At 54.4% G+C, this 50,999-nt stretch carries 43 protein-coding genes and 1 pseudogene; 19 read left to right on the plus strand and 25 right to left on the minus strand.

Annotation, left to right across the window (positions count from 1 at the left end):
* Positions 1 to 169 precede the first annotated feature (169 nt).
* The 3 genes from WG929_RS18775 to WG929_RS18785 form a co-directional block, all read right to left on the minus strand.
* A complete protein-coding gene (locus WG929_RS18775) occupies positions 170 to 832 on the minus strand; it encodes a carbonic anhydrase (RefSeq protein WP_369856441.1) in 663 nt (220 codons plus the stop codon).
* Positions 833 to 1,091: 259 nt separating this feature from the next.
* A complete protein-coding gene (gene oadA, locus WG929_RS18780; RefSeq protein ID WP_369856440.1) occupies positions 1,092 to 2,891 on the minus strand; it encodes a sodium-extruding oxaloacetate decarboxylase subunit alpha in 1,800 nt (599 codons plus the stop codon).
* 27 nt (positions 2,892 to 2,918) lie between these two features.
* Positions 2,919 to 4,334, minus strand: coding sequence for an acetyl-CoA carboxylase biotin carboxylase subunit (locus WG929_RS18785; RefSeq protein WP_369856439.1), 1,416 nt, complete (start codon positions 4,332 to 4,334; stop codon positions 2,919 to 2,921).
* 157 nt (positions 4,335 to 4,491) lie between these two features.
* Between WG929_RS18785 and WG929_RS18790 the strand changes: the two genes are divergently transcribed.
* Positions 4,492 to 5,439 (plus strand): LysR family transcriptional regulator, encoded by a 948-nt coding sequence (locus tag WG929_RS18790; protein ID WP_416207299.1) that lies wholly within the window; start codon positions 4,492 to 4,494, stop codon positions 5,437 to 5,439.
* Positions 5,440 to 5,446: 7 nt separating this feature from the next.
* Here the strand turns inward: WG929_RS18790 and WG929_RS18795 are convergent, their stop codons facing one another.
* Entirely contained in the window at positions 5,447 to 6,175 is a 729-nt protein-coding gene (locus WG929_RS18795; RefSeq protein WP_416207300.1) for a hypothetical protein, read from the minus strand.
* Positions 6,176 to 6,341: 166 nt separating this feature from the next.
* Between WG929_RS18795 and WG929_RS18800 the strand changes: the two genes are divergently transcribed.
* Positions 6,342 to 6,776 (plus strand): MAPEG family protein, encoded by a 435-nt coding sequence (locus tag WG929_RS18800; RefSeq protein WP_416207301.1) that lies wholly within the window; start codon positions 6,342 to 6,344, stop codon positions 6,774 to 6,776.
* Positions 6,777 to 6,809: 33 nt separating this feature from the next.
* On the opposite strand, the gene WG929_RS18805 is transcribed toward WG929_RS18800, so the two are convergent.
* The gene (locus tag WG929_RS18805; protein WP_416207302.1) at positions 6,810 to 7,247 is read right to left on the minus strand and encodes a PaaI family thioesterase; all 438 of its coding nucleotides are present in this window, start codon (positions 7,245 to 7,247) and stop codon (positions 6,810 to 6,812) included.
* 28 nt (positions 7,248 to 7,275) lie between these two features.
* The gene (locus WG929_RS18810; protein ID WP_416207303.1) at positions 7,276 to 7,965 is read right to left on the minus strand and encodes a glutathione S-transferase family protein; all 690 of its coding nucleotides are present in this window, start codon (positions 7,963 to 7,965) and stop codon (positions 7,276 to 7,278) included.
* A gap of 99 nt (positions 7,966 to 8,064) precedes the next feature.
* On the opposite strand from WG929_RS18810, the gene WG929_RS18815 reads away from it, so the two are divergent.
* The 3 genes from WG929_RS18815 (at position 8,065) to WG929_RS18825 (ending at position 10,955) form a co-directional block, all read left to right on the plus strand.
* Positions 8,065 to 8,640: a TetR/AcrR family transcriptional regulator gene (locus WG929_RS18815; RefSeq protein WP_369856432.1), complete on the plus strand. Its 576-nt coding sequence runs from the start codon at positions 8,065 to 8,067 to the stop codon at positions 8,638 to 8,640.
* Positions 8,641 to 8,769: 129 nt separating this feature from the next.
* Complete coding sequence (locus WG929_RS18820; RefSeq protein WP_416207332.1) at positions 8,770 to 9,771, plus strand: LLM class flavin-dependent oxidoreductase; 1,002 nt, start codon at positions 8,770 to 8,772, stop codon at positions 9,769 to 9,771.
* 197 nt (positions 9,772 to 9,968) lie between these two features.
* Positions 9,969 to 10,955, plus strand: a complete 987-nt coding sequence (locus WG929_RS18825) for an MBL fold metallo-hydrolase (protein WP_416207304.1) — start codon at positions 9,969 to 9,971, stop codon at positions 10,953 to 10,955.
* Positions 10,956 to 11,048: 93 nt separating this feature from the next.
* On the opposite strand, the gene ahpF is transcribed toward WG929_RS18825, so the two are convergent.
* The 4 genes from ahpF to WG929_RS18845 form a co-directional block, all read right to left on the minus strand.
* Positions 11,049 to 12,611, minus strand: a complete 1,563-nt coding sequence (gene ahpF, locus WG929_RS18830) for an alkyl hydroperoxide reductase subunit F (RefSeq protein ID WP_369856428.1) — start codon at positions 12,609 to 12,611, stop codon at positions 11,049 to 11,051.
* Between the two features lie 324 nt (positions 12,612 to 12,935).
* The gene (ahpC, locus tag WG929_RS18835) at positions 12,936 to 13,493 is read right to left on the minus strand and encodes an alkyl hydroperoxide reductase subunit C (protein WP_416207305.1); all 558 of its coding nucleotides are present in this window, start codon (positions 13,491 to 13,493) and stop codon (positions 12,936 to 12,938) included.
* A gap of 262 nt (positions 13,494 to 13,755) precedes the next feature.
* Positions 13,756 to 15,003: a glucosylglycerol 3-phosphatase gene (gene stpA, locus WG929_RS18840; RefSeq protein ID WP_416207306.1), complete on the minus strand. Its 1,248-nt coding sequence runs from the start codon at positions 15,001 to 15,003 to the stop codon at positions 13,756 to 13,758.
* 128 nt (positions 15,004 to 15,131) lie between these two features.
* Positions 15,132 to 16,256, minus strand: a complete 1,125-nt coding sequence (locus WG929_RS18845) for a mechanosensitive ion channel family protein (protein WP_416207307.1) — start codon at positions 16,254 to 16,256, stop codon at positions 15,132 to 15,134.
* 503 nt (positions 16,257 to 16,759) lie between these two features.
* Here WG929_RS18845 and WG929_RS18850 point away from each other — a divergent pair.
* Positions 16,760 to 17,575 carry a hypothetical protein gene (locus tag WG929_RS18850; protein ID WP_416207308.1) on the plus strand — a complete coding sequence of 272 codons (816 nt, stop codon included), beginning with the start codon at positions 16,760 to 16,762 and terminating at the stop codon, positions 17,573 to 17,575.
* A 162-nt stretch (positions 17,576 to 17,737) separates the two neighbouring features.
* Here the strand turns inward: WG929_RS18850 and rlmB are convergent, their stop codons facing one another.
* From rlmB to WG929_RS18865, 3 genes are all read right to left on the minus strand, one after another.
* A complete protein-coding gene (gene rlmB / locus WG929_RS18855) occupies positions 17,738 to 18,478 on the minus strand; it encodes a 23S rRNA (guanosine(2251)-2'-O)-methyltransferase RlmB (RefSeq protein WP_369856423.1) in 741 nt (246 codons plus the stop codon).
* A gap of 53 nt (positions 18,479 to 18,531) precedes the next feature.
* Positions 18,532 to 21,177 (minus strand): ribonuclease R, encoded by a 2,646-nt coding sequence (gene rnr / locus WG929_RS18860; protein ID WP_416207309.1) that lies wholly within the window; start codon positions 21,175 to 21,177, stop codon positions 18,532 to 18,534.
* A gap of 122 nt (positions 21,178 to 21,299) precedes the next feature.
* Positions 21,300 to 21,671, minus strand: a complete 372-nt coding sequence (locus tag WG929_RS18865) for a gamma-butyrobetaine hydroxylase family protein (protein ID WP_416207310.1) — start codon at positions 21,669 to 21,671, stop codon at positions 21,300 to 21,302.
* 151 nt (positions 21,672 to 21,822) lie between these two features.
* Between WG929_RS18865 and WG929_RS18870 the strand changes: the two genes are divergently transcribed.
* Positions 21,823 to 23,460, plus strand: coding sequence for a methyl-accepting chemotaxis protein (locus WG929_RS18870; RefSeq protein WP_416207311.1), 1,638 nt, complete (start codon positions 21,823 to 21,825; stop codon positions 23,458 to 23,460).
* 159 nt (positions 23,461 to 23,619) lie between these two features.
* Here the strand turns inward: WG929_RS18870 and hslU are convergent, their stop codons facing one another.
* Together hslU and hslV are read right to left on the minus strand one after the other, a co-directional pair.
* Positions 23,620 to 24,966, minus strand: coding sequence for an ATP-dependent protease ATPase subunit HslU (gene hslU / locus WG929_RS18875; protein ID WP_416207312.1), 1,347 nt, complete (start codon positions 24,964 to 24,966; stop codon positions 23,620 to 23,622).
* The gene (gene hslV, locus WG929_RS18880) at positions 24,963 to 25,499 is read right to left on the minus strand and encodes an ATP-dependent protease subunit HslV (protein WP_369856418.1); all 537 of its coding nucleotides are present in this window, start codon (positions 25,497 to 25,499) and stop codon (positions 24,963 to 24,965) included. Before hslV ends, hslU begins: the two co-directional genes overlap by 4 nt.
* Positions 25,500 to 25,686: 187 nt before the next feature.
* On the opposite strand from hslV, the gene WG929_RS18885 reads away from it, so the two are divergent.
* From WG929_RS18885 to WG929_RS18900, 4 genes are all read left to right on the plus strand, one after another.
* Positions 25,687 to 26,166 (plus strand): FKBP-type peptidyl-prolyl cis-trans isomerase, encoded by a 480-nt coding sequence (locus WG929_RS18885; RefSeq protein WP_416207313.1) that lies wholly within the window; start codon positions 25,687 to 25,689, stop codon positions 26,164 to 26,166.
* Positions 26,167 to 26,340: 174 nt separating this feature from the next.
* On the plus strand, positions 26,341 to 26,919 hold the full coding sequence (locus tag WG929_RS18890; protein WP_416207314.1) for an LPP20 family lipoprotein: 579 nt from the start codon (positions 26,341 to 26,343) through the stop codon (positions 26,917 to 26,919).
* Positions 26,920 to 27,001: 82 nt separating this feature from the next.
* Entirely contained in the window at positions 27,002 to 28,510 is a 1,509-nt protein-coding gene (locus tag WG929_RS18895; RefSeq protein ID WP_416207315.1) for a hypothetical protein, read from the plus strand.
* A gap of 75 nt (positions 28,511 to 28,585) precedes the next feature.
* Complete coding sequence (locus WG929_RS18900; protein ID WP_416207316.1) at positions 28,586 to 29,233, plus strand: MBL fold metallo-hydrolase; 648 nt, start codon at positions 28,586 to 28,588, stop codon at positions 29,231 to 29,233.
* A gap of 389 nt (positions 29,234 to 29,622) precedes the next feature.
* Here the strand turns inward: WG929_RS18900 and rpmE are convergent, their stop codons facing one another.
* Positions 29,623 to 29,835, minus strand: coding sequence for a 50S ribosomal protein L31 (gene rpmE, locus WG929_RS18905; RefSeq protein WP_416207317.1), 213 nt, complete (start codon positions 29,833 to 29,835; stop codon positions 29,623 to 29,625).
* A 187-nt stretch (positions 29,836 to 30,022) separates the two neighbouring features.
* Here rpmE and WG929_RS18910 point away from each other — a divergent pair, with 187 nt between their 5' ends.
* Together WG929_RS18910 and WG929_RS18915 are read left to right on the plus strand one after the other, a co-directional pair.
* Positions 30,023 to 32,290, plus strand: a complete 2,268-nt coding sequence (locus WG929_RS18910) for a primosomal protein N' (protein WP_416207318.1) — start codon at positions 30,023 to 30,025, stop codon at positions 32,288 to 32,290.
* 108 nt (positions 32,291 to 32,398) lie between these two features.
* Positions 32,399 to 32,869 (plus strand): phosphatidylglycerophosphatase A family protein, encoded by a 471-nt coding sequence (locus WG929_RS18915; protein ID WP_416207319.1) that lies wholly within the window; start codon positions 32,399 to 32,401, stop codon positions 32,867 to 32,869.
* A 296-nt stretch (positions 32,870 to 33,165) separates the two neighbouring features.
* On the opposite strand, the gene WG929_RS18920 is transcribed toward WG929_RS18915, so the two are convergent.
* Positions 33,166 to 33,846 (minus strand): zinc metallopeptidase, encoded by a 681-nt coding sequence (locus WG929_RS18920; RefSeq protein ID WP_416207320.1) that lies wholly within the window; start codon positions 33,844 to 33,846, stop codon positions 33,166 to 33,168.
* 232 nt (positions 33,847 to 34,078) lie between these two features.
* Between WG929_RS18920 and ribA the strand changes: the two genes are divergently transcribed.
* A complete protein-coding gene (gene ribA / locus WG929_RS18925; protein ID WP_416207321.1) occupies positions 34,079 to 34,720 on the plus strand; it encodes a GTP cyclohydrolase II in 642 nt (213 codons plus the stop codon).
* A gap of 13 nt (positions 34,721 to 34,733) precedes the next feature.
* On the opposite strand, the gene nosR is transcribed toward ribA, so the two are convergent.
* The 5 genes from nosR to WG929_RS18950 all read right to left on the minus strand — a co-directional run bounded on the left by nosR (position 34,734) and on the right by WG929_RS18950 (position 40,479).
* Positions 34,734 to 36,077: a response regulator c-di-GMP phosphodiesterase, NosR family gene (gene nosR, locus WG929_RS18930; protein ID WP_416207322.1), complete on the minus strand. Its 1,344-nt coding sequence runs from the start codon at positions 36,075 to 36,077 to the stop codon at positions 34,734 to 34,736.
* Positions 36,070 to 37,080: a sensor histidine kinase gene (locus WG929_RS18935; RefSeq protein ID WP_416207323.1), complete on the minus strand. Its 1,011-nt coding sequence runs from the start codon at positions 37,078 to 37,080 to the stop codon at positions 36,070 to 36,072. Before WG929_RS18935 ends, nosR begins: the two co-directional genes overlap by 8 nt.
* A gap of 201 nt (positions 37,081 to 37,281) precedes the next feature.
* A complete protein-coding gene (gene dxs / locus WG929_RS18940) occupies positions 37,282 to 39,162 on the minus strand; it encodes a 1-deoxy-D-xylulose-5-phosphate synthase (RefSeq protein WP_416207324.1) in 1,881 nt (626 codons plus the stop codon).
* Positions 39,163 to 39,331: 169 nt separating this feature from the next.
* Positions 39,332 to 40,231, minus strand: coding sequence for a (2E,6E)-farnesyl diphosphate synthase (ispA, locus tag WG929_RS18945; protein WP_416207325.1), 900 nt, complete (start codon positions 40,229 to 40,231; stop codon positions 39,332 to 39,334).
* Positions 40,228 to 40,479, minus strand: coding sequence for an exodeoxyribonuclease VII small subunit (locus tag WG929_RS18950; RefSeq protein ID WP_416207326.1), 252 nt, complete (start codon positions 40,477 to 40,479; stop codon positions 40,228 to 40,230). Before WG929_RS18950 ends, ispA begins: the two co-directional genes overlap by 4 nt.
* Positions 40,480 to 40,625: 146 nt before the next feature.
* Here WG929_RS18950 and pomA point away from each other — a divergent pair, with 146 nt between their 5' ends.
* The 4 genes from pomA to WG929_RS18970 all read left to right on the plus strand — a co-directional run bounded on the left by pomA (position 40,626) and on the right by WG929_RS18970 (position 43,749).
* Positions 40,626 to 41,384, plus strand: a complete 759-nt coding sequence (gene pomA, locus WG929_RS18955; protein ID WP_416207327.1) for a flagellar motor protein PomA — start codon at positions 40,626 to 40,628, stop codon at positions 41,382 to 41,384.
* Between the two features lie 3 nt (positions 41,385 to 41,387).
* Positions 41,388 to 42,368: a flagellar motor protein MotB gene (locus tag WG929_RS18960; protein ID WP_369856392.1), complete on the plus strand. Its 981-nt coding sequence runs from the start codon at positions 41,388 to 41,390 to the stop codon at positions 42,366 to 42,368.
* Complete coding sequence (locus WG929_RS18965; RefSeq protein WP_416207328.1) at positions 42,355 to 42,942, plus strand: PilZ domain-containing protein; 588 nt, start codon at positions 42,355 to 42,357, stop codon at positions 42,940 to 42,942. The genes WG929_RS18960 and WG929_RS18965 overlap by 14 nt, the downstream gene beginning before the upstream one ends.
* A gap of 81 nt (positions 42,943 to 43,023) precedes the next feature.
* Positions 43,024 to 43,749 carry a 16S rRNA (uracil(1498)-N(3))-methyltransferase gene (locus WG929_RS18970; protein ID WP_416207329.1) on the plus strand — a complete coding sequence of 242 codons (726 nt, stop codon included), beginning with the start codon at positions 43,024 to 43,026 and terminating at the stop codon, positions 43,747 to 43,749.
* Positions 43,750 to 44,086: 337 nt separating this feature from the next.
* Here the strand turns inward: WG929_RS18970 and WG929_RS18975 are convergent, their stop codons facing one another.
* A complete protein-coding gene (locus WG929_RS18975) occupies positions 44,087 to 44,755 on the minus strand; it encodes a Frag1/DRAM/Sfk1 family protein (protein ID WP_416207330.1) in 669 nt (222 codons plus the stop codon).
* A gap of 186 nt (positions 44,756 to 44,941) precedes the next feature.
* Between WG929_RS18975 and radA the strand changes: the two genes are divergently transcribed.
* Entirely contained in the window at positions 44,942 to 46,312 is a 1,371-nt protein-coding gene (radA, locus tag WG929_RS18980) for a DNA repair protein RadA (protein WP_416207331.1), read from the plus strand.
* Between the two features lie 76 nt (positions 46,313 to 46,388).
* Here radA and hemE read toward each other — a convergent pair whose 3' ends face one another.
* Both hemE and WG929_RS18990 read right to left on the minus strand, forming a co-directional pair.
* Positions 46,389 to 47,453, minus strand: a complete 1,065-nt coding sequence (hemE, locus tag WG929_RS18985; RefSeq protein ID WP_369856387.1) for a uroporphyrinogen decarboxylase — start codon at positions 47,451 to 47,453, stop codon at positions 46,389 to 46,391.
* A 103-nt stretch (positions 47,454 to 47,556) separates the two neighbouring features.
* A pseudogene (locus WG929_RS18990) lies at positions 47,557 to 50,999 on the minus strand (hypothetical protein); the annotation flags it as partial.

Consider the following 50,999-nt stretch of genomic DNA (forward strand, 5'->3'; position numbering starts at 1 on the left):
TCAGTGATGTCGAGCACTTTGACTGGTCGTCCCATGGTTTGCCTCTGCCTGAAAATGCACTCCTCAAAGTAGACTATAACCACTCATATAAATTCTATTTATTTTTGTTAAGGGACACTAGGAACCTGGGCGTGCCTGTCAGATCAGGCACGCACCGGTACCTCAAGTGTTAGAGATCCTTGATTTGTTCCGCGTAACGTTCTGCAAATGGCACGAACTCTTCACATTGCTCATCGCTACAAAGAATATTACCGCTCTTGATATCGTACACCCAGCCGTGCAGGTAGATCTTTTTGGTGGCAATTTTGGCCGCGACGCAGGGGTGGGTACGAATGTGGGCGACCTGCTGCAATACGTTCTGGCTGATGGCTTCGTTGAGGTAACAAGGATCCAGCGGTTCATTCCAGGAAATACCATGGCGTTCACGGACAATATCCATGGCGGAACGACAATGACCCAGCCATTCTTTTACGTGTGGTAAACCCTGATCCTTGATGGCTTGAATATCCAGCGCACCCTTGATCGCGCCGCAGTCGGTATGGCCACAGATAATTACATGGCGCACACCCAATACGGCAACAGCGTATTCGATCGAGGCGGTCATGCCCCCAGTGAAGTTGGATGGCGGCGGCACGATGTTACCCGCGTTACGACAAATAAACAGATCGCCTGGCTCGGAGCCAGTGACCATATTGGGGTCGATGCGGGAATCGGAGCAGGTAATAAACAGGACATCCGGGCTCTGGCCATCGGCCAGTTCACCAAACAGGTCTTTATTTGCCGGATAGACGTTTTGCTGAAAATTCAGCACGCCCTGCACCAGTTTTTTCATCTTGCTTCCTCAAAATTCCATCAAACGATTGTTCAAAATTATAAGCCGGAGGTTACGTTACCCGCATCGGCAACACATCCTTTTTGATCTCGAGAATAATAATAATTCCGACAACAACGGCGGAGTTGAGCAGCACGACCAGATGCTGACGATTCTGTTGCTACTGCTACCCTGGTTGCCGCTATTCTTCCGCGACTGATCTGCTGTGATTGGCCCGCCAAGCAGATCCGTTTTACAGACCTGTTTGGCGGTTTGTTGATCAGCCAATTTCGATCAGCACTTCTCCCGGTGTAATACGATCCCCTTTGGCAACATAAACGGCCTGGATGGTACCGGCCACATTGGCATGAATTTCAGTTTCCATCTTCATTGCCTCCGCTACCATAACGGCCTGCCCGGCTTTCACCTCGTCACCTTCTTTGACCAGTACATCCACGACGTTACCCGGCATAGTCGCGGTAACATGGCCCGGCTCGGTTGCCCGTTTGCGGCCTTTGCTGGCACCATCGTCAACGTATTCGTTCAGTGGTTCGAAGATCACTTCCTGCGGCACGCCGTCCATGCTGAGGTAGATCTTGCGTTTGCCAGCGCCAAAGTCACCCACACCCGTAACGGCAATGTCGTAGCTTTCACCGTGAACATCAATGGTGAACTCGGTCGCCACACCCATTTTTGCTTTGCTATCACTGCCAACCGGTAACAGCGCCTCAGGCACCAGCGTGCCTGCAGCCCGCTGTTGCAGGAATTCACGACCAAGGTCCGGGAACATCGCGAACGTCAGCACATCTTCGTCACTCAGGGCGAGGTCACCAATATCAGCTTTCAGTCGAGCCATTTCGGCATCGAGCAAGTCGGCTGGACGCGCTTCGATAATACCTTCCGAGCCAATTGCCTGCTTTAACAGTTCGGCATTTACCGCTGCCGGTGCTTTGCCATAACCGCCTTGCAGGTAGCGTTTCACTTCGTTGGTGATGGTTTTGTAACGCTCTCCGGCCAGCACGTTGTACACCGCCTGAGTGCCAACAATCTGGGAGGTGGGGGTTACCAGCGGCGGAAAGCCGAGGTCTTCGCGTACTCGTGGAATTTCCGCAAACACATCACGAATCTTGTCGAGGGCGTTTTGCTCTTTCAGTTGGTTGGCGAGGTTGGACATCATGCCGCCCGGCACCTGGTTGATTTGCACCGAGACGTCTTCCCGAGTGAACTCGGATTCAAACTGGTGGTACTTTTTGCGTACCTCGCGGAAGTAGTCAGCAATATCACCCAGCTGCTCCAGATCCAGCCCGGTGTCGTATTCTGTGCCTTTTAAGGCGGCCACCTGGGATTCGCAAGCCGGATGGCTGGTGCCACTGGCAAAGGAGGAGATGGCGGTGTCTATGCGGTCGACTCCCGCTTCGATTGCTTTCATCTGACACAGCGGCGCCAGACCGGAGGTGCTGTGGCTGTGAATCACCACGTCCACGTCCACGGCTTCTTTTAACGCCTTGACCAGATCATAGGTGCCATACGGGGTCAGCAGACCGGCCATATCCTTGATGGCCACAGAGTCTGCACCCATGTTGACCAGATCTCTGGCCTGCTGCACAAACAGATCCAGCGTGTGTACTGGGCTGGTGGTGTAGCAGATGGTGCCCTGGGCGTGTTTACCAGCGGCCTTGACCGCTTTCATGGCAGTTTCGAGGTTACGCAGATCGTTGAGGGCGTCGAATACCCGGAACACATCCATCCCGTTTTCAGCGGCTTTATGAACAAACGCCTCAACCACGTCATCGGCGTAATGACGGTAGCCGAGCAGGTTCTGGCCGCGCAGCAACATTTGCAAACGGCTGTTCGGCAGCGCAGCGCGTAATTGACGCAGACGCTCCCACGGGTCTTCTTTCAGAAAACGGACGCAGGCATCAAACGTAGCGCCGCCCCAGACTTCCAGCGACCAGAATCCGGCCTGATCCATTTTTTCGCAGATCGGCAGCATGTCTTCGGTGCGCAGACGGGTAGCAATCAGTGACTGATGCGCATCACGCAGAGTAACGTCTGTTACTTGTACTGGCTTCTTGATCATTTTCAAATCTCCTGGTCAAAGTGGGAGTCAGGCGGCCATGTGGGCTGCGATGGCCGCGGCCAGCGCCAGGGCAATTTCACTGGGGTGACGTTTTTCCGAGTAGTTCAGCAGCTCGGGGTGGCTAGGCACAAAACTGGTATCAAAGACGGCTTTTTCAAAATCCGGATGACTGAGAATCTGCTGGTAGTAAGGAGCGGTGGTTTTCACTCCGCGCAGGCGCATATCGTCGAGGGCACGCTTGCCTCGGGCGATCACTTCTTCCCAGGTTAATGCCCAGCAAATCAGTTTCAGGCACATGGAATCGTAGTAGGGCGGAATGTCGTAACCGGTATAAATGGCGGTATCGACCCGTACTCCCGGCCCACCTGGTGCATAGTAATGGGTGATACGACCAAAGCTGGGCAGAAAATCATTTTTCGGATCTTCGGCGTTGATGCGGAACTGCAAGGCAAAGCCACGGTAGCTGATGTCTTCCTGACGGTAGCTGAGCGGCAAACCGGCAGCAATACGCAGCTGCTCGCGGACAATGTCGACTCCGGTAATCTGTTCGGTAATGGTGTGCTCCACCTGAACACGGGTGTTCATTTCCATGAAGTAGACCTTGTTGCCAGACAGCAGGAATTCAACCGTACCGGCATTTTCATAGCCCACTGCGGCAGCAGCCTTGACGGCAAGGTTGCCCACATACTCACGCTGCTCCGGCGTGAGTTGTGGACTGGGTGCAATCTCAATCAGTTTCTGGTTGCGGCGCTGGATCGAGCAGTCACGTTCGTACAGATGGATCACGTTACCGTGGCTGTCGGCCAGAATTTGTACCTCGATGTGGCGCGGATTAACAATGCATTTTTCCAGGAACACATCGGCAGAACCAAAGGCCTTGGTGGCTTCGGAAATGACCCGAGGGTACTGCTGTATCAGTTCTTCCGCGCTGTCGCAGCGACGAATGCCACGACCACCGCCACCGGAAGTCGCCTTGATCATCACCGGATAACCCACGGTTTCAGCCAGCTCAAGCGCTTCGTCAACGTTAGCCAGGTTGCCGTCAGAGCCGGGGGTAACCGGCACGCCAGCACCACGCATCGAGTCACGGGCCTGAGTCTTGTCACCCATACCATGAATAACGGCAGATTTCGGGCCGATAAAGGTGACACCCTTTTCTTCACACAGGCGGGCAAATTCGGCGTTTTCAGACAGAAAACCGTAACCAGGGTGAATGGCATCACAGCCGGTTTCTACCGCCAGGTTTACCAGCCGTAAAGGATCAAGATAACCGGCCAGCGCATCTTCCCCCAGCGAGTAGGCTTCATCGGCCCGCTTGACGTGCAAGCCATAGCGGTCAGGCTCGGTGTAGATGGCGACCGAGCGAATTCCCATTTCGGCGCAAGCGCGCACAATACGCACCGCGATTTCGCCGCGATTGGCGATCAGTACCTTCTTCAGCATGAGTCAAGCCTCAAACGTGGTTGATGCATTCCACACTACGTTACTCGGATATTGATCCAAAATTGATATTATTTTAGATAGCTATAAGTTTTACCTTATAGTCAGCTATTTACTCCGGTCTTATATGCCAAATTCTGTGCAACAATTGGTCAATCGATTGTCTTTCCGACAGCTGCAGGTCTTTCGGGCTGTTTATCGGCACCGCAACTACAGCAAGGCCGGGGAGCAACTGGGTTTGACCCAGCCAGCCGTCAGCTCACAAGTACGACAATTGGAACAGGCGCTGAAGCAGCCGGTATTCGAATACGTCGGCCGCAAACTGTTCTGCACTGCCGCCGGGGAGAAATTGGCCTCCTGCATCGACGTCATTTTTGATGAACTGGGGGCGTTACAAAATCAACTGGTAATGATGGGCAATCAGGTTGCCGGTGAGCTGAATATTGCGGCGGTTGATACCGCTCACTGCGTGCTGCCGTATCTGTTGCAGGACTTTATGGCCAACCACCCACAAGTACGGGTGCATGTGCGGATGGTAAACCGTTCCGAGTCCATGCGACGCCTGCACGATAACACCGATCATCTGGTGGTGATGGGCATGGCTCCAGTGGATAAAACCCTGGCCACACTGCCGTTTCTGGACAATGAGCTGATCCCGCTGGTTGCTCCCGGCCACCCGTTGCTGGCACGCCGCGAAGTGGGTATTCAGGAGTTTCTGGCGCAAGGGCTGATTATCCGCGAGGAAGAATCCGGTACCCGTCAGGCGCTGGAGCTGTGGAGTAGACAATGCCGTATTCCATTGCAACCAATCATGCAGATCGACTCCAACGACGGCCTGAAACACGCGGTTATCGCGGGCCTGGGAGTAACGGTATTACCGAAGCTGACGGTACTGTCGGAGTTACAGAACGGCAGTCTGAAACAACTGCCACTAGCGGGCTTTCCGTTACGCCGCTCCTGGTGTCTGGTGTACCTCAGCGACAAGCAACCGAACCCGGCGATGCGGGCCTTTGTGGATTTTGTCCAGGACAGCATCCAGGCTATCGAACAGCAATTTGCCCGCCGCTCAGCCAGCGTCAGCAGCGCAGCCCCAAGCCAGACAGACTGAGACGGTGTCAGAGGTTGAAACGCAGGCCCAGCCCGAATGAGCCAAAATATTGCACCCGTTCGACCTCGTAATCTTGATAGGTGTTGGCCAATGCACCGCGCATACCAACAGAACCATCAAAACTGAAGCGATACACATTCAGTGACTGTCGCACCGCGAACCAGACACCGGGTACATTGCCTGATTGGATGTCATTATCGCTGCCTCTATGCTCCAGATTTTCATAATACAATCCAGCTGCCAACGCACCTGAGTACCAACGTTTGAGCAGACGAGTACCCAGTTCTCCCCCCACACTGATACCTTTCGACTGTAACACCCGGCTGCAATCTCTCTTGGTAGCAGCAGCGCTGTACAGCGTTTGACAGCTGTCGGCCCAGACATAATAGCTATTCAGCTCAACACCGACATAATTGGACAAGGCGTGCCGCAAGGACACTTCCACACCCTGGATTTGCTGGAACGATCGATTTCCGCCCGCCCATGGCTGCTGTCGATAGTTTGGTACAAAGCGACTGAGAACCACACGGGTATTGTTCGGCTGAAAATGGGAATCGATAAACCAACGCCCCAGTGAGCGTGACTTTTCGTGCATATCTTGCGCGGCAACAGCCTCGCCGCCATCAGTAATAGCCTGTGTATTGGCAGTAGCAGCCTGTGTACTGGCCAACGGTAATAACGGTGCTAACAGCAGCAAAAGTGAAGGCAGGCGGAAACAGCGATCCAGACAGCGCATAGTCAATCCTTTGGCAGAGAATTCGGACATTCTTGCATTGGTTTATGAAGAAGTCGCTAATATTACCGGACAAAAGCACCCACCGGTTACCGCCGAGCAGAATACAATCGGCTCATAATAAACACCCAGACCGGCCTCTCTCTGCCGATCACAACAGGAGCACCCCGTGCCAGAATTAGTCAACCAATACAGCCTGGCCTTACAGGCCTTGATGCTGATGTTTGCCACACTGTTGGTACAAAGCCTGGTAGCCACTCTGGCGCATCGCAAACAGCCGCATTACATCCCAGGTATCGTTGACAAACAACTGAGCCATGCCTCCTTTGTGTTCCGCAGTCACCGCACCTTTATGAACTCGCTGGAGAACCTGCCAATGATGGTCGGCCCGGTACTGGTGGGTCTACTGTCTGGATTTGATGCCGTACACCTGGGGCTGATGTGCTGGATTTACGCCATAACCCGCCTGCTGCATATGGCGCTGTATTACGCCATTGCGACCGAGAAGAATCCCAGCCCGCGCAGTTATTTTTACAGCATCGGGCTGTTGGTGAACGTCATGCTAATCGTGATGGTAACGGTTCATCTGCTGAGCAGCCGTTAATCCACGAACAAGCTGGCGTGTATTACTGTCCGATCAGGAAGAGACTTGCGGGTACAAAATCACGTTCGAACAACGAAACAAGGCGATGGTCTTGCCACTCGTCTCATCCACCACTTCGGCATCCCAGACCTGGGTGGTTTTACCCAGATGCCGCGCCGTTGCAGTACACACCACACGGCCGTCACGGGTCGTGCCGAGATAATTGGTTTTTAATTCGATCGTAGTGAACGACTGCCCGCCTTCCGGCAAATGCAGTACGGTGGCATAGCCACAGGCCGTATCCGCCAGCGACACCACACTGCCGCCGTGCAAATAGCCGTTGGGTGCCAGGTGTTGCGGCGTGACATTCATGGCAGCCACCAGCCGACCTTCATCAAACGCCAGTATTTCCATACCCAACAGACCTGGCAGATGGCCAGCACCAAGGGTGTTTAATTGTGCCAGCGTGATCATGGGGTTTAATCGACTCATAACAGCCTCTTCTGATTAACAGGATTGGTTAACGGGATTGAGTATCGGGGTGGTTCAGATACACGGCAGATGGCCGCGCTCGCAAGCGCTCGAGGTAATCCGCCAGCGCCGTCCTCTGTTTAATCAGCTTGCCTTCGGCATCCAGCACGGGTGCCTGGTCGGCGTAATGCAAAAATGGCGTGATCAGGGCATCGGCCATACTGTAATGCTGACCGGCCAGCCAGCTGTGTTGATTCAGCTGTACCTCAATAATGGCCAGAAATACGCGGGCTGCAGGCAGGTTTTCCTGCACCCGATCCATACGAATCTGGCCATCCTCACCCTTGGGAAATGCCAGTTCCAGTAGCAGGCCATCCATCAGGTTCTGGCTGGCGTACTGGCTGGCCACCAGTGCCCATTGATCGACCAGCGCCTTTTCGGCATGCATCAGCACCTGCTCCGGTGGTTGCGCGCCCGGTAAACCGGCCAGATAACGACAAATCGCTGGGCTCTCAAACAACACCAGATCCCGGTGCAATAAGACCGGAATCTTCAAAAACGGGTTTAACGCCTGATGCGCTGGCGACCGAAATGCAATCGGCTCTCCTAACAGCGCCTGGGTATGAACATGAGTCAGCCCAAGTTCATCGCAGTAGATTCGAACAGCTCGTACAAATGGGCTGAAATGGGCTCCGTAAAGCGTCGGTGTATCCAGATCGGTCATCCTCAGATCAGTCATACCTCGTCCCTCCGCATGGGGTCTGAAATAAAGCATCGCTTGCATTAGCACCCTACCCCGACTCAAAATATGTTCAAGAACATATTTTAGGAGCCAACCATGGCCTGGAGTCCGGAACACAAACAACAGAGCCGCGAGCGTATCCTCAAGGCCGCCTCCCGGCTGTTTGCCGCCAGAGGCTTCGAACAAACCGGTATTGATCAGGTCATGGCCGCCGCCGATATGACCCGAGGAGCGTTTTACAGCCATTTCAAATCCAAAGCCGAGTTGTACACCGAAGCCATGACGTGGGCAGGAATACGCCGCTTTCGTTATGCCCTTGGTGCCGATAGCGCAGACCAACCGACCGTCGATAGCGCCCCGCCTAGTCTGAACCGCCTGGTTGAGACCTACCTCAGCGAAGAGCACGTCAGTGGCCAGCACGGCGGCTGCCCGATGGCTTTTCTGGTCACCGATATTGCCCAGCGCGACGAACCGGTACGCAGCTGTTACACCCGTTTGTTAAAAGGCATGCTGGGGAAAATGTCGGAAGTGGCACAGGTCGATCGACCACAAGTTTTGCAAAATATGGTGATGATGATTGGTGGTGTCGCCATTGCCCGAGCAGTGAACGACCCCGAGCTGCAACAAGAGTTACTGAACGCTTGTAAGACCGGCATCCAGGATAACCTCTAGCAGGCTGCAACACTCCGTACCAAACCGCCCCCTGTTGTTGCCGCAACAAGCATGACAGCATGGCAATTCAACCGATTGATTGTTGCTGGTTTTTATCGACGGCTCTACCCCAAACTGAACGAGGCCACCATGTCATTGCTTGCTGATACCCCACTCTCATTACTGGAACTGGCCACCGTCCCGCAAGGCTCAGATATTCCCCAAACCCTTCAGCACATGCTGGAACACGCCCGCCATGCGGATCAATTGGGGTTCAAACGTCTGTGGCTGGCGGAACACCACAATATGGCAGGTATTGCCAGCTCCGCCACCTCAGTACTGGTTGGTCAGATAGCGGCTCAGACCCAACAGATCAGAGTCGGCTCCGGCGGTGTCATGCTGCCTAATCATGCGCCCCTGGTGATTGCCGAACAGTTTGGCACCCTGGCATCGTTGTATCCGGATCGTATTGACCTCGGCCTTGGTCGTGCCCCCGGTACCGATCCCATCACCAGCCGGGCGTTACGCCGCGACGACATGCGCGCCGAACAATTCCCCGCCGAAGTCGCCGAGCTACAACGACTGTTAGGTGATGATACTTCCGGCAAACGGGTCAAAGCCTATCCAGGCAGCGGAACCCATGTGCCCATCTGGCTGCTGGGTTCCAGCTTGTTCAGTGCACAGCTGGCCGCTCACAGAGGCCTGCCCTATGCCTTTGCAGCCCATTTTGCCCCACGCTACCTGCATGAAGCACTGGCCCTGTACCGGCAACAATTCCGTCCTTCTGAACAGCTATCCGAACCTTATGCGATTGCCACCATTCCCCTGATTGCCGCTGCCAGCGATAAAGAAGCCCATTACCTTGCCACCAGCAGCCAGCAACGGGTGATGGCGCTGATGAGTGGCCAACCGCTGTTCTTGCCGCCACCCGTAGCCAATATGGATGAACTCTGGGACATCCCGATGCAAGCCCAGGTGCAATCCTTTCTTGCCATGGCCGTGGTGGGCGGCCCGGCAACGTTGACATTCAAACTGGAAGCGCTGGTGAAAGAGTTGGGCGTGAATGAACTGATGTTTACCAACGACATTTACGATCGGCAAAAGCGACTGGATGCGCTGGAGATTGTGATGGACGCTGTTGTCGGCAACTGACTGGCGGTTCTGCAGTAACACCACAATCTCTCGTGGCGAGGCCAATTATTCCACATGAAACCGCTGTCAGCATAAACACCGCCAAAGCCAGAAGACAACGTCCCGTTGATCCTTCGTCTGGTTGCGGCTTATCAACACTGCTGATGTACTGACAATAAGACCGTTCCTACTGACGACCAAACAACCAGAGGTGCCTGATGACAACAATAACCACCAATCTGCCCACCCCTTATCCGCCAGCCATCGTCCATCCCCACGGTATCTGGCAGCTGGATGCCGACTACGTCACCCCTGGTGTAGCCAGCGTTTATGTGATTCGTCAGGGTGAGCGCCTGGCCATTATAGAAACCGGCACCGCCTACACCGTTCCCCACATACTTGATCATATTGCCGCCCTGGGCCTGACTCCGGAACAGGTCGATTATGTGATTCCGACCCATGTCCATCTCGATCATGCCGCCGGCGCTGGCAAACTGATGGCTGAGTGCCCGAATGCCCGTCTGGTGATTCACCCTCGGGGCGCAGCCCATATGATTGATCCTTCCAAACTGGAGGCCGGAACCCGTGCAGTGTATGGCGATGAACGATACGACTCATTGTATGGCGCACTGATACCGATCGCTGCCGAACGGGTGATAGAAGCTGCAGATGCGTTTACACTCGATTTTAACGGCCGTACCCTCACCTTCCTCGATACACAAGGGCACGCCAAACACCATTTTTGTGTTCTCGACAGTGGCAGCAACAGCATCTTTACCGGCGACACCTTCGGCGTCTCTTACCGTATGTTTGATAACGATGCCGGTGAGAATCTGTTATTCGTCACCACCACGCCCATACACTTCGACCCCGAAGCCATGCGTGCCAGCATCCTGCGCCTGGCCGGATTAAAGCCGGAATGTATGTACCTGACCCACTACGGTGCCATTCGGCCCACAGAGCATAATGTTCAGCAGCTACTCGACTCTCTCGATACGGTAGTGGCTATCGCTGAACAACAACAGACACCCGTAGAAGGACGCCTACAACGCATCACCGACAGTTTGGCCGCCTGGTTATTGGAACGGGTACAACAGGTTAATCCCGCATTCGATATAACCCTGGCCAAACAGTGGCTGGCAACCGATGCCAATCTGAATGCCCAGGGGTTGGAAGTGTGGCTGACGAAAAAAAGTCAGGCATGACCAACAGATCGAGATTTAGACCGATCAATAAAAAAGCCACCGTATCGCTACGGTGGCTTTTTTCTGCTAATAACCGGCCTGTGGCGGCCTGACTCAATTACGAATCAGATAATCAAACGCCCCCAGTGCGGCGGTCGCTCCGGCACCCATGGAGATGATGATCTGCTTGAACGGCACGGTGGTGACGTCTCCGGCAGCAAACACTCCTGGCATACTGGTCTGACCACGGCTATCAATCACGATCTCACCACGGTTGCTGAGTTCGAGGCTGTTTTTCAGGAAATCGCTGTTCGGTACCAGACCAATCTGGACGAAGATCCCGGCTACGTCTAACAGGTGTTCTTCATCGTTGCGGCGATTCTTGTATTTCAGACCAATCACCTTGTTGCCGTCGCCTATCACTTCTGTGGTCATGGCTTCCTTGATGATGGTGACGTTGGCCAGCGATTCGGCTTTTTTCACCAGCACAGCGTCGGCACGCAGGGTGTCGGCAAATTCCAGTACGGTCACGTGTTCAACGATACCGGCGAGGTCAATCGCGGCTTCGATACCGGAGTTACCACCACCAATCACGGCCACCGGCTTGCCTTTGAACAGCGGGCCATCACAGTGCGGGCAGAATGCCACGCCTTTGGTTTTGTACTGGTCTTCACCCGGTACGTTCATTTCGCGCCAGCGGGCACCGGTCGCCAGGATGACGGCTTTGGCGGTTAATATTGCGCCGTTTTCCAGTTCAACCTGCTTGATCTTTTTGCCATCTGCACCGTCTATCTCGCGGATGTTGACGGCGCGCTGGTTGGTCATCACGTCAATATCGTATTCCTTGACGTGTTCTTCCAGCCCGGCGACGAGTCGTGGGCCATCGGTCGCCTTGACGGAGATAAAGTTTTCGATCGCCATGGTATCCATCACCTGACCACCAAAACGGTCGGCCACAATACCGGTACGAATACCTTTACGGGCGGTATAAATGGCAGCCGACGCACCGGCTGGGCCACCCCCCACTACCAGCACATCAAACGGTGCCTTGGCAGCCAGTTCAGCGGCTTTTTTCTCTTCGGCGCTATCGTCAACCTTGTTGAGGATTTCTTCCAGCGTCATGCGGCCATTACCAAACGGTTCGCCGTTCAGCATCAGCGTCGGCACCGCCATAATGCCCAGCTCTTCCACTTCTTTAGGGAAGACGCCGCCATCAATCATGGTGGCGGTCACATTCGGGTTCAGTACCGCCATCAGGTTAATGGCCTGCACCACGTCCGGGCAGTTGTGGCACGACAGCGAAATGTACACTTCGAAGTTCAGTGATTTGGAGAGACCTTTGGCCTGTTGCTGTAATTCCGCTTTTTCCTTGCTCGGGTAGCCACCGGCTTGCAATAAGGCCAGCACCAACGAGGTGAACTCGTGGCCCATCGGCACACCGGCAAAGGTGACACGGGCTGGCTCGCCTTCCGGGCCAACCGCCATACGTGGCACTCGGCCCGCGTCATCAGTTTTGATGGTCAGGGCAATATTCCCTGACATGTCAGAAATTTCACGCGCCAGTTCTTCCAGTTCTTTGGACTTGGGCGTTTCGTTTACAGACACCGTCAACTCAATCGGACGAACGATTTTCTGAAGATAGGTGCCCAGTTGTTGTTTCATGTTGGTATCTAACATAAATCACCATCCGGATTGAATTGAGTTAAAAATTTGCGAGTCTCTACCCACTATCAAGATCCACAGTGAGATAAATCGCCATGGGGTGGGTAAAAAATCAAGGCTGGGGGTTCCAAAGCTGGCCCGGAACCCCTGGTGGGCAAGACCCACCCTGTAACGCTGCATCGATGTGGATAACCTTGGGTTGGCCTACGACCCGAAGCATCGGTGAGGCAGGTCAGGCAAGGCGGAATCAGGCGAGAAAGAGGAGTTTACGAGTCTGTAAATGAGCATTTCGAGCCTGATTCCAACGCTGCATGAGCAACGCAGTCAACTTCGATCAGTTTAGATTTTGCCAACCAGATCGAGAGACGGAGCCAGTGTCGCTTCACCTTCTTTCCACTTGGCCGGGCACACTTCACCTGGGTGAGATGCCACGTACTGAGCTGCTTTCACTTTACGCATCAGGTCGTCTGCATCACGGCCAATGCCTTCAGCAGTGATTTCCATTGCCTGAATCACACCTTCTGGATCAATCAGGAAGGTAGCTCGGTCTGCCAGGCCCTGGCCTTCACGCAGTACACCGAAGTTGCTGGTGATAGTCGCAGTCTGGTCGCCGACCATGTAGTAGTTGATTTTGCCGATAGCTTCGGAAGTGTCGTGCCATGCTTTGTGGCAGAAGTGAGTGTCAGTAGATACCGAGAACACTTCTACACCCATGCCTTGCAGTTCGTCGTACTTGCTGGCCAGGTCTTCCAGTTCGGTTGGGCATACGAAGGTGAAGTCGGCTGGGTAGAAAAAGAATACTGCCCACTTGCCTTTCACATCGGCTTCAGTGATATCTACGAATTCACCGTTTTTGAAAGCGGTCGCTGCAAATGGCTTGATTTCAGTGTTGATCATCGTTGTTACTCCATGGAGTGAATGTGATGTGACTGGGAACGAGGTTTATAATGCGCGTTTTCAGATCATAGATTAAATTGATCTTTTATAAGGGGGTTATAGTCATTACTGATCGACCGATGTCGCAATCAGGATCATAAATAACCCCGAGAGAAAATAGGGTTATCCGCCAGCAGATGTCAACCGCTGTCCATCCGTCTGCTGCCAGCACTCAACAATACCAGCTTCGCAGATCTCGAATCGAGCAGCTCAAGCACAGCGGTTAACCCAACGCAGCAACAAAAAACGCCCGGTACTCAGAGTGGCCAGCGAGCACGAAATTCACTCGTAGCGGGTCATTGGCATCACTTAATCCGGCCACTGCTTGCCAGTATTGCGGGTCTGTGGCGCAATAACGCTGCAGTGCGCCGGCATCCACTGCCGGGCGTATAACCTCATCACCACTGCTGTCGATCAGTACCACAACGTTGTCGGAATCAAACGCCTGGCCGAGGTCCTGAACCAACGTCAGAAAGCCCCGGTCACTGCCGCCGCGTTGCCATTCACCATCAATTTGGTGAGAGGTGATGGTATCGCCAACGCCTATAATTCTGGGCATTAACGCCGGATCAAAAGCAGATTGCGCCAGTTCCAGCAGCGCGTTATGGGAGCCGGGCGCAGTACGCACGCTGAAGTCTGCTCCCAGCGGATAGGCCCCGGTTTTGGCGGCGAAATACTGATTCAGTAACACCAGTACGCCGGACTCTTTCACCGCTCCTTTGAGCATGAACTGAAAGTCGGTCGTGCCCCAACTGCTGTCATCCGCAGGTTTGATACGTTCCAGCCCAGTGGCCTGATCGGTGCCGAGATTGGGAGCGTAGTGAATAAAAAACGACTCCCCCATCCCCTGGGACTGCGCGTCTTGCAGCAGCCGGGTCATAAAGCGCTGCAGGTCTTGCTGTAACTGCCTGACAGTGGTGACCGAACCCAGTACTGCACTCAGCAAGTTGGCATTGATGGTCGGCGAAGCGCGGTTATCCAGCACCACGGCTTCCGCCAGCAGCTGGATATTTTCCCTGGCAAGGTTGTACGGTGAGTTGCCCAGCAGGTTAATCAGAAAATAGCGGGACTTGACCGGGATTTGCAGCAAAAAGGCCATTTCCTGTGAGCTGACACCCGGATGAGAGACTTTGCCAAAACGATTTTGCAGCTGCACCCCGCCAGCGCCCAGACCGGGTAAATACAGCCCTTCGGTTTTGGCAACGTCATTTCCTAACGCCCGATCAACAATCGGATTTACACCGCGTTTGCCAATATGCTCGCCATTGGTCAGAACATAGAAACGCCCTTCCTGGTTACGCACTGCATGCACATAACCGGGATCCATCCTGCGGCTCAGCGGGTCATTCACCAATCCCATACAGACGCCATCCAGATCCTGAATAATCAGATAATCCGGTGCTGTCGTCAGGGTGTCAGCCAGGGGAGATATATCGGTATGCCATTGATAAGAAGAAAGACCTGGGGTCATGAAGGCTCCGTCGTTGCTGATTCTTCAAACAAAGACCATACCATTGCTAATGCGTTTTGGCTGATGCGTTTTGGCAAGCGTTCCTTGCTGCTACGATCAACAGCAAGGAATATCTTATTCGCCTCGAGTCAGGCCTTGCTGCTTATGCTGTCGGCTGCCATCGCTGCCGTCACCTGTGGTGGCATGGAATCCAGATGTAATGTCCGGGTCGGGAAGGCGCAGTCGGCACCTTCAGCGTGAATAATGCGGATGATTTCCAGCATCACTGCTTGCTTGATCTTGTGATAGGTCGCCCAGTCGGTAGTTTTGGTAAAACAGTAGACAAAAAAGTCCAGACTGGAGGCTCCGAAACTGGTGAAATTCACCATGATCGTCTGCTTGGTATCGATATCCGCATGCGTGCGCAGCATGGCTTCGATGTTTTGCAACAGAGTATCCAGCACGTCGGAATCCTGATAACGCACGCCGATAGTTTCGTAGATACGGCGATTCAGCATCCGCGACGGATTTTCCACCGAGATACTGGTAAACACCGAGTTAGGGACATATAGCGGCCGCTTGTCGAACGTGCGAATACAGGTGACCCGAAAACCAATGCTTTCCACCGTGCCTTCGATGTTGCGGTCTGGTGAACGAATCCAGTCGCCCACCCGAAACGGCCGATCCATATACACCACCAACGAACCAAAAAAGTTGGCCAACAAATCCTTGGCCGCCAGGCCCACCACCAGTCCTCCCATGCCGCCAAAGGCCAACAGACCTGAAATAGTGATGCCCAGCGCCTGCAAGATAGGCAACGCCATCAGAATCATCACGATAACCCGAGCAATCTTGCCCACCAGTTCGATGGTGGTAGGGTCAGCACCACAGGAAATCTGTCGATGCTCAATCCGGTTGATCAGTCGCCAGATCGCCCAAGCCACCAGCACAATCAGCGACAGCTGACGCGCCAGGGGAATACTGGTCATGATCACGCCAACTTCAAAGCTGCGAGCAGTAATGTCTGCAATCCAGCTGGCTCCAATGGCAAGAATAATCCAGTTGATCGGCACACCCAGCGCGTCCACCACCACATCATCCCAATGGTTATTGGTACGGGTGACCAGAGCCAGCAAACGGCGTCGGGCAAAGCGCCATACAACCCCGGTCAACAAGGTGAGGATGATGGCCACCGAGACATCCCAGAACCAGTCATAGTTCTGGTTGATCAAGTCGTGCCACCAGTTGGGCTGGGTAAAAACGAAGTCGAACATCGGTGAGTCCTTGGCGACATCAGGAGTAATAGCATTGGGGCGAGAGAGTAGGGAAAAACAGGGAAAGTGACAATTCATCTGCCCGGTCGAATACCTATTATCACCCCAAAAATGACGGCCCAGATGGCCTATATGACCAAATCACACCGGGTTAGCCAGTTTGGAGTGAGCAGCATGCCGCCATTATCCTGTAGGGAAGGCGGCGCAATGGATTTGAGTGTTCCATCATACTGGCGTCCGAGAGCTGCTCTGTCATCAGCAGATCCGGTTCTGCCGCTGTCCCATGCTGAACCCATCTCCTTAATCCTTACAAAGACTGGGTTTATTCATGGATGCCGTTATTCCAGCCCGGCCTTTCAGCCAACCGGGATCTATTCGCCCGGCGGCCTTTTCACTTGTGCCATTTATTACATAACCCTGTTCCACAATCAGACATTATGAGCCAGCCATATAGCTGTTAGCCTCCCCGCCTTCTTGCACTATTTTCACCTCAAGGTAATCACATGAAGTCCCCCGTATCCATTGCCATCCTGTTGATGGCCAGCTCCTGCTATTCCGTTGCCAGCGAGGCTGCCATGCGCAGTCAGGGCGACTGGTACGGTTATTGGGGCTGGAATAACGCTACCTATTCCGACAGCGATATTCACTTTGAAGGAGACGACTACGATTTCACCCTGCATAACGTCTCCGCCAAGGATCATCAGACCCCGTTCAGCATCGCACAGGTTTTTCACAGCTATCTGAATCCCAGTCGCCTCACCATCCCCCAATACAACTGGCGTTTCGGCTACTTTGTACAGGACAACTGGTCGGTATCGCTGGGTTGGGATCATATGAAGTATGTGATGGTGCAGGATCAGACCGTCAGCATGACCGGCACCAACGATCGTAACGGCTTTGAGAAAACCGACCCCGCCGCCGAAGATGTCGTATTGACCGAAGACTTCCTGACCTACGAACACACCGACGGTTTTAACCAGATCTCACTGGAAACCGAAGCCTACCTGCCCCTGTGGCAGCACGGTGCAGACATGGACATCGCCCTGTTTGCCGGAGCAGGTGCGGGCATTATGTACCCCAAAAGCAACGTCAAACTGATGAGTGGCGATCGTAACGATGAATGGCACGTTGCCGGTTACAGCACGCTGGTAAAAATTGGCGTTGAAGCCAACCTGTGGCAGGGGCTGTTTGTGCGCTTTATTGGCAAATACGGCTACGCCAATATGAATGATGTGCTGACCAGCCACGACAGCAGTGACAAGGCGCGCCAGAAGATTTATTACGATGAGTACATTGGCGCGATCGGGTATCGGTTTTGAGCACCAGGTGCCAGAACCCTGGTTTTGGCTGAGTGAACCTGATCCAAGCCACCAACAGCTAAAACACAACCAATAAAACACAACAGTTAAAACAACAACGGGAGCTTATGCTCCCGTTGTTGTTTTCAGATAATGCGGCGTTCGCCGACGCTTATCCTTTGATTACAGCGCCAGCCGCTGCCGCACCGCTTCAAACAAACAAATACCGGTCGCTACCGAGACATTTACCGAGCTGACTTCCCCCGCCATGGGAATATTGATCAGATGATCACAGTGTTCACGGGTCAAGCGCCGCATGCCCGCGCCTTCTGCGCCCATCACCAGTGCCAGTGGGCCTTTGAGGTCTTGTTGGTAGACCGAGGTGGTGGCTTCGCCTGCGGTGCCCACCAGCCAGATACCACGTTCCTGCAGTTCGGTCATGGTGCGAGCCAGGTTGGTCACCTGGACATAAGGAACCACTTCAGCAGCACCGCAGGCGACCTTGGCGACGGTAGCATTCAATGGTGCCGATTTGTCTTTCGGAGCAATCACCAGATGTACTCCAGCGGCATCGGCGGTACGCAGGCAAGCACCGAGGTTGTGCGGGTCGGTCACGCCATCCAGGATCAGGATAAACGCCGGGCCAGCTATGCGGTCGAGCACATCGGGCAGGTTACGTTCACTCACGCCCTGTAGCGGTTTGCGAAACGCAATTACACCTTGATGGTTACCGTCGGCTTTCTGGTTCAGTAAGCCTTTGTCGGCTTCACGCACATCCAGGCCAAGCCGTTGGGCTTCGTCCAGCACTCTTTGCATACGCTGATCAACGCGGCCTTTTTGTACCCAGATTTCCGTCACCTGATCCGGACTGCGTTGCAGCAGGGTGGTGACGGCATGCAGGCCATATACAGCATCAAGCTTCATTCATTTGTCTCGTCAGCGGGCAGGTATCGGCCTGCCCTCGGGTTTATGCAGTGTCAGGGTTTGGTGACGCTTTTGGCTTTGGGCGCGGCTTTACGCTTGGCTTTTTTGACCTTGCTGGCTGCTTTCGGCTTGTCTTTGGCGGCAACCGGTGCTGTACCGGCCGGGGCTTTTTTGGCGTTCAGCTTCTGGCGTTTGCTCGACGATTTTTTGCGGCTTTTTTTCCTGGCTCCGGCTTCCTTGTCGGCGCTGGCGGTATCACCAACGACAGCACTGGTGGGTGCAGCAGCAACAGCAGCCGGTTTTTTACGACGACGGCCGGAAGGTTTCAGTACTTCTTCTTTTACCCCGGCAGCACCGGTCTTGACACCAGCACCAGCGGCGGCTGGTTTGGAGCGTCGACGTGGTAATCGCGGTGGCTCAGGCATGGCTCGCCCGGCATTACCGGGGGCGGTTGCCAGATCAAAATCAACCTTGCGCTCATCGAGATTAACACCGGAGACCTGCACCCAGAGGCTGTCACCCAGGCGGAAAGTACGCCGAGTACGTTCGCCGACCAGGCGATGTTTGACGGCATCGAACTGGTAAAAGTCGTTCGCCAGCGAGGAGATATGCACCAGTCCTTCGACATAGACGTTTTTCAGTTCAACAAACAGGCCGAAACCGGTGACGGCGGTAATCACGCCTTCAAAGACTTCGCCGATCCGATCCTGAATGTACTCACATTTAAGGAAATCATTCACATCGCGGGTGGCGTCATCGGCCCGGCGCTCGGTCATGGAACAATGTTCACCCTGCTGAATGACCTGCGCCATGTCGTAGGGATAAATATCGGCCTTGGCCAGCGGTTTGGCACCGTCTGCACGGGTAGCATTGCTGCATTCCTGCTCGCTGCGAATCACGCTGCGAATGGCACGGTGTACCAGCAAATCCGGGTAGCGGCGAATCGGCGAGGTAAAATGGGTGTAGGCCTTATATGCCAGCCCAAAGTGACCTTCGTTTTCCGGGTGATACACCGCCTGGCTGAGGGAGCGTAATAGTACCGTCTGAATCAGGTGGGAATCTGGACGCTGCTGAATACTATTCAGTAGTTCCTGGTAGTTCTTGGGGGTCGGCTTGGCTTTGCCGGTGTTGATCGACAGTCCCATTTCACCCAGGAAAGAACGCAGGTTTTCGAGCTTTTCGTCACTTGGCCCGGCGTGGACACGGTAGACGCACGGCACCTTGTATTTATCGAGGAAGTTGGCGGCACAGACGTTGGCGGCCAGCATGCACTCTTCGATCAGCATATGAGCGTCGTTACGGGCAACCGGCACGATTTCCTGAATCTTGCGCTCGGCATCAAACACAATGCGGGTTTCTACCGAATCAAAGTCCATCGCACCACGTTCTTCGCGCTTGCCCCGTAAGAGCTGGAACAGGCTGTAGAGGTTTTCGATATGCGGCACGACGGCAGGGTAATGATCGCGCCACACCTGCCCTTCCTCACTGCGTGGTGTTTGCAGCATCATCCAGACCTTGTTGTAGGTCAGCCGGGCATGGGAGTGGATCACCCCTTCCATAAACTTGTAGCCGGAGATATTGCCAGCTTTGGAAATGGTCATTTCACACACCATCACCAGGCGATCCACTGCCGGGTTCAGCGAGCACAAACCGTTGGAGAGTTTTTCTGGCAGCATGGGTACAACAAAACCGGGGAAATACACCGAGTTGCCGCGAGTGTGGGCTTCCTGATCCAGGGCTGAACCGGGTTTGACGTAATGGGATACGTCGGCGATGGCAACGTACAAACGCCAGCCACCAGTGTTCTTGTTGCGCTCGCAGTACACCGCATCGTCAAAATCGCGGGCATCTTCACCGTCAATCGTGACGAAGGGCAAATGCCGCAAATCAATACGATTGGCTTTGTCCTGCTCGCGGACTTCGTCAGACAGTTTTTTAGCTTCGACCGTCACTGCCGCAGGCCATTCATGGGGAATATCGTGGCTGCGAATCGCCACTTCAATTTCCATTCCCGGTGCCAGGTGTTCGCCCAGAACCTCGATGACCTTGCCAATTGGCAGACCGCCCTGCTTCGGCTGGGCGGTGATTTCGACCACCACAAACTGGCCGTGTTCAGCACCGTGGCGGCCTTCTGCTGGCACCAGCACTTCCGTACTGACACGTTTGTTATCCGGCTGTACTACGCCAACGCCGGATTGATCAAAATAGCGCCCGACGATGTGTTGGGTGTTACGCTCAATCACCTGGACAATCTTGCCTTCCGGGCGACCACGTCGATCCAGCCCGAGAATTTGTACGGCGACCTTGTCGCCGTGGAATACTTTGCGCATTTGACGGTTCGACAAATAAATGTCGTCATCGCCGTCGCGCAAGACAAAACCAAAACCGTCTTTGTGGCCCATTACTACGCCAGTCACCAAATCGGCTTTTTCCATCGGAAAAAACTGGCTGCGGCGGTTACTCATCAGTTGGCCATCGCGAGACATGGCAATCAGTCGGCGACGCAAAGCCTCAACCCGCTCAGGGTCGGTTTCTGCCAGCGCTTCACACACATCTTCATGAGTCATTGGGCGACCGGATTGCTCCAGCAACGCCAGCAATGCTTCCCGGCTGGGAACCGGATTATCGTACTTCTGTGCCTCCAACGCAGCGTTGGGGTCGTGAATGGGGGAGTGTTTTGGGGTGGGGGAATCCGTCAATGTACGGCTCCTGTTCTTATGAGGGGTGTGTTAGGGCGCCACAGGCGGCTGATTGAGACTGGTTTTATGTTATTCATGCTAATCAGTATACCCAAAGGTGGCGGATGCTGCTCAATCTGCTGTCACAGCCCACGAATATTAATCAGTAGGGATTCTCGATGAGCCCCGGCGGCGGTCAGCTGATCGAGATAATCCTGCCATAACGAATCCTTATTCAGGCATAAATGGCGCAGATAATGCCAATCGTACAGCCCGGAATCATGACCATCGTCAAACACCAGTTTCAACGCATAGTTACCGGCTGGTTCGATCCTCAGCAGGCCCACGTCTTTCTTGCCCGATTGTAATACGCCGTTACCCGTACCATGGCCACGCACTTCGGCTGAAGGGGACAGTACCCGCAGCAATTCAAAGCTGAGCTCATGCGTTTCATCGCCATACCGTAATTCCAGGCAACGGCTGTTTTTTCTGACTTTTATGCCATCTGGCTTCATTGGTGCACCTCTCTGCCGATAACGGCTTGTATCTCTGAAATATAACCTAGACTGACAACATACCGCGACGACATAGCCTGGTATTTACCGAAACGCATCCGGTACAACCTCTCGTCGCCCACGCCGATACCGAACAGACGAGAAACGTATTATGTCTTTATTTCGCAACATCAGTATTCGGAGCCGCCTGTGGCTCTTATTGGGAACAGCCATAATCTGCGTTGTTATCATCCAGATCACGGCGTTGCAACAGACCTATAACACCCTGACCAATGCCAAGAACCAGAGTGTCCAACAGCTCACCGATAATGCCTACAGCTTGCTGACGCACTTCGCCAATCTTGAAAAAGAAGGCCTCAGTCGTGCAGAAGCCCAGCGTTTGGCCAAAGAAACCATCACTGCCCAGCACTACGACAACGGCAGCGGTTACTTTTTTATCCAGAGTACCGACAACATCATGCTGGCGCACGGTGCCAACCCCAAGCTGAACGACATGGACATGTCGGATCTTAAAGATGCCAACGGTCGGCCCCTGACCCGTGATATCACCAAAGTGGCCTTGGCGAACCCGGATGGTGGTTTTGTACATTATTATTGGCCCAAAGCAGAACAAAGCAATCCTGTCGCCAAGGTCAGTTTTGTCCGTTTGCTGCGGGAATGGGGCTGGGTCGTGGGGACTGGCGTCTATACCGACGATATTGACACTGTCTTCCGCAAGACAGCCCTCCATATGATCTCGACCTCGGTGGTTTTTGTGCTATTGCTGGTCGGTACTATCTACCTTATTTCCAACAGCATCCGACAACCGCTGCACAATGTTAACCGCGCCATGTCAGACATTGCCCGTGGTGAAGGGGATTTGACCCAGCGACTGCCTGCTCAGGGCAATGATGAAATCACCGAGATTGCGCGTTCCTTTAACCTGTTTGTTGAGGCCATTCAGAAAGTCGTATCGGAAAGCAAAAGTACCACTCAGGTGCTGGGCCAGCTAACCAACAATATTTCTGACATCAGCCGTACCACCCGTGAAATGACCGAACGCCAGTTACAGCAAAGCGATATGGCGGCTACGGGCTCCCACGAAATGAGTCTGACCATTCAGGAAGTCGCCGGTAATGCCGAGCGGGCGGCAGGTGCGGCGCGGGAAGCAGACGACAACGCCAGACGTGGTTTGCAAACCATGCAGGATACCCAGCAGCGCATTACTGACCTGGCCAACAGCATCAACCAGTCCAGCGACGTGATTCGAGGCTTGCAAGCGGAGACCGACTCGATTGGTTCCGTACTGGACGTGATTCGAGGCATTGCCGAGCAGACCAACCTGCTGGCATTAAATGCAGCCATTGAAGCCGCACGGGCGGGTGAACAAGGACGAGGTTTTGCCGTCGTGGCGGATGAAGTGCGTACATTGGCTTCCCGCACTCAGGAATCCACTCAGGAAATCAACAACATGATTTCACGGCTGCAAGAACAGGCGGTGCAGGCAGTATCGTCAATGGAGCAAAATGCCCGTAATTCGGAAACGACCTCGGAGATGTCCAAGCAGGCCAGCGAAACCATTGCCTCCATTTCCTCGGCAGTCAGCACCATCTCAGAGATGAACCTGAGTATTGCCGGTGCCGTCGAAGAGCAGAGTGTCGCGTCGAACGAGATCAGCAGCAATATCGTTCAGATTGCCGAGGCCTCACGTACCATCAGTGAAAACGCCACCCGTAACGACAACACGGTGACCAGCCTGGCGGAGAGTACTCGCCAGTTAAATAGCCTGATCGAACGCTTCAAAGTGTAACCCGCTCGCACTGCATGAGTCGCAGCAGTAGTGACACGACAATAGCGACACGACAATAGCGGTAATCAACAAAGGGGGCGCGTGATGCGCTCCCTTTGTCTGTTGCCTGCTCTGTTACTTGTCAGTAGCAATACAACAAACGTGAGTTCAGGCATCAGCTCAGAGAATAAACTGGCTCAGATCGTGATTTTTCACCACATCACCCAGCTGGGTTTCAACATAGGCAGCGTCAATCACGACCGCCTCGGTCAAATCGGTGGCATCAAACGAGACCGTTTCCAGCAGGCGTTCCATGATGGTGTGCAAACGGCGGGCACCAATATTTTCAGTACTTTCATTCACTTCGTAGGCGATCTCGGCCAGCCGCTTGATAGCATCCGGGCGGAATTCAAGATCCACACCTTCTGTTTTCATCAAAGCGCGGTACTGCTCGGTCAGTGATGCGCTTGGCTCGGTCAGGATGCGTTCGAAATCACCTGGCGTCAGCGCCTGCAGCTCCACCCGAATCGGCAAGCGACCCTGTAACTCCGGAATCAGATCCGATGGTTTGGCTACATGGAAAGCACCGGAGGCCACAAACAGGATATGGTCGGTCTTGATCATGCCGTGTTTGGTGCTGACGGTGCAGCCTTCGATCAATGGCAGCAGATCTCGCTGCACCCCTTCGCGGCTGACATCACCGCCAGAACCCGACTCACCCCGTTTGGCGACCTTGTCTATTTCGTCGATAAAGACGATGCCATTCTGCTCAACCCGTTCGACAGCCCTGGCTTTGAGGTCATCCATGTTCAGCATTTTCGCGGCTTCTTCGTCTTGCAGTTGCTTGAGGGCATCACCGATTTTCAGCTTGCGAGTGGTTTTTTTCTCACCCCCCATACTGGAAAACATGCTCTGCAACTGGCTGGTCATTTCTTCCATGCCGGGAGGAGCCATGATCTCAACGCCAACCGGTGTCTGAGAGACGGCAATATCAATTTCCTTGTCATCCAGCTGACCTTCTCGCAGTTTCTTGCGAAAGATCTGGCGAGTTGAAGAGTCTGCCGGTTTGACATCGGTGGTGGTGTCCCACTCGCTCTGGGTAGTGGAGCGTGGTGGTGGTAACAAGGCATCGAGAATACGTTCTTCTGCGGCGACGGCGGCCCGGTGTGCCACCTTCACCATTTCCTGCTCACGCAGCATCTTGATGCCGGTTTCGACCAGATCACGGATGATGGATTCTACATCCTTGCCAACATAGCCCACTTCAGTGAATTTGGTGGCTTCAACCTTGATAAAGGGGGCATTGGAAAGCTTCGCCAGACGCCGGGCAATCTCGGTTTTACCCACCCCGGTCGGACCAATCATGAGGATATTTTTCGGTGTTACTTCATCACGCAGCTCTTTTGGCAACTGCATGCGACGCCAGCGGTTACGCAAGGCAATCGCTACGGAGCGTTTGGCGTTCTGCTGACCAATAATATGGCGATCCAGCTCGTGAACAATTTCTCTCGGGGTCATTTCGCTCATGCGTTATCTCCGCCAGACAGGCATTCAACCGTCATATTGTTGTTGGTAAACACACAGATTTCCCCCGCAATCGTCAGGCTTTTTTCTGCAATCTCACGCGCATTCAACTCGGTGTTGTGTAACAACGCACGCGCTGCTGCCAACGCATATTGGCCACCGGATCCCACGCCAATCAGGTCTTCTTCCGGCTGTACCACGTCGCCATTGCCGGTAATGATCAATGACGCCGTGTGATCAGCCACTGCCAGAATGGCTTCCAGCTTGCGCAGGGCACGGTCTGAGCGCCACTCTTTGGCCAGCTCCACGGCGGCACGCGTCAACTGGCCATGATGCTGTTGCAGTTGTGCCTCAAATTTTTCAAACAGGGTAAATGCATCCGCAGTGCTGCCTGCAAAACCGGCCAATACCTGGTTGTTGTAGAGCCGACGCACCTTGCGCGCATTGCCTTTCATCACAGTATTACCCAGTGAGACCTGGCCATCACCAGCAATCACCACCTGGTCACCGCGCCGGACGGATACAATTGTTGTCATAACGTCTTCCTGCTTACATTCGGGTCAGCGGTAAAAGATGGGGCCGTCAGTCACGAAATCAAGTGCCACTAACGGGATTCTGTTTGCAGCAGCGCTTGCCTTGGCTTGCGGTAACTTGCGGTAAATAGTTGCCTGCTCTGGTCGACAACCGGATACTCTGCAGCTGGACGATACGCTGGAAACCAAGATGATTACTGCCAATACTGTTGTTGAATTACACTACCGCATGACCGACACCGATGATCAACTGATTGAGTCGACCTTCGATGGCGAGCCCGTATTTTATATGCACGGTAAAAACCAGATGCTGGCGGCGTTTGAAACTGCCCTCAGCGGACACGCGGCAGGTGATGAACTGCTGCTGACCCTGACCCCGGAGCAGGCTTATGGCCAACCTCGTAGCGATGCCCTGCAACGGGTGCCGGTAAAACACCTGCAAGGGGCCAAACGCTGGCGCGCAGGCATGACCGCCGAGGTGCAAACCGAACATGGCCCGCGCAAGGTCACACTCGTCAAGGTTGGCAAGTTTATGGCCGATGTCGACACCAACCATCCGCTGGCCGGCAAAACGCTGAATTTCCAAGTGTCCATTCTCAGCACCCGAGCAGCCACAGCCGAAGAACTGGCCCATGGCCATGCACACGCAGGTGGGCACTGTGGCCACTGAGCGACCAGCTCGAAGTCGCAGCCTTGTTGACCAAATCAATAAAAGCGTCGCTTTTCTGGCGTAAAGTAATCACTCGCCAGAAAAGCACTGCAACAATGAACCATTATGGGTGTCGGCCTTCCAAACGGAACTGGCCCCATTCACACAACACAAGCACGACACAAGGAGAACGTTATGGCCTGTAAACATTGGGCAATGGCAGCCACCATCGCGGTGATGGTTGGCTGTTCATCAAATCAGTCGATTGAAACCCAGCCCGTCAGCTGCGCCTTTGCCGATGGCTCGGGCAAGGAGGCACCGGAGTGGGTGTGTGGTGCACCGGTCGAAGGAGTTGATCTGACAGCCATCGGTTATGCCGACAAAACCGCCGCAGGCCCCAACTTTATGAAACAGATGGCGGCAACGGCTGCCCGTGTTGAGCTGGCTCAAACCATGCGGATTGAAGTCCAGAACATGATCAAGCAGTACGCCGAAACCACCGGAGCCGGTGATAGCGAAACCGTCGACAAAGTCAATTCCTCGGTCACGCGCCAGATCACCAAGGAAACGCTGGTCGGCTCCAAAATCCTGCGCCAGATGCCCACCCCAAACGGCGGAATGGTGGTACTGGTCGGCCTGAATGCCGACACCATGGCCCAGGTGGCCGAACAGGCATTAAAAACCTCCATGGCAAACGACAAGGCGCTGTGGCAAAAATTTCAGTCCGAAAAATCGTTTGATGAACTGGCCGAAGAAATTGCCAAGCTGAAATAAACGACTCTCCGGTTTGCGGCGGACGCGATACCCTCACTCCGCCGCAGCTATAGAGCCTGAAAGCAACGGAGAATGCAGAACCATGAACGCCAGATTCCAGAAAGGTTTACGCAGCCTCCTTGCTGCCGTTGCGATGATACCCTGCTCACTTTCACTGGCCGCTACCCCCTCGCAAACCGATGACTACCAACAGTGGTTACAGCAAACCCGTAACGACTATCAGTCTTATCTGGATAAAAACGACCGCGCCTTTCTGACGTTTCTGAACCAACGCTGGAAAAACGTCGAGGTCGAACCGGCCCAACAGCGCGACCCCGAACCCAAACCGGATCAAATCCCGATCGCCCCGCCCACAGACACCCCGGAACAACCAACGGCAGATAATCAGCCAGCCGAGCCAACGTCACCCATACCCTCGCCCGAGCAAGCGCCGCCGGTACCCGTTCCGCCACCCCGCATCGCCATAGTACCTCCAGAACAACTGCCGACCAGCGCCAACACCGTACAACTTGCATTTTATGGCAGAACGCTCAGCCTCGACATTCCCGAAGGCTTCGACAGTACTTTCAGCGGCCGTCCCGATAACAAGACCATTGCGGCCTATTGGCAGCAACTCGCCAGCACCCCGCACCAATCCCTTGTCAGCGCATTAAAAACCGCCGCTGCGGACTGGCAACTGAACGACTGGGCCACCGCCTTGCTGTTTAACCAGTTTGCCCACGCCCTGCATAACGACCCAGACAGCCAGGTATTGAGCTGCTGGTTTTTACTGGTAAAAGCCGGTTTTGATGCCAGAGTCGCCTATAACCAGCAGATCCACCTGTTACTGCCAGCACAAGAAGCCCTTTACGGCGTTACCTACTTTGAACTCGACCATCAACGTTATTACGCACTGCAGCCCGGAGAACAACCGCTGGGGATTGGCACCGTCAAAACCTATCAAGGCGCTCACGAACTCGGCACCCGACCCATCGGCTTTGCCGACCCCTACCGTTTTATTCCGGGTGGCGCTCAGGAAACACGCACCGTGAGCTTTAACTGGCAAGGCCAGCAGCAGGATCTCAAGGTCAGCTACCCGGCCGACTACAGCGACTACCTGGCAACCTACCCACAACTGGCACTGCCCGGTTACTTCCAGGCCGGACTGCCCGCCACAACCGCCAACCAGCTGTTGGAGCAATTGCGCCCCAGACTGGCCCGCTTGAACGATCGCCAGAGCAAAATCAACTACCTGTTGCGGCTGGTGCAAACCGGCTTTCGCTATGAAACCGACGCCGAACAGTTCCATAGTGAAAACTACCTGTTTCCTCTGGAAACCCTGCACTACCCCTATTCCGACTGCGAAGACCGCGCCGCCCTGTTTGGCTGGTTGGCAAAACAACTACTGGACGCCGAGGTACTAATTGTCGAATTACCCGGCCACGTCGCCACCGCCATTGCCATGAACACCACAGACACCGCCATAACCGGCAGCGGCTGGCTGTTTGAAGGCAAACGCTATCTGGTGGCCGACCCCACCTATATCAACGCCGATCTCGGCATGATGATGCCCCGCTATCAGGGCCAGACGCCGACGTTGAAGAAATTCTGATACAGTGGCCACAACTGGACCATCGTCCGAATAATCACCTCCAGAATCACTATCCGTCAGAGAGAACCAACCACCATGGCCCTGATCACTGCCACCGTGCCGGTAACTGCCTTCCAACAAAACTGCACCATTCTGATGTGTGAAGCCACGCACCGGGCTGCCATTGTTGACCCTGGTGGTGATATTGAGCGGATTATCGCCAAACTCGATGCCATGGGTGCCAAGCCGGAAAAAATTCTGCTGACTCACGCTCATCTCGACCATGTTGGCGGCACGGCTGAGCTGGCCAAACGTTATCAGTTACCGATTGAAGGGCCACACAAGGGTGATAACTTCTGGATTCAGGCACTGCCGCAGCAGGCACAGATGTTTGGTCTTCCGCCAGTCGAGATGTTTACCCCGGATCGCTGGCTGACTGGCGGCGAGCAGGTCACGGTTGGCGATGTGACTCTGGATGTGATTCATACGCCGGGTCATACCCCCGGTCATGTGGTATTTGTCCAGCCGGAGCAAAAACTGGCGTTAGTGGGTGATGTGATTTTTAACGGTTCGATTGGCCGCACCGACTTTCCGCAGGGGAATCATGCCGATCTGATCAGTTCTATTCGCGACAAGCTGTTTCCACTGGGAGACGAGATTGAATTTGTACCTGGCCATGGCCCCCGCTCCACCTTCGGCCATGAGCGCAAAACCAACCCGTTTGTGGCCGACAAGCGCGGCTGATTAACATGACCAGAAGCAGGGGTGTCGGACTTAGGCGTTCGTCGCGAGGGAAAGGCTGGTTTGAACGATTTTTGCGCAAAGTTGAGGCGAGTAGTGGTTCTATATTAACCAGAGTTTGCCCAAAAAAGGGCCAGATTCAGCTTTTCCGCAGTAGAGCAGCCCTTAGCCCGAAGGGGCAGGGTTAACATCCCGTCATGCGGTATTGTCGGACTTGAAAAGGACTCGCCATGCTCGGCGTCCAATGCCTTGCCTGACGGAATCTTCCCCCCTGACAGGCCGTGGCAAATCATTGAGAGCCTGCTACCTTGTTTCTTTCACGCGCATCCCTGTCGCATAAAAAACCCGCCGAAGCGGGTTTTGGTGTTGCGGAATTCTGGCAGAAACAGGGATTACTTCTTGCCAAAACCACCGAAACGCTTGTTGAAACGGTCAATACGGCCGCCAGTATCAACAACTTTTTGCTTGCCAGTGTAGAAAGGATGGCAAGCGGAGCATACGTCCAGGTACATTTCGCCGGGCTTGGCGGAGCGGGTCTTGACAATGTTGCCGCAAGAACAGGTAGCGGTCAGTTCAGCGTATGCAGGATGAATATCTTGTTTCATGGGGCACCTCGGGTCTTCACGCCGCCACCTTCCGACCATCGGACAGGCACCGCGTTACTGTTAAGAAAAACTTCAAATACTCGCTGTCGCCATGGAGTAATGACTGCGGTAAACCGCGCATCAGCCCCTTGCACAGACAATAAGGACGCGCATAATACCAGAGCCTTTTTTGTCAGCAAGTTTTTTCATGCCTTTTTACGTCGTGCAGGTCGCTGTACCAGTGCCTTTACGGCGCTGTTTCGACTATCTTCCTCCCGCTGGTGAGCAGGAAGACACCTGGAAGCCCGGACAGCGGGTACGGGTTAACTTTGGCCAGCAATTACTGACTGCCATTGTGGTCGGTACCGCACACACCACAGATGTCCCCACTGGCAAGCTCAAACCCTTGCTGGAACGTCTCGATGATGAACCCTTGCTGGATGCCAGTCAGTTGACACTGGGGCGATGGTTGGCGCGCTATTATCATCACAGCCCTGGCGATGTGCTGGAGCTGATGATACCGGCACTGTTGCGTCGGGGCGGATCCCTGCAAGAGGCACAAGAGCAAAGTTGGGCTATCCTGCCTCAGATCGACTCCGAACCACAGACTTCAGAACCACAAACCAACCCCGAGCTGCTGAGCAAGCCCAAAACTGCCTTACGCGGCAAGCAACAGCAGGCGCTGTGGCAATGTTTCCAGCAGCAACCGGTGTGGACGCATGCCAAGCTGACGGCCCAGGGTTTTACCCTGGCACAACTGCGACGGCTGGCAGAGCTGGGGTTGATCGAAACACTACAACGGCTGCCAATACCGGCCATCGCGCCACTGCGACGCGACGACTTGCCACTCAACGAGGAGCAACACAAGGCCCTGATGCAACTGAACCAACAGCTGGGGCGATTTCAGCCCAGTCTGCTGGAAGGCATCACCGGCTCAGGCAAAACCGAAGTGTATCTGCAGCATCTCAAACAGGTACTGCAACGGGGTCAGCAGGTGCTGGTACTGGTGCCGGAAATTGGTCTGACGCCACAAACGGTGCAACGCTTCCGTGAGCGGGTTGATGTACCCGTTGCCCTGATGCACTCCGGCCTGAATGATCGTGAACGCTTGCAGGCCTGGTGCCAGTGCCGCGATGGCAGCGCCCGGATTCTGATTGGTACCCGCTCGGCGGTCTTTACGCCGCTGCCCGATCTCGGGCTGATTATTCTGGATGAAGAACACGACGGCTCATTCAAGCAGCAGGACAGTGTGCGTTATTCTGCCCGCGACTTTGCCATGGTGCGCGCCAAACAGGCCAAGATTCCTATCGTGCTGGGGTCAGCAACCCCATCGCTGGAATCACTGCATAACGCTCTGACCGGCCGCTACCTGCACCTCAAACTGACCCAGCGAGCAGGTAACGCCAAGCCGCCGGGTATGAAGCTGCACAGCATCCTGCATCAACCGCTGACCTTTGGTCTGGCGCAACCCGTGATTGCCAAAATGCAGCAACATCTGGATGCCAATCGCCAGGTGCTGGTCTTTATCAATCGGCGCGGTTATGCCCCACTGATGGCCTGTCAGGAATGTGGCTGGCTGGCCGAGTGCCGACGTTGCGATGCGCGCCTGACCCTGCATCAGTCGCCATTACATCTGCATTGCCATCATTGTGACTTTCAGCAGGCAGTGCCCGGATTCTGCCCTAACTGCCACAGCGACAAAATCCGCGCTCTGGGACAAGGCACTGAGCGGTTGCAGGATGAGCTGTCGATGCTGTTCCCGCACGTCCCCTCTACCCGCGTGGATCGCGATACCGCGCGGAACAAGCAGGCCTTCGACGGATTACTGCAAGATATTCATGCACCCGGTAAGCGGCTGTTGATTGGTACCCAGATGCTGGCCAAGGGTCACCATTTTCCGGCGGTCACCATGGTGGTGATTGTCGATGCCGATGCCGGTTTGTTCAGTGCCGATTTCCGTGGCATGGAGCACACCGCCCAACTCATATTGCAAGTCGCTGGCCGTGCTGGCCGCGCCGAACATCCGGGTGAAGTCTGGATTCAGACCCTGTATGCCGATCATCCGCAGTTGAACCTGCTGATCGATAACGGCTACCACGCGCTGGCGCTGGCGCTGCTGCAAGAACGCCAGCAACAACAACTGCCACCGTACAGCCATATGGCCATGCTGCGGGCCGAATCACCGCAACGTCACCTCGCCGAGCAGCTGTTGCAACTGGCTCGCCAGTTTTTACAACAACAGTCGGCCCAGTGCCGCAACCAGCCAGACCAACTCAGTCCTCTGGTATTGGTCGGGCCATTTCCGGCCATTATGGAACGTCGCGCCGGCCGTTTTCGCCAGCAACTGCAGCTTTTCAGCGGCGAACGCACCGGCCTGCATTCCGTGCTGGATCCGCTGGTCGATTTTCTCCACCAGCAAAAAGGCTTTCATCAGGTGCGCTGGCATCTGGATATCGACCCGCAAGATACGCTGTGACCTTGGCCGATCGTCCCGGATAACCACTGGCAGTCTGCCGGGCATCACCTTATGATCGCTGCCTTTGCACCATGACTCTTATTCTGATATGTGCTGACGGAGTGGCCTGTGGCTCGAACTCAATTGACATCCTGGACTCACTGGCTGGCTTTCGGCCTGGGTTCCGGCCTTGCCCCCAAGGCACCCGGCACCTTCGGCACGGTGGCGGCCTTGCCCATCTGGTGGCTATTGCTACACGATATGCCATTGCTACCGTATCTGGGGGTGCTGCTATCCGGCTTCGCATTCGGCGTGTATTTATGCCAACGCACGTCCGACGACCTGGGCGTACATGACCACCCCGGCATTGTCTGGGATGAATGGATCGGCTTGTGGATTACCTATATCGCGCTGCCTTCTGGTTGGGCATGGATTCTGGCGGGATTTGTCTTGTTCCGCTTTTTCGACATCCTCAAACCCTGGCCGATTAAATGGCTCGACCAGAAGGTTCATGGCGGTTTTGGCATTATGATTGATGATGTGCTGGCGGGGATATTTGCCTGGGTAGTGATACAGGCTGCGCATGCGTTTATTGGCTGATAAGGGTATCCGGTAAAAAGGATCCAACGCAGCGATTCCCGATGGACAGAGACAAGACACCAGGCGTTATCCTCCAGCCCGAGATCAAGACTCACGACCCCGTTAGCCAGTTTCACCGTGGCATCCCGTCTTGACGACGCATCACCGCTCGCAACCGTCGCAGTACCTCCAGACCGTCCTGCTCTGGCAGACCAAACCCGGCACTACCGCTTCGTGAGTACCCAGAGCAAGTGTACGAGTGGCGGATACGCCATCCCGCACCCAATCCAGCGCGTAGGAGGCATCTTTTAATGCCGTCACCACCGCCTCAGAAAACGCAGCCAACGCCAGACGTTCAGCAGGCTGGCCAGTGATCCGGCAACATAGGTTAACGCTGCCGCTTTTAGTATCTGTCGCGCGGCAACCATATCCTGTTGATCCAGATACTGGCCCTGCTGTAACAGTGGCAAGGCTTTGTTAAAGCTGGCATCCAGTTCCACCGGTAGCGTCACCAATTGCACCAGCGCATTGATACTCATCGCCAGTACCGCTGCCAGCAGAGTCCAGCGCGACAAACCCGGCTGTACCGCCAGCAGCAAGGGCGATAGCAGCAGCGCCACCGGGGCCAGACGCTGCATCCAGATCGCCAGTGTGACCAGCCCCTGGCGCCAGTAAAACATGCGTTCACCACGCTGATGTTGCCAGGCATGACCCACTTCATGGGCTGCCACCACGACCGCCGTCAGCGATTTTCCGTCCAGCTTGTCCGCTGTTAACCGCACCGCACGTTGCTGCGGATCATAGTGATCCCCCTGTTCCGTCGCCTCAACCACCACATTGGCCAGCTGTAACTTGTTGACCAGGTGGCGGGCCATATCGCCGCCCGTACCGGGAAAATCCACCCGTGCCGAGCTGTGGCGAACAAGTACATGCCGTACCCAGACGCCAGGCAAGATCAGCGCTAGCAACAGCAGAACAACTCCGACGATCATCAGCATCTATTTATCCTGTGCAACAGTGTGTTAACCAGACGCTCCGGCAGGAAGAAAATCCCGACCGTAACGCAAGAATTAATGAAAAGTGTGCCATTTTCAGGCTTTTTATCCTGCCTGAGCCAGCGATTCTGACCATTGTGACATCAAGAAGCCCCGCTTTTAAGGCAAGGGAAACTTGGGTGATCGCTGTCCTGGCTGATAGACTACGCCGCTTGTTTTATCGGAGGTGAGAGCCTTGAGTATCCAATACATTGCATCGTCCAAGCTGCCAACGCCGTTCGGCGTCTTTACCATGCATGGATTTGAAGACACCGTCGCGGGTAAAGAGCATGTGGCACTCACGCTGGGGGATGTTGGCAACGGCGAGCCGGTGCTGGCACGCGCTCACTCCGAATGCCTGACCGGCGATGCGCTGTTCAGCATGCGCTGTGATTGCGGCTATCAACTGGAAGAAGCCATGCGCGCCGTGGCCGAAGCTGGCCATGGTGTGGTGCTGTATCTGCGCCAGGAAGGTCGCGGCATTGGGCTGCTGAACAAGATCCGGGCGTATCATCTGCAGGATCAGGGTGCCGATACGGTCGAAGCCAACGAGCAATTGGGGTTTGGTGCCGATCTGCGTGATTACAGCATGTGCGAACCGATGCTGAGCCACCTGGGTATTTATGCGATCCGCCTGATGACCAACAACCCGCGCAAGGTAAGAGCGTTGTCAGACGCTGGCGTCAAGGTGGTTGAGCGCGTCGCCCTCGAAGTAGGCAGAAACCCGTACAATGAAGGTTATCTAAGCACCAAAGCCAGCAAACTGGGGCATATGCTCAGCAGCGCTGCCGCCACGGCGCCCTTGACCCACCAGGACGACGAACCGGTCGGAGAGTGATGGTCACGCGGCCTCACTCACTGCCAGAGCTGTCCGGGTGGCGCACTTGCAACATGATCTGATGCCCTTCAAACTGACGCTGTAACGCCTGTAATTTACTGACATGGCGCTCTGTCAGTAATGTTCCTTCCGACAGCAGCACTACACCCGCCGGGCTGATCAGACTTTTTGCCAGTATGGTGCCCTGCTTGGCTGCCGCGATGGGAATACGGTCCATATTGGGCACAACACCTTCATCAAAATCTTCCAGTACTTCCATCAACAGATCGATCAGTGCGCGGTCATAACGCAAGCCCGCCATTTTGATCATGTAAGTGCGGGTATCGTCTTCGTTGAGTTTTTCGCCAAGAAAGTTGTGTTCGCGCTGCAGGTCGACGTAATCCGTCACGATTCGCAGAATGCGTGATTCCAGCGGGATGGCATCCCCTTCAAGACGATCGGGGAAACCTTTGCCGTTGTACAGCTCCATGTGCGAGCGAATGATATTGGCAGAATTTTGCAGCGGTTCCAGCAGCATCAAGGTGGTCTGGCCATTCACGGGAAAGCGGGAGTACTCTTTTTTCTCCAGCCGGTTCATGGTTGTCCATGATTTGATCAGCACGGCATCGGGCAAGGTAATCTTGCCGATGTTTTTCAACAGCGCCGCATAATACAAATCCTGAATCGGTTGTCCTACCAGACCGGCAAATTCCCCAAACAGCTTGCTCAAGCGCGCCAGTCGTTCGCTACTGCCGGGTTCTTCACCATTACGTTGCTCGACCATACCCACCAGCAACAGCACCATGCTGTTAAATTCTTGCACCAGGCTGCGGTAAGCTTCTTCCAATTTGGCTTCTGCCGTTCCTGCCTGATCGGTTTTCTGCTCCACTTGCTGTTCCAGCTCGCGGTTAAATAATGCCAGCTGCTCGTTCTGGTCTTTGATACGGGCCTGCAGTTTTTCGTTCTTTTCTTGCAGTATTTTGCACTGTAAGGCATCAGCCACTACCGAGCACAGCTGGTCGTTATCCCAGGGCTTGTTGATATAACGGTATATATTGCCTTCGTTAACCGCACGAATAGTGGATTCCATATCGGCATAGCCGGTCACCAGCACTCGCACCATCTCGGGCCAACGCTCAACGCAGACCTTGAGCAAATCCGCACCCGACAGTCCAGGCATGCGCATATCAGAGATGAGCAGGTCAAACGCCCCCTGCTCAAGCAAATCCAGCGCTTGCTGACCACTGTCAGCGGTCATCACCTCATATTGCCGACATAACAGTCGTTTTAGAGCTTGCAGTATGGCGGGTTCATCATCAACCAGCAGAATCCGGCCAACCTTGACGCTCTCTTCCGGCGCCAGACACTCTTCAAACACGGTTACTCTCCTCCGCTATCAGGGGTAAATAAATATGAAAACAGCTGCCCACACCGAGTTCGCTTTCAAGCTCAATACGGCCTCCATGCTCCTCGATCAATTGCTGACTTAGCGCCAGGCCCATGCCGGTACCTTCATCCGCCGACTTGGTGGTGTAAAATGGCTCAAATACGCGGGCGACCGCATCCGCACCGATGCCGATACCATTGTCCGAGATAACAATTTCCAGCTCGTGGGCATGTTGCCGCTGGTAAATACCCACTTCCCCATACCGCTCATCCACCGCCTGTATGGCATTCACCAGGATATTCAGCGCCACCTGCCCAACCAGTGCAGGGTTACACACCACCGGGGGACAATCGTCCAGCAAGCCGACCTTCAGTGTTAGCTCGCCACCAATCCCGATTCTGGCAATATTGATAATGGCGTTGAGTTCGTCGTTGATACTACTGGGGGATTTTGGTCCCTGATCACCTCGCATCAGGCGTTTCATATCCCGTACGATATGGCTGATACGCTCAACCCCTTCGAGGCTGTCGGACACCCGTTCGGGCATCAGTGAGACGATATCGGCGATACCCTCATCCTGATAGGCAGACAGTATCAGACGATAGGCCTCGCTGGCGGGATCAAGATGGTTACCGGCGTTATCAACAGCGCCGACAAAGCGCAACAAACCGTCCATGTCAGCACGGATCGCATGCAGATTACTGCCCACATACGCCACCGGGTTATTGATTTCATGGGCGATGCCGGCAGACAGCTGACCAACTGCCGCCAAACGTTCCATTTGTTTAATATGCCGAAGTTGATCTGCGGTTACTTGTTGGCCGGCGGCCTGGTTTTGCGGCTCGGCGTTGTCAGTGACGGCGGAAGCTGAGCGCCAGAGCGGCCATATAGAGGCCATCCCCAACAGCACCCACGGCAGGATAGAGACGCCAGCAAACCCAAGCGTCAGTGCCAGTACCAGAGCCGGAATCAATAGCAGGTGATGTGAGTGCACCCCTACCCCCCAAAAAAACAGATGTCTACCTAAGTAAAGCACCGATTAATCAACTCGGAGGAAGAACGTGTTACAGAATGTTAGCCGGGATTGACTGCCATGTAATCGTCAGAGAGTCTGGCCGAGACAGCCAGACGGACAGCAGGCAGGAAAGATGTGCGAACTGGCTATACGCTGATTAACAGTCTGGTGTGACGGCGATCAGCAGCGCGCAAGACGCTGCCGAACACGGTCCAGCATACTGACGCTATCGAGTCCCGCGTCCAGCCACTGACGACCCGGATTGGCATGCTCGATGTAGCGATCCGGCAAACCACTCAGCAACACTGGAACAGACAAACCGGCGGAGGCCAGCGATTCCAGCACTGCACTACCGGCACCGCCAGCTGTGGCGTTTTCTTCCAGCGTCACCAGCAGATCATGTGATGCCGCCAGTGATGCGACCAGGGTATCATCCAGCGGTTTCACAAAGCGCATATCGGCAACCGTGGCATCCAGTTGAGCAGCAATTCCCAGCGCGGTACTCAAGGGTGCACCAAAGGCCAGCAGCGCCACCCGTTTGCCAGCGACAGCTGCAGACTGGCGTAATACGCGTCCCTCGCCCAACGGCAAGGCCGTCATGGTCTGCTCCGGTTCAACCCCGGCACCACTGCCACGGGGATAACGTACTGCAGCCGGGCCTTCGTGCTGATAACCGGTGTACAACATCTGACGGCATTCATTTTCATCTGAGGGCGTCATCAGCACCAGATTGGGGATACAGCGTAAATAGCTGAGGTCGAAAGCGCCGTGATGGGTCGGGCCGTCTTCACCCACCAGACCCGCCCGATCGATGGCAAACAATACATCGAGATTTTGCAGGGCAACGTCGTGTATCAGCTGATCGTAAGCGCGCTGCAGGAAGGTCGAATAAATCGCCACAACCGGTTTGCACCCTTCACAGGCGAGTCCGGCAGCCAGGGTCACCGCGTGTTGTTCAGCGATGGCAACGTCGTAATAGCGATCCGGAAATTCGTGCGAGAAGCGAACCAGGTCGGAACCTTCGCGCATCGCTGGGGTAATCCCCACCAGCCGACGGTCAGCACCGGCCATATCGCACAGCCACTCGCCAAACACATTGGAATAGGTCGGTTTTTTTACCGCCGTCGAGACACTGCGCACTGGCTTCAAGGCGTGATAGCCAATCGGATCTTGCTCCGCCGGTGCAAAACCCTTGCCCTTTCGAGTGACGATATGAAGGAAACGTGGCCCCTTCATCTTCGCCAGATTGCTCAGGGTATGCACCAGCTCGTTCAGGTCGTGGCCGTCGATGGGGCCGTAATAATTAAAACCCAGCTCTTCAAACAGGGTGCCCGGAGCTACCATGCCTTTCATATGCTCTTCGGTGCGACGGGCAAATTCCCAGGCAGCAGGAATCTTCTCCAGCACTTTTTTGCTACCGGCACGCATGGCACAGTAGGTTTTGCTCGACCAGATGCGGGTGAAATATTTGTTTAATCCACCCACATTGTTGGAGATCGACATATCGTTGTCGTTCAGAATCACCAACATATCGGCTTTTTCGTGACCAGCATGGTTCAGGGCTTCAAACGCCATGCCTGCCGTAATGGCACCATCACCAATAATGGCAACGGCTTCGTGTTCCAACCCTTGCTGGCGAAATCCCAGCGCCATGCCCAGTGCCGCACTGATAGAGGTACTGGAATGGCCAACCCCGAAGGTGTCGTAAGCGCTTTCTTCACGACGCGTAAAAGCCGCCGGGCCATATTCGCTGCGGATACGGGTCATTTCTTCGCGACGACCGGTGAGTATCTTATGCGGGTAGGCCTGATGGCCAACATCCCAGACCAGACGGTCATTCGGGGTATCAAAAACGTAATGCAGTGCCACCGTCAGCTCGACTACCCCCAGCCCGGCGGCAAAATGCCCTCCCGACTGGCCAACACTGTAAAGCAGATATTCTCGCAGCTGGTGACAGACTTCCTGGAGTTGCTCTGGCTCCAGCAGACGCAGGTCGGCGGGCTGATTAATGGCATCCAGTAACGGGGTAAGAGGGCGAGCACTCGGTATTTCGGTAAACATCAGGCGTTGTGTTTCCGGTCGTTGAGCATCAGGAAATGGCAGATGCCGCTACGTAATGGCAAAAAAGGTCGACTATTCTAACGATTGCAGTGGCCATTGAGTAGGCCAAAACCACATTGGTCACGAATCCGTCCAACCGCAACCGGTCGTCCCGTTTATGAAACCAGGTTTAATGGTTACGATGAATCACGTAATCCGCAATCTGGTGCAGTAACCCGGTGTGTCCACCGTCCTGCTGCAAAGGCGCCAATGCCTGCTGAGCTTGCTGGCACAGTTCTGCTGCTTTTTGACGCGCAGCCTCCAACCCCAGTAGCGCCGGATAAGTCGGTTTATTGAGTGCGACATCCGCACCCGCCTGCTTCCCCAGCGTGGACGTATCCCCTTCAACATCGAGAATATCGTCCTGTACCTGAAAGGCCAGACCAATCGCATTGGCGTAGTCCAGCAGCGCCTGCTCCTGCTCTGCAGCCAGAGGCCAGCACACGGACATCGCGCCCATCATCACTGCCGCCCGAATCAACGCACCGGTTTTACCACGGTGCATCCGCTCCAATTCAACCAGAGACATCGGCTTGCCTACATGGTTAAGGTCGATACTCTGGCCACCCACCATTCCTGCGGCTCCTGCCGCCTTGGCCAACAGCACCGTCATGGCCAGCCGTTGTTCAGCCGCCAGTGACTGATCTGCCAACAGTACTTCAAAGGCTCCAGTGAGCAGTGCATCCCCTGCCAGAATAGCCGTGGCTTCATCAAAGGCGATATGGGTAGTGGCTTTACCACGCCGCAGATCGTCGTCGTCCATCGCCGGTAAATCGTCGTGAATCAGACTGTAGCTGTGCACCATTTCCAGCGCCGTGGCCGCACTGTCAGCTTGCTGCGGCTGTCCTCCCAGGGCTTCAGCCGCAGCGTAGGTCAGCAGTGGGCGCAAGCGCTTGCCACCATTCAGCAAGCCATAGTGCATCGCATCTGCCAGTCGTGGGTCACTGCTGGCGAGCTGTACGACGGCAGATCGCAATTGCTGTTCCAACTGTGTTTGCACGGCCGCCAGCCGTTCCGGCAACAGACTCATTCAACGGCTTCCCGACCACCTGGAGGCAGCGACTGAGACAGGCTCTGGCCGTTCTGTTCGGTCAGGATACGGACTTTCTGTTCTGCCTCAGCCAGCGCCTGCTGACAGGATCGAGTCAGATGAATGCCTTGTTCAAAGGCACCCAGTGACTGTTCCAGCGTCAGCTCACCACTTTCCATCCGCTGCACCAGAGAGGTCAGCTCAGCCAATGACTGTTCAAAATCAAATGTTTGTTGTGTATCGCTCATAACACCTACCCGCGCTGTGTGCCGCCACAGTAGCGCCTGTCCGTGGCTTCAACAAGTGCAGCGGCCAGTTTTTACCTCAGAACAGGAATAACCCGGATGTTTGACTAGACTGATCTCATGGTTCGAGGAATTCAGAAGGAGCCGCTGTGGATCTCGCAACACTGGTAGGTTTATTAGGTGCATTTGGCATTGTCGTCATGGCCATGATTCTGGGCGGCGATATCGCTATGTTTGTAAACGTGCCGTCGATTCTGATCGTCTTTGTCGGCAGCTTTTTTGCGGTAATGATGAAATATGAACTGGGCCAGTTCCTTGCTCTGGCCAAGGTCGGCGGCAAAGGTTTTTCATTCAAACTGAGCAAGCCGGAAACTATTATTACAGAAGTGGTGGAGCTGGCAGGACTGGCACGCAAGGGTGGCCTTCTATCGCTGGAAGGCAAGGAAGTCAGCGATGAATTTCTGGGGAAAGGCATCCAGCTATTGGTTGATGGCCACGACCCGGACGTGGTGCGTTCGATTCTCAGCAAGGAAGCCAAACTCGCCACCGATCGCCATGATATGGGCGCGTCTATCTTCCAGAATCTGGGGGATACCGGCCCGGCCATGGGTATGATTGGTACACTGATTGGTCTGGTCGCCATGTTGGCGAACATGGACGATCCCAAAACCATTGGCCCCGCCATGGCCGTGGCATTGTTAACCACCTTGTACGGCGCCATGCTGGCCACCATGTTTGCCTTGCCACTGGCCGACAAGCTCAGGTTGCGCATGAACGAGGAAGGTCGGCTGAAATCGATGATTATCGACGCCTTGCTGGCCATTCAGGCAGGCCAGAATCCGAGGGTGATTGAATCCATGCTGCAGGCCTATATTGCCGAAGGCAAGCGCACAACAGCGAGCGATTAGGTCATGGCAACGGAAGAAGAACAGGAATGCCCACCCTGTCCCGCCGGGATACCCGGCTGGGTAATGACCTTTGCCGACCTGATGTCGCTACTAATGTGCTTTTTTGTACTGTTACTGTCGTTCTCAGAAATGGATGCACTCAAATTCAAACGCCTGGCCGGAGAATTGCGCGACGCATTTGGTGTCCAGACCGTCGTCAATGCCGCCGATCCCCCCAAGGGCACCAGTGTGATTGCCCGCCACTTCAGTCCGTCCATTCCTGAACCCACGCCGATCAATCAGGTACGCCAAGTCACCAGTGATATCACCAAAAGTTCACTGGAAGTGATGTGCCAGGATGAAATTACCCAGCAACAAGAAGCTCAGGGCAACCAAGGCAAACAAACCCGTATTCTGGTACAAGCGGATGCAGCTGCGCAGAACAAGGCGACGGAAGACAATGCCTTGCAAGTGGCCAACCTGCTGGAAAACGAAATTGCCCAGGGCCAGATTGAAATTGAAACCGTGGGCCAGAAAATCATTATCCGCATTCAGCAACGCGGTGCATTTCGCTCCGGCTCAGACTACATTGAAGACCGGTTTTTGCCGGTGATCGATAAAATTCGTACCGTATTGGTCACGATTCCCGGACTGATTTCTGTCGAAGGCCATACCGATGACGTGCCTGTCCGTGGCGGGCGATTCCGCTCCAATTGGTCACTATCTACCGCCCGTGCAGTCGCTTTTGCGGAAGAGTTGTTTGCCGCCCCGGAAATGGATGCCAGTCGTTTTCAGGTCGTCGGTCACGGCTCGACCCAACCGCTGGTTGAGAACCTGGACTCCGCTTCGCGGGCGCGCAATCGCCGGGTTGAAATCATCATCTTGCGTTCGCGAGAAAATGATAGCGATAGCCAGCCGGAGATCGAACCGGATATGAAGCAAATCGACAACGCCGTCAACGCCGTACCGGAAGACTTTGAGTTACGCCCCAATGAAATATTCTGATACTGCGCCACTCGCCAGGCAGCTCGAATCCAGGCCCCCTGAAACCTGGGATGGCAACGAACGACGCCAGTACTTCCGTCTGGACGATCGTGTCTTGCTCGGAATAGAAGTACTCGCCATAGCGCCAACCGACGATCCGGCCGTCGACAGCCTGGTCGAACTGGAACAACAGATCACCAGTCTGCTGCATCGCGTCAGCTCACAGCAACCAGAAGTCGCCGCGCTGCTGCGACTGATGAACCAGAAGTTAAACCGGGTTGCCGGGCTGGAATTACAAACCACCATTGACGTCGATGAACACCTGGCCAATGTGAACCTAAGCGCCTGTGGCATCCGCTTTGAGACCCATACCGATGTCTCAGAGGCCCACTACCTTCGACTCCATCTCACTCTGCTACCGGATCATACGACACTGGTACTGAATGGCCGTATCGTCGCCCTGGAAGCGGGCAGCGAGCCAGACAGCACCCGGATTCGCGTTGCCTTCAACCCGATCCGTAATACCGATCAGGAAATCCTGATTCAACATATGATGAGCTTGCAACGGCGGCAAATACGCCCGCACGATCGATAAGCTGACGATTCGGCGGGTTACCATTGCCGAATATCCGGGCCAATTTGCTATTATCCGCAGCGATTGCCAGTGGAGAGCAGAATGTCGTCACCGAGAATTTTTACCGACCAACCCCTGATCGTCGGACAAACCGTTACCCTGGACGAACAGCCCAGTATTCATCTGCTGCGGGTATTACGACTGGGTCTTGGTGCACCGGTACGGCTGTTCAACGGCGACGGCTGCGAATACAGCGGTACAATATCCACCGCCGGCAAGAAACAGGCCGCAGTGTGTCTGCTTGAGGCATCGGTAGCGGATGCCATACCACCACTGCGCCTGCACCTGGGACAAGTGATCTCCAAGGGTGACAAGATGGATTTTACCATCCAGAAAGCCACTGAACTGGGCGTTAGCCAAATCACCCCTCTCTTCAGTGAACGCTGCGATGTACGACTGAAAGGCGAACGCCTGGACAAGAAAATGGAACACTGGCAAAAAATCGCGGTATCCGCCTGTGAACAAAGCGGCCGCAACCGTATCCCGCAAGTCTTGCCCGCCGTAAACCTGAATGACTGGTACGCCCAAAGCGACGCCGAACTGCGACTGGTGTTGCATCCACACAACCAGCAGCCGTTAGGGCAACAACAAAACCCGGCCAGTGTGGCGCTGTTGGTTGGCCCCGAAGGCGGCCTGACTGATATCGAAGTTGCTGCAGGTACGACACATGGCTTTCAGGGGCTGCTGCTGGGACCGCGTATTTTGCGTACCGAAACTGCAGCCCTCGCGGCAGTCTCGGTACTGCAATTCTTGTGGGGTGACTTTTAACAGATTACCGGAACAGATCGCCGGGGTTGAGCCGCGTCACTAGGGGTATTCTCAATTAGTTAACGTGTCCTGTTATGGAGAAAAAATCCATCAGGCAAGGCGTTGAACGCAGAGAATGGTGGGCCCTTTTCAAGCTCAACAACACCGCATGATGGATGTTTAACCATAACCCTTCGGACTGAGGCCAGTTGACTCCAGAACGGTGTTATTCGTCGCTTATTGAGCTCGCCCTGTTTATTAAACACAGGAGGCACTCCTCATGCCGTGTTCTGAAGCCAACGGGCTCTCAGCAGCTCCGATTGACCAATTGAGAACGCCCCCTAATAACCATGGCACATCAAGGCTTGGCTGCTTCCGACACGTTTAGCCGCAAAGACGACCAGTCCCACCAGCTACTGAGGAAGTACACGCCGATAAACAAGGTAGCCCACCATTCGATAATCCGTTTACCATGACTCATATCAGCCCCAATCGTGACTCCGGCAAAAACAATAAACTGCAACCACAGTAACGCCATCAACACCGTTTTTAACCAGAACGATGGCACCACCAACCCAGCCTTGCGGCCACGCCAGACCAACACATAATTAATACTCAGCGCTACCAGCATGCCCTGAAAAAACAGATTGGCTCCGCGTACATGCACCCCCCAATGAGTCGCAGTTTTTTCCGGCAGTAACACCGCCGTCCCAGTCAGCAACCCCAGCGCGGCCAGCACTCCGAAAAAATGCATCAGTCCTCGACTGACTGGCCCGGAAACCGGTTTGAGCCAGGCATTCATCAGCTGCCACCAGATCACAAAATACACACACGCCGCCACCATACCGCCACGGAAAATAAACCCGGCATCGCCTTTCATGCCGGTATGGGTGATGTCGGTACAGCCATCCAGAAACGGATTGCATATCTCTGCAGTACCCTGGCTGATAGCGACACCATAGGTAACCGCAATCGTACCCATCGACAGTAAAAAACTCATCAGGGCAATGCTTTGACCGAACGACATGGAAACTCCGACTGAAGAATAAACGGCCCGCCATTATGCCGTGCCGATCGGCGAATTACTTCGGTAAAAACAGCACCCCACAAGATCGCCGCAAGCCTCTTATTAGCGGACACACCAAGGTTGTTGCCGAACAATGGTATCCTTCAACATTGTTCCTAACTGCCCACCAGATCCGACATCGAACTCATGGCCAAAAAGAAAATCGCTTATGTCTGTGCCGACTGCGGTACCGACCATTCAAAATGGCAAGGGCAATGCACCGGCTGCGGTGCCTGGAATACCCTGCAGGAATTTGTCGTCGCAGCGGCCAAAACCCCGGCACGGAATGCCGCACTGGGTGGTTACACCGGCGCGGCTGGGCAAACCGGCATCCAGCGCCTGGATCAGGTCAATCTCGATGAAGTCCCCAGATTCAGCTCCGGCATGCAGGAATTTGACCGGGTGCTCGGCGGCGGACTGGTGCCGGGTTCCGCGATTCTGATTGGCGGTCATCCGGGCGCGGGCAAATCCACCCTGCTACTGCAAACCCTGTGTTCCCTCGCCCGCCAGATGCCCGCCTTGTATGTGACCGGGGAAGAGAGCTTGCAGCAGGTCGCGATGCGCGCACGACGTCTGGGACTACCAATGGACCAGCTCAACATGCTCAGTGAAACCAGCGTCGAACAGCTGATTCAGACCCTGCAGCAGCATCAGCCCCGCGTGGTAGTGATCGACTCAATCCAGGTCATGCATGTCGAAGGGGTGGACTCCGCCCCCGGTAGCGTCTCCCAGGTACGTGAAAGTGCCGCCATGCTGACCCGCTTCGCCAAACAGACCAACACCGTGCTATTGCTGGTTGGGCACGTCACCAAGGACGGTACTCTGGCTGGGCCAAAGGTACTCGAACATATGATCGACTGCTCCATCATGCTGGAAGGCTCCAACGACAGCCGCTACCGCACCCTCAGGGGCATCAAGAACCGTTTTGGCGCTATTAACGAGCTGGGCGTGTTTGCCATGCTGGATAGCGGCCTGAAAGAAGTCAAAAACCCCAGTTCCATTTTCCTCAGCCGCAGTGACGAGCCCTCACCCGGCAGCGCCGTGATGGTCATCTGGGAAGGTACCCGACCGCTGCTGATCGAGATCCAGGCACTGGTGGATGACAGTCATTTTGGCCAGCCCAAACGAGTCACGGTTGGCCTCGACCAGAACCGGCTGAACCTGCTCCTGGCAGCACTGCACCGCCATGGTGGCATTCATCTCGGTGATCAGGATGTGTACATCAACGTGGTCGGCGGTGTACGGGTCACCGAGACCAGCGCGGATCTGGCGCTCTTGCTCGCAGCGCTGTCGAGTTTCCGCAACACACCACTGCCGCAGGATATGATTGTCTTTGGCGAGGTCGGGCTATCAGGGGAAATACGCCCGGTACCATCGGGACAGGAACGTATTAGGGAGGCTGCCAAACATGGTTTCAAGCGCGCGATTGTACCCAAAGCCAATATGCCTAAAGTCATGCCGGATGGCATGACCGTGATTGGCGTTGAACGCCTGCAACAAGCGCTGGAACATATCTAGATCTGACCGCCCGTTAGCGGCATTGAATGACCGCCACAGACAGGCATTGTTCCGTCCGTAGCGCCCCCTCTAACCGTTAACCGTGATAGCCCGGACTCAGCTCAACCACCGCTTCAACAAAAGCTTTGGCTCGTTCAGGATCGACAAACTGGTGAATACCGTGGCCAAGGTTAAACACATGGCCGGTGCCATAACCATAGCTGTCCAGGATACGTTTGACCTCAGTACGAATCGTCGCCGGGGAAGCGTATAACACCGACGGATCCATATTACCTTGCAAGGATACTTTATCGCCGACACGACGACGGGCTTGGCCTATATCTGTCGTCCAGTCCAGTCCTAGCGCATCCGCGCCGGTATCTGCCATCGACTCCAGCCACTGACCACCTCCCTTGGTGAACAGGATCACCGGAATCTGCTGACCGTCATACACACGGGTCAGCCCTTCCACAATCTGGCGCATATAGCGCAGCGAAAATTCCTGATAAGCCACATCACTCAGACTGCCCCCCCAGGTATCAAAAATCTGTACCGCCTGGGCACCCGCCCGAATCTGGGCATTAAGATAATCGATCACCGACTTGGCCAGAACATCCAGCAGCTGGTGCATGACCTCCGGCGTGTCGTACATCATCGCTTTCACATGACGAAAATCCTTGGAGGAGCCGCCTTCTACCATATAGGTCGCCAGCGTCCAGGGGCTGCCAGAGAATCCGATCAGCGGCACCCGGCCATTCAGTTCGGAGCGAATCGTACTCACGGCCTTCAAGACGTAATCCAGATCCGACTCGGTATTCACTACCTTCAGGCTCTGAACATCGGCTTCGGTACGGATGATCTTGTTAAAGCGTGGGCCTTCACCGGTCTCGAAGTACAAGCCAAGCCCCATAGCATCAGGGATGGTCAGAATATCGGAGAACAAGATAGCGGCATCCAGCGGGAACCGCTCCAGCGGCTGAATCGTTACCTCGCACGCCAGTTCGGGATTTTTGCACAACGACATAAAGTCGCCGGCTTCTCCCCGGCTGGCACGATATTCAGGCAGATAGCGCCCGGCCTGACGCATCATCCAAACAGGCGTGCGATCAACAGGTTGGCGCAGCAGCGCTTTAAGAAAACGGTCGTTTTTAAGTGGGGACATGCAAATCATCCGTCGCAAGAAAAGTACTGGCGACGGATGATAGCAAAAATGACGCGAGGGTTATTGATTTGTGGCCTCAGACAAGAGGCCACATTGGCAAGGGTTATGGGTACAGAACCCGAGGTGTTTCATAACTACCATTGTTCAAATTCAGTTCAATGGAAACACCCACACCGTCCACTTCATAGCTGATGAAGTACATTTCACCAAAACTTGGCAATTTATCCAAAGCCGGGTAACGACTTACACCATTGGCATACAAAATCCCCAGAGAATTAGCCACCGGGCCATCTCCTCGTACTTTGAAGCCATCCGCTTCCGCTGTCAGCGTCGTACCAAACGGCGGGATATTCCCATTCTCATCCTGAGCCAGAACGTAGAAGCCACCGGAAGCACCCAAAGTGTAAGTATCTCCTTCGGCTTCCGTATAGGTACCATCGCTATCGGTATCCGCCCAGATACGGATGCTGGCCGCTGACAAACCAGCACTCTGAATAATGCGCACACTGTCGCGAACATGCATCAAGGAGCTACAGTGATCATCACCGACAGCAACCGCCTCTTCGGTACACATAGTGCCCTGATAACCATTCGAAGGAGCAGCGTCGTAGCTACCGTCTTCATCATAGTCAGCGAAGAACTCGACATAGTACTGGTCGCTGTCATTGCGGGTAGGTTGTTGATCCCAGTTGTCATCCCGGAATGCTTCACCAAAGAGCACATACGGTTCAGTCAAGGCAGACCCTGCTGACACATATTGAACCGGTGCAGCAATAGACGTTTCTACAATGGCAACCCCAACGGTGTACACGACGGGAGCCGGGAAGCCAACAGCAGCCTGGAAAGCAACGGAATCAACATCAACGGCATCAATCACAGAATCACTGTTATCGTCTTCATCAATGTAACCATCTGCGTTTAGGTCTTCGTCAATCAGACCATCCAGGTTGTAGTCTACGTCAACCAGGTTATCCGCATTAATGTCTGAATCCGGTTCACCATCACCGTTCAGATCCACATCAATAAAACCATCACCATCGGTATCTGTATCAATCAGGGCATCGGTGTTGTTATCCACATCAATGAGGCCATCGGTATTGATATCAACATCAATCACTCCATCGGTATTCACATCTTCATCCACCCAACCATCGCTATTCTGATCCCGGTCGATATCGCCATCACCGTTGAGATCCAGATCATAGATACCATCGTTATTGGCATCAATATCAATGTTACCGTCAGAATCAAGATCTACATCAATGTAGCCGTCACCGTTCGTATCCGCATCAGGAGTGCCATCTTGGTTGATGTCGGTATCTGTCAGGCCATCACCATCCAAGTCCGTAGTATTATTGGTGTAAATATCGAATCGACCGTCACCATCCGCATCGGTGTATCCAGCTTCACCGACGGTATACGCCATAATGGTTGTCATGCCCAAAACCGTCGTTTTAGCAGCTAGTGGGTTACCACTAGCGTCCTCAATGCCCGAAGCATTAGTAGGGTTGGTTTGTGGATCAATCTCATTTACGCGCTCCAGATCACTATCAGAGCTACCAGGACGTACACCACTACTACTCCAAACCACGGAACACACCCCGCCAGATGTCGTGCAATAAGGTTCAACAATACCGCTCTCGGCGGTGAAGTTAACAATGGTTCCATTGGCTACCGGGTTTTGGTATTGGTCTGCGGCATACACGGTCACATTCACCTCGGTGCCATTCACATCAAAAGCACCAGGGTTAAAGGTATCTACCGACAGCTGGAAACTATCCTGGTCGGCGATGCCGGTGGTGACGGATATTGGCTGAGAACTGGTCTGAATATAGACATCATCCGTGTCAGTATCCGTATCTTCACCGGCCACCTGAACCTTGGCAATAACACCCACCACCGTATGGGCTGAGCCAGAGTTAATAATTGCGGTCACCTCACCATTACCGTCACTTACATCCGAAGGCTGGGCCAGAGAAACACCACCTGTTGTGTTTGTCAGAGTAAACTCAACGGTTTCATTCTCAAGCGGTTCTCCGTTTGTGTCTGTTACAGCAAAGGTCAAGACAGACTGTTTCGGCAATACTGCATCACCAATGGTAGAGATGGAAATAGCCTCTGCCGTTGCGGACACGTAGGCGATTGATCCCAGCTCAACGTCCGCAATACTAATCGTACCAGTTGCAACCCCCAGAGAAGAGGTGACATCAATCACGCCATCCACCACTTTGAACAGTTCAACCTCGATATTGTCTGTACCAGTACAACCGTCCGCACTGTAACTAAAGGTCACCTGTCCCTGGGCCACGATGGTTTCATCGTAAGTAAAAGAGGCTTGGACAGGGACCTGAGAGGCACATCCAGAAGTCACGGTGACACCGTACGATCGATTATTAATCTTCTGGTACTGGGGCGAGCTGTTCGCATCAACAATGTTGACGGAAATCAAAGCACTACTTCCAGCGCCAATACTCGCTGGATAGATAGTCATATTTGCTTCACTAAAAGTGTCTTCTTCACCAGTTCCCAAGCGAGGGTCGATACCTTCCGTCACATCAATATTAAAAGGCGTCAGTATCGCCAGGCAGCCAGAAGTATCGCCGCCAAAAATACAAGAAGCCGTGGAAGTTCTATCAGACACAAGCGCTGTAATGCTATGCGTACCAATACAACCACTCACTGTCAGATCTGTCGTATAGCGGGTTGTCACCTCACCAGAAACAAAACTCTGCTTCTTGACACTGAATTCTTTGACCGAGCAGCCCGAAGGTGGCTCTGCAAACCACTCCAGAATAGCGTTTTCGTTGGTGATCAATGCATTGGCGGATAAAGGGTCGACCAGATTCAGTAACAGGATTGTTTCGCTTTCTCCATCCAGCTCTGTTTCACCCGCAACCTCATCTTTAATAAACGATGAACCCTCACCATACCCCAGCAGAGGCTTGGCAGCATCCAGAGAGGTTGATGCCATTACTACGTCGCTGTTTATTATCACAGGAGAGCCGGAGGAATCGTTCAGCTGCACTTTAATTGTAATAACACCCTCACACTTCAGATTTCGATACGTACTGGTAACCGTGTTTGAAGAGCTATAAGTACTTTCTATAGCAAAAACACCCGCATTGGCAATTATGCTGCCTGACTCATCGGTACAAGTATCAGTAAAGACATATTGGTAAGTGTCTGTGAGCGCCGTATTGGCATTCGACTTATTCACGCCGCTCACCGTCACGGTCACACTTTCACCAACAAGAATATTGTAGCCGCTAAGTAGCAAGGTGCCTTCATTAAAGACCGCACCAGTACCAGCACCCAAGCCAGGAACAACTACTTCACTGCCTGACTCAGCCAGCGCCACTGCTATGACAATGCTGTCGAGCACGTCGCTACCGCCTGCCAGGTACAGGCTGGCGGTCACTTCGCTGCTGCTACAGGTTGGTGCTGCCGCACCGGCGGTATACCGGGTTTCGATCGCGCTGGTCAGGCTTTGGCTGGCGACGCTGAACGATCCAGCATCAGCCGCACAGGCTATGGTTTCTGTCCATT

Source organism: Oceanobacter antarcticus, from assembly GCF_044962685.1.
Classification (GTDB): domain Bacteria; phylum Pseudomonadota; class Gammaproteobacteria; order Pseudomonadales; family Oceanobacteraceae; genus Oceanobacter; species Oceanobacter antarcticus.

What these genes read in the sequence shown, in the direction of transcription:
- WG929_RS18890 (WP_416207314.1), top strand. Translation starts at nt 26,341, where the DNA reads ATGGCCTGTAAACATTGGGCAATGGCAGCCACCATCGCGGTGATGGTT.
- WG929_RS18950 (WP_416207326.1), bottom strand. Translation starts at nt 40,479, where the DNA reads ATGAGCGATACACAACAAACATTTGATTTTGAACAGTCATTGGCTGAG.
- WG929_RS18965 (WP_416207328.1), top strand. Translation starts at nt 42,355, where the DNA reads ATGAAATATTCTGATACTGCGCCACTCGCCAGGCAGCTCGAATCCAGG.
- ahpC (WP_416207305.1), bottom strand. Translation starts at nt 13,493, where the DNA reads ATGATCAACACTGAAATCAAGCCATTTGCAGCGACCGCTTTCAAAAAC.
- radA (WP_416207331.1), top strand. Translation starts at nt 44,942, where the DNA reads ATGGCCAAAAAGAAAATCGCTTATGTCTGTGCCGACTGCGGTACCGAC.
- WG929_RS18970 (WP_416207329.1), top strand. Translation starts at nt 43,024, where the DNA reads ATGTCGTCACCGAGAATTTTTACCGACCAACCCCTGATCGTCGGACAA.
- WG929_RS18820 (WP_416207332.1), top strand. Translation starts at nt 8,770, where the DNA reads ATGTCATTGCTTGCTGATACCCCACTCTCATTACTGGAACTGGCCACC.
- rpmE (WP_416207317.1), bottom strand. Translation starts at nt 29,835, where the DNA reads ATGAAACAAGATATTCATCCTGCATACGCTGAACTGACCGCTACCTGT.
- oadA (WP_369856440.1), bottom strand. Translation starts at nt 2,891, where the DNA reads ATGATCAAGAAGCCAGTACAAGTAACAGACGTTACTCTGCGTGATGCG.
- WG929_RS18805 (WP_416207302.1), bottom strand. Translation starts at nt 7,247, where the DNA reads ATGAGTCGATTAAACCCCATGATCACGCTGGCACAATTAAACACCCTT.
- ispA (WP_416207325.1), bottom strand. Translation starts at nt 40,231, where the DNA reads ATGAGTCTGTTGCCGGAACGGCTGGCGGCCGTGCAAACACAGTTGGAA.
- hslU (WP_416207312.1), bottom strand. Translation starts at nt 24,966, where the DNA reads ATGAGCGAAATGACCCCGAGAGAAATTGTTCACGAGCTGGATCGCCAT.
- WG929_RS18815 (WP_369856432.1), top strand. Translation starts at nt 8,065, where the DNA reads ATGGCCTGGAGTCCGGAACACAAACAACAGAGCCGCGAGCGTATCCTC.
- WG929_RS18920 (WP_416207320.1), bottom strand. Translation starts at nt 33,846, where the DNA reads ATGCTGATGATCGTCGGAGTTGTTCTGCTGTTGCTAGCGCTGATCTTG.
- WG929_RS18785 (WP_369856439.1), bottom strand. Translation starts at nt 4,334, where the DNA reads ATGCTGAAGAAGGTACTGATCGCCAATCGCGGCGAAATCGCGGTGCGT.
- WG929_RS18865 (WP_416207310.1), bottom strand. Translation starts at nt 21,671, where the DNA reads ATGAAGCCAGATGGCATAAAAGTCAGAAAAAACAGCCGTTGCCTGGAA.
- WG929_RS18850 (WP_416207308.1), top strand. Translation starts at nt 16,760, where the DNA reads ATGAAGTCCCCCGTATCCATTGCCATCCTGTTGATGGCCAGCTCCTGC.
- stpA (WP_416207306.1), bottom strand. Translation starts at nt 15,003, where the DNA reads ATGACCCCAGGTCTTTCTTCTTATCAATGGCATACCGATATATCTCCC.
- WG929_RS18845 (WP_416207307.1), bottom strand. Translation starts at nt 16,256, where the DNA reads ATGTTCGACTTCGTTTTTACCCAGCCCAACTGGTGGCACGACTTGATC.
- WG929_RS18895 (WP_416207315.1), top strand. Translation starts at nt 27,002, where the DNA reads ATGAACGCCAGATTCCAGAAAGGTTTACGCAGCCTCCTTGCTGCCGTT.
- WG929_RS18825 (WP_416207304.1), top strand. Translation starts at nt 9,969, where the DNA reads ATGACAACAATAACCACCAATCTGCCCACCCCTTATCCGCCAGCCATC.
- WG929_RS18775 (WP_369856441.1), bottom strand. Translation starts at nt 832, where the DNA reads ATGAAAAAACTGGTGCAGGGCGTGCTGAATTTTCAGCAAAACGTCTAT.
- WG929_RS18960 (WP_369856392.1), top strand. Translation starts at nt 41,388, where the DNA reads ATGGCAACGGAAGAAGAACAGGAATGCCCACCCTGTCCCGCCGGGATA.
- rlmB (WP_369856423.1), bottom strand. Translation starts at nt 18,478, where the DNA reads ATGAAGCTTGATGCTGTATATGGCCTGCATGCCGTCACCACCCTGCTG.
- WG929_RS18795 (WP_416207300.1), bottom strand. Translation starts at nt 6,175, where the DNA reads ATGCGCTGTCTGGATCGCTGTTTCCGCCTGCCTTCACTTTTGCTGCTG.
- WG929_RS18910 (WP_416207318.1), top strand. Translation starts at nt 30,023, where the DNA reads ATGCCTTTTTACGTCGTGCAGGTCGCTGTACCAGTGCCTTTACGGCGC.
- hslV (WP_369856418.1), bottom strand. Translation starts at nt 25,499, where the DNA reads ATGACAACAATTGTATCCGTCCGGCGCGGTGACCAGGTGGTGATTGCT.
- ahpF (WP_369856428.1), bottom strand. Translation starts at nt 12,611, where the DNA reads ATGTTAGATACCAACATGAAACAACAACTGGGCACCTATCTTCAGAAA.
- WG929_RS18810 (WP_416207303.1), bottom strand. Translation starts at nt 7,965, where the DNA reads ATGACTGATCTGAGGATGACCGATCTGGATACACCGACGCTTTACGGA.
- WG929_RS18885 (WP_416207313.1), top strand. Translation starts at nt 25,687, where the DNA reads ATGATTACTGCCAATACTGTTGTTGAATTACACTACCGCATGACCGAC.
- dxs (WP_416207324.1), bottom strand. Translation starts at nt 39,162, where the DNA reads ATGTTTACCGAAATACCGAGTGCTCGCCCTCTTACCCCGTTACTGGAT.
- WG929_RS18870 (WP_416207311.1), top strand. Translation starts at nt 21,823, where the DNA reads ATGTCTTTATTTCGCAACATCAGTATTCGGAGCCGCCTGTGGCTCTTA.
- WG929_RS18975 (WP_416207330.1), bottom strand. Translation starts at nt 44,755, where the DNA reads ATGTCGTTCGGTCAAAGCATTGCCCTGATGAGTTTTTTACTGTCGATG.
- WG929_RS18900 (WP_416207316.1), top strand. Translation starts at nt 28,586, where the DNA reads ATGGCCCTGATCACTGCCACCGTGCCGGTAACTGCCTTCCAACAAAAC.
- hemE (WP_369856387.1), bottom strand. Translation starts at nt 47,453, where the DNA reads ATGTCCCCACTTAAAAACGACCGTTTTCTTAAAGCGCTGCTGCGCCAA.